Annotated in this window: 44 protein-coding genes and 2 pseudogenes (1 of these 46 running past the window's edge); 24 read left to right on the top strand and 22 right to left on the bottom strand. The window is 71.2% G+C overall.

Translation table 11 applies throughout. The features are described from left to right. The 4 genes from gcvT to AB0D85_RS47855 form a co-directional block, all read left to right on the top strand. Positions 1-1,055 carry the 3' portion of a glycine cleavage system aminomethyltransferase GcvT gene (gene gcvT, locus AB0D85_RS47870; protein ID WP_362336432.1) on the top strand. It extends 64 nt beyond the left edge of the window, so only the last 1,055 of its 1,119 coding nucleotides appear in the window; the start codon falls outside the window, past its left edge; the stop codon is at positions 1,053-1,055. Positions 1,056-1,153: 98 nt separating this feature from the next. Next, positions 1,154-1,531: a glycine cleavage system protein GcvH gene (gene gcvH, locus AB0D85_RS47865; protein WP_362336429.1), complete on the top strand. Its 378-nt coding sequence runs from the start codon at positions 1,154-1,156 to the stop codon at positions 1,529-1,531. Between the two features lie 38 nt (positions 1,532-1,569). Continuing rightward, entirely contained in the window at positions 1,570-2,832 is a 1,263-nt protein-coding gene (glyA, locus tag AB0D85_RS47860) for a serine hydroxymethyltransferase (protein WP_362336426.1), read from the top strand. A gap of 56 nt (positions 2,833-2,888) precedes the next feature. Next, positions 2,889-4,256 carry an L-serine ammonia-lyase gene (locus AB0D85_RS47855; protein WP_362336424.1) on the top strand — a complete coding sequence of 456 codons (1,368 nt, stop codon included), beginning with the start codon at positions 2,889-2,891 and terminating at the stop codon, positions 4,254-4,256. Positions 4,257-5,552: 1,296 nt separating this feature from the next. Here AB0D85_RS47855 and AB0D85_RS47850 read toward each other — a convergent pair. The 3 genes from AB0D85_RS47850 to AB0D85_RS47840 are packed head-to-tail and all read right to left on the bottom strand — an operon-like array spanning position 5,553 to position 6,670. After that, on the bottom strand, positions 5,553-5,987 hold the full coding sequence (locus AB0D85_RS47850; protein WP_362336421.1) for a hypothetical protein: 435 nt from the start codon (positions 5,985-5,987) through the stop codon (positions 5,553-5,555). A gap of 21 nt (positions 5,988-6,008) precedes the next feature. Continuing rightward, a complete protein-coding gene (locus tag AB0D85_RS47845) occupies positions 6,009-6,494 on the bottom strand; it encodes a hypothetical protein (RefSeq protein WP_362336418.1) in 486 nt (161 codons plus the stop codon). Further along, on the bottom strand, positions 6,491-6,670 hold the full coding sequence (locus AB0D85_RS47840; RefSeq protein WP_362336415.1) for a hypothetical protein: 180 nt from the start codon (positions 6,668-6,670) through the stop codon (positions 6,491-6,493). Before AB0D85_RS47840 ends, AB0D85_RS47845 begins: the two co-directional genes overlap by 4 nt. Before the next feature lie 130 nt (positions 6,671-6,800). Between AB0D85_RS47840 and AB0D85_RS47835 the strand changes: the two genes are divergently transcribed. The 3 genes from AB0D85_RS47835 (at position 6,801) to AB0D85_RS47825 (ending at position 9,147) form a co-directional block, all read left to right on the top strand. Next, complete coding sequence (locus AB0D85_RS47835) at positions 6,801-7,634, top strand: PIG-L family deacetylase (protein WP_362336412.1); 834 nt, start codon at positions 6,801-6,803, stop codon at positions 7,632-7,634. A 205-nt stretch (positions 7,635-7,839) separates the two neighbouring features. Further along, entirely contained in the window at positions 7,840-8,400 is a 561-nt protein-coding gene (locus AB0D85_RS47830) for a GH25 family lysozyme (RefSeq protein WP_362336409.1), read from the top strand. 69 nt (positions 8,401-8,469) lie between these two features. Then, positions 8,470-9,147, top strand: coding sequence for a Crp/Fnr family transcriptional regulator (locus AB0D85_RS47825; protein WP_362336406.1), 678 nt, complete (start codon positions 8,470-8,472; stop codon positions 9,145-9,147). A 10-nt stretch (positions 9,148-9,157) separates the two neighbouring features. On the opposite strand, the gene AB0D85_RS47820 is transcribed toward AB0D85_RS47825, so the two are convergent. From AB0D85_RS47820 to AB0D85_RS47795, 6 genes are read right to left on the bottom strand one after another with little or no spacing between them, the layout of a single operon-like run. Continuing rightward, the gene (locus AB0D85_RS47820) at positions 9,158-10,885 is read right to left on the bottom strand and encodes a hypothetical protein (RefSeq protein WP_362336403.1); all 1,728 of its coding nucleotides are present in this window, start codon (positions 10,883-10,885) and stop codon (positions 9,158-9,160) included. After that, positions 10,882-12,114, bottom strand: coding sequence for a protein phosphatase 2C domain-containing protein (locus AB0D85_RS47815; RefSeq protein WP_362336400.1), 1,233 nt, complete (start codon positions 12,112-12,114; stop codon positions 10,882-10,884). Before AB0D85_RS47815 ends, AB0D85_RS47820 begins: the two co-directional genes overlap by 4 nt. 7 nt (positions 12,115-12,121) lie before the next feature. Next, complete coding sequence (locus tag AB0D85_RS47810) at positions 12,122-12,802, bottom strand: hypothetical protein (protein WP_362336397.1); 681 nt, start codon at positions 12,800-12,802, stop codon at positions 12,122-12,124. 41 nt (positions 12,803-12,843) lie between these two features. Beyond that, positions 12,844-14,691, bottom strand: coding sequence for a hypothetical protein (locus tag AB0D85_RS47805; protein WP_362336394.1), 1,848 nt, complete (start codon positions 14,689-14,691; stop codon positions 12,844-12,846). Further along, on the bottom strand, positions 14,688-17,015 hold the full coding sequence (locus tag AB0D85_RS47800; RefSeq protein WP_362336391.1) for a hypothetical protein: 2,328 nt from the start codon (positions 17,013-17,015) through the stop codon (positions 14,688-14,690). Before AB0D85_RS47800 ends, AB0D85_RS47805 begins: the two co-directional genes overlap by 4 nt. Beyond that, a complete protein-coding gene (locus AB0D85_RS47795) occupies positions 17,012-17,878 on the bottom strand; it encodes a hypothetical protein (RefSeq protein WP_362336387.1) in 867 nt (288 codons plus the stop codon). Before AB0D85_RS47795 ends, AB0D85_RS47800 begins: the two co-directional genes overlap by 4 nt. A 271-nt stretch (positions 17,879-18,149) precedes the next feature. On the opposite strand from AB0D85_RS47795, the gene AB0D85_RS47790 reads away from it, so the two are divergent. Next, positions 18,150-20,030: a beta-N-acetylglucosaminidase domain-containing protein gene (locus AB0D85_RS47790; protein WP_362336384.1), complete on the top strand. Its 1,881-nt coding sequence runs from the start codon at positions 18,150-18,152 to the stop codon at positions 20,028-20,030. Positions 20,031-20,290: 260 nt separating this feature from the next. On the opposite strand, the gene AB0D85_RS47785 is transcribed toward AB0D85_RS47790, so the two are convergent. Together AB0D85_RS47785 and AB0D85_RS47780 are read right to left on the bottom strand one after the other, a co-directional pair. After that, a complete protein-coding gene (locus AB0D85_RS47785; protein WP_362336381.1) occupies positions 20,291-20,953 on the bottom strand; it encodes an NAD(P)-binding domain-containing protein in 663 nt (220 codons plus the stop codon). A 101-nt stretch (positions 20,954-21,054) separates the two neighbouring features. Continuing rightward, the gene (locus AB0D85_RS47780; protein WP_362336378.1) at positions 21,055-21,732 is read right to left on the bottom strand and encodes an FCD domain-containing protein; all 678 of its coding nucleotides are present in this window, start codon (positions 21,730-21,732) and stop codon (positions 21,055-21,057) included. 210 nt (positions 21,733-21,942) lie between these two features. Here AB0D85_RS47780 and AB0D85_RS47775 point away from each other — a divergent pair, with 210 nt between their 5' ends. Both AB0D85_RS47775 and AB0D85_RS47770 read left to right on the top strand, forming a co-directional pair. Further along, positions 21,943-23,640 carry a 2-isopropylmalate synthase gene (locus AB0D85_RS47775; protein ID WP_362336375.1) on the top strand — a complete coding sequence of 566 codons (1,698 nt, stop codon included), beginning with the start codon at positions 21,943-21,945 and terminating at the stop codon, positions 23,638-23,640. Continuing rightward, a complete protein-coding gene (locus AB0D85_RS47770; RefSeq protein ID WP_362336372.1) occupies positions 23,637-24,443 on the top strand; it encodes an ATP-binding cassette domain-containing protein in 807 nt (268 codons plus the stop codon). Before AB0D85_RS47775 ends, AB0D85_RS47770 begins: the two co-directional genes overlap by 4 nt. A 61-nt stretch (positions 24,444-24,504) precedes the next feature. Here AB0D85_RS47770 and AB0D85_RS47765 read toward each other — a convergent pair whose 3' ends face one another. Further along, entirely contained in the window at positions 24,505-24,717 is a 213-nt protein-coding gene (locus AB0D85_RS47765) for an EF-hand domain-containing protein (RefSeq protein ID WP_089098659.1), read from the bottom strand. A gap of 47 nt (positions 24,718-24,764) precedes the next feature. Beyond that, positions 24,765-25,679, bottom strand: a complete 915-nt coding sequence (locus AB0D85_RS47760) for a MerR family transcriptional regulator (protein WP_362336369.1) — start codon at positions 25,677-25,679, stop codon at positions 24,765-24,767. Between AB0D85_RS47760 and AB0D85_RS47755 the strand changes: the two genes are divergently transcribed. Further along, positions 25,678-26,361 (top strand): GNAT family N-acetyltransferase, encoded by a 684-nt coding sequence (locus AB0D85_RS47755; protein WP_362336366.1) that lies wholly within the window; start codon positions 25,678-25,680, stop codon positions 26,359-26,361. The genes AB0D85_RS47760 and AB0D85_RS47755 overlap by 2 nt on opposite strands. Positions 26,362-26,364: 3 nt before the next feature. Here AB0D85_RS47755 and AB0D85_RS47750 read toward each other — a convergent pair whose 3' ends face one another. From AB0D85_RS47750 to AB0D85_RS47725, 6 genes are all read right to left on the bottom strand, one after another. Then, a complete protein-coding gene (locus tag AB0D85_RS47750) occupies positions 26,365-27,552 on the bottom strand; it encodes a YncE family protein (protein ID WP_362336363.1) in 1,188 nt (395 codons plus the stop codon). Beyond that, positions 27,552-28,334 carry a polysaccharide deacetylase family protein gene (locus AB0D85_RS47745; RefSeq protein WP_362336360.1) on the bottom strand — a complete coding sequence of 261 codons (783 nt, stop codon included), beginning with the start codon at positions 28,332-28,334 and terminating at the stop codon, positions 27,552-27,554. The genes AB0D85_RS47750 and AB0D85_RS47745 overlap by 1 nt, the downstream gene beginning before the upstream one ends. Before the next feature lie 52 nt (positions 28,335-28,386). Continuing rightward, positions 28,387-28,890, bottom strand: coding sequence for an ATP-binding protein (locus AB0D85_RS47740; RefSeq protein ID WP_362336357.1), 504 nt, complete (start codon positions 28,888-28,890; stop codon positions 28,387-28,389). A gap of 289 nt (positions 28,891-29,179) precedes the next feature. Beyond that, the gene (locus tag AB0D85_RS47735; protein ID WP_362336354.1) at positions 29,180-29,947 is read right to left on the bottom strand and encodes an enoyl-CoA hydratase-related protein; all 768 of its coding nucleotides are present in this window, start codon (positions 29,945-29,947) and stop codon (positions 29,180-29,182) included. Between the two features lie 88 nt (positions 29,948-30,035). Next, positions 30,036-31,265 carry an Ig-like domain-containing protein gene (locus AB0D85_RS47730; protein WP_362336351.1) on the bottom strand — a complete coding sequence of 410 codons (1,230 nt, stop codon included), beginning with the start codon at positions 31,263-31,265 and terminating at the stop codon, positions 30,036-30,038. Between the two features lie 154 nt (positions 31,266-31,419). Beyond that, the gene (locus AB0D85_RS47725) at positions 31,420-32,655 is read right to left on the bottom strand and encodes an Ig-like domain-containing protein (protein ID WP_362336348.1); all 1,236 of its coding nucleotides are present in this window, start codon (positions 32,653-32,655) and stop codon (positions 31,420-31,422) included. Positions 32,656-32,898: 243 nt separating this feature from the next. Here AB0D85_RS47725 and glgX point away from each other — a divergent pair, with 243 nt between their 5' ends. The 3 genes and pseudogenes from glgX (at position 32,899) to fxsT (ending at position 38,706) form a co-directional block, all read left to right on the top strand. Continuing rightward, the gene (gene glgX / locus AB0D85_RS47720; RefSeq protein ID WP_362336345.1) at positions 32,899-35,130 is read left to right on the top strand and encodes a glycogen debranching protein GlgX; all 2,232 of its coding nucleotides are present in this window, start codon (positions 32,899-32,901) and stop codon (positions 35,128-35,130) included. A 74-nt stretch (positions 35,131-35,204) separates the two neighbouring features. After that, positions 35,205-36,605: pseudogene (locus AB0D85_RS47715) on the top strand (sulfatase-like hydrolase/transferase). A 67-nt stretch (positions 36,606-36,672) separates the two neighbouring features. Continuing rightward, complete coding sequence (gene fxsT, locus AB0D85_RS47710) at positions 36,673-38,706, top strand: FxSxx-COOH system tetratricopeptide repeat protein (protein WP_362336342.1); 2,034 nt, start codon at positions 36,673-36,675, stop codon at positions 38,704-38,706. On the opposite strand, the pseudogene AB0D85_RS47705 reads toward fxsT, so the two are convergent. Both AB0D85_RS47705 and AB0D85_RS47700 read right to left on the bottom strand, forming a co-directional pair. After that, positions 38,703-38,849 (bottom strand): annotated as a pseudogene (locus AB0D85_RS47705) (LuxR C-terminal-related transcriptional regulator); the annotation flags it as partial. The gene fxsT and the pseudogene AB0D85_RS47705 overlap by 4 nt on opposite strands. Positions 38,850-38,882: 33 nt before the next feature. Then, a complete protein-coding gene (locus AB0D85_RS47700; RefSeq protein WP_362336339.1) occupies positions 38,883-39,089 on the bottom strand; it encodes an Arc family DNA-binding protein in 207 nt (68 codons plus the stop codon). Between the two features lie 17 nt (positions 39,090-39,106). Between AB0D85_RS47700 and AB0D85_RS47695 the strand changes: the two genes are divergently transcribed. The 8 genes from AB0D85_RS47695 to AB0D85_RS47660 all read left to right on the top strand — a co-directional run bounded on the left by AB0D85_RS47695 (position 39,107) and on the right by AB0D85_RS47660 (position 52,636). Continuing rightward, positions 39,107-40,327: a transposase gene (locus tag AB0D85_RS47695; protein WP_362336336.1), complete on the top strand. Its 1,221-nt coding sequence runs from the start codon at positions 39,107-39,109 to the stop codon at positions 40,325-40,327. 238 nt (positions 40,328-40,565) lie between these two features. Continuing rightward, positions 40,566-42,446, top strand: a complete 1,881-nt coding sequence (locus AB0D85_RS47690) for an ABC transporter ATP-binding protein (RefSeq protein WP_362336334.1) — start codon at positions 40,566-40,568, stop codon at positions 42,444-42,446. Next, complete coding sequence (locus AB0D85_RS47685; protein ID WP_362336331.1) at positions 42,443-44,308, top strand: ABC transporter ATP-binding protein; 1,866 nt, start codon at positions 42,443-42,445, stop codon at positions 44,306-44,308. Before AB0D85_RS47690 ends, AB0D85_RS47685 begins: the two co-directional genes overlap by 4 nt. 22 nt (positions 44,309-44,330) lie before the next feature. Further along, positions 44,331-46,091 (top strand): ABC transporter ATP-binding protein, encoded by a 1,761-nt coding sequence (locus tag AB0D85_RS47680; protein ID WP_362336328.1) that lies wholly within the window; start codon positions 44,331-44,333, stop codon positions 46,089-46,091. After that, positions 46,088-47,830: an ABC transporter ATP-binding protein gene (locus AB0D85_RS47675; protein WP_362336325.1), complete on the top strand. Its 1,743-nt coding sequence runs from the start codon at positions 46,088-46,090 to the stop codon at positions 47,828-47,830. Before AB0D85_RS47680 ends, AB0D85_RS47675 begins: the two co-directional genes overlap by 4 nt. Before the next feature lie 282 nt (positions 47,831-48,112). Continuing rightward, positions 48,113-50,149: a M4 family metallopeptidase gene (locus tag AB0D85_RS47670; protein WP_362336322.1), complete on the top strand. Its 2,037-nt coding sequence runs from the start codon at positions 48,113-48,115 to the stop codon at positions 50,147-50,149. A gap of 252 nt (positions 50,150-50,401) precedes the next feature. After that, positions 50,402-52,051: a M4 family metallopeptidase gene (locus AB0D85_RS47665; protein ID WP_362336320.1), complete on the top strand. Its 1,650-nt coding sequence runs from the start codon at positions 50,402-50,404 to the stop codon at positions 52,049-52,051. Positions 52,052-52,123: 72 nt separating this feature from the next. Then, a complete protein-coding gene (locus tag AB0D85_RS47660; RefSeq protein ID WP_362336317.1) occupies positions 52,124-52,636 on the top strand; it encodes a DUF1990 domain-containing protein in 513 nt (170 codons plus the stop codon). A 40-nt stretch (positions 52,637-52,676) separates the two neighbouring features. On the opposite strand, the gene AB0D85_RS47655 is transcribed toward AB0D85_RS47660, so the two are convergent. Beyond that, positions 52,677-55,301 (bottom strand): glycosyltransferase family 1 protein, encoded by a 2,625-nt coding sequence (locus tag AB0D85_RS47655; protein ID WP_362336471.1) that lies wholly within the window; start codon positions 55,299-55,301, stop codon positions 52,677-52,679. Between the two features lie 197 nt (positions 55,302-55,498). Between AB0D85_RS47655 and AB0D85_RS47650 the strand changes: the two genes are divergently transcribed. Further along, complete coding sequence (locus AB0D85_RS47650; RefSeq protein WP_362336313.1) at positions 55,499-56,710, top strand: S8 family peptidase; 1,212 nt, start codon at positions 55,499-55,501, stop codon at positions 56,708-56,710. 263 nt (positions 56,711-56,973) lie between these two features. Then, the coding region (locus AB0D85_RS47645; RefSeq protein WP_362336310.1) for a maltotransferase domain-containing protein at positions 56,974-57,671 on the top strand (698 nt) is incomplete at its 3' end.

Below are 57,671 nucleotides of genomic sequence, written 5' to 3'. Positions count from 1 at the left end.
TGACCGACTTCGCCGGCTGGGACATGCCCCTGCGCTACGGCTCCGAGCGTGACGAGCATGTCGCCGTGCGGACCAGGGCCGGGCTCTTCGACCTCTCCCACATGGGCGAGATCACCGTGACCGGCCCGCAGGCGGCCGGCCTGCTGAACCACGCCCTGGTGGGGAACATCGCCTCCGTCGGCGTGGGCCGCGCCCGCTACACCATGATCTGCCGGACCGACGGCGGCATCCTGGACGACCTGATCGTCTACCGGCTGGCGGAGACGGAGTACCTGGTCGTCGCCAACGCCTCCAACGCCCAGGTGGTCCTCGACGCGCTCGTCGAGCGGTCCGCCGGCTTCGACGCCGAGGTGCGGGACGACCGGGACGCGTACGCGCTGATCGCCGTCCAGGGCCCCGAGTCGCCCGGGATCCTGAAGTCGCTGACCGACGCCGACCTGGACGGCCTGAAGTACTACGCCGGACTGCCCGGCACCGTCGCCGACGTCCCGGCGCTGATCGCGCGCACCGGCTACACCGGCGAGGACGGCTTCGAACTGTTCGTGAAGCCGGAGCACGCGGTGGAGCTGTGGCAGGCGCTGACCGAGGCGGGATCCCCGGTCGGTCTGGTGCCCTGCGGCCTGTCCTGCCGGGACACCCTGCGCCTGGAGGCGGGCATGCCGCTGTACGGGCACGAGCTCAGCACCGGGCTGACCCCCTTCGACGCCGGGCTCGGCCGGGTGGTGAAGTTCGAGAAGGAGGGCGACTTCGTGGGGCGCGAGGCGCTCGCCGAGGCGGCCGCCCGCTCCGCGAAGAACCCCCCGCGCGTGCTCGTCGGCCTGGTCGCCGAGGGCCGTCGCATCCCGCGCGCCGGGTACCCGGTGGTCGCCGCCGGCGCGGTGATCGGCGAGGTCACCTCCGGAGCGCCCTCCCCCACCCTCGGCAGGCCGATCGCCATGGCGTACGTCGACGCGGCGCACGCGGCGCCGGGCACGGCGGGCGTCGGCGTGGACATCCGGGGCAGCCACGAGCCGTACGAGGTCGTGGCGCTGCCCTTCTACAAGCGCCAGAAGTAGCCGCTGGGCGTGACCCGGCGCACATCACCGCTGGTCACGCACGTTTCCAGCAGTACCCCCTGCACCAGCACTCCCCCGAGTACAGGAGAATTCAGGCCATGAGCAACCCCCAGCAGCTGCGTTTCAGCAAGGAGCACGAGTGGCTGTCGGCCGCCGAGGACGGCGTGGCGACGGTCGGCATCACGGAGCACGCGGCCAACGCGCTCGGTGACGTCGTCTTCGTCCAGCTCCCGGCGGTCGGCGACACGGTGACCGCGGGCGAGTCCTGCGGCGAGCTGGAGTCGACCAAGTCCGTGTCCGACCTGTACGCGCCGGTCACCGGTGAGATCACCGCGGTCAACGAGGACGTCGTCGAGGACCCGTCCCTGGTGAACTCGGCCCCCTTCGAGGGCGGCTGGCTGTTCAGGGTGCGCGTCACGGACGAGCCGGGCGACCTGCTCTCCGCCGACGAGTACACCGCCTTCACCGCCGGCTGAGAGCCGCCGCGGACCCCGGCCTAGGAGTCGTACAACAGATGTCCGTTCTGAACACGCCCCTGCACGAGCTCGACCCCGAGGTAGCCGCCGCGGTCGACGCCGAGCTGGAGCGCCAGCAGTCCACCCTGGAGATGATCGCCTCGGAGAACTTCGCTCCGGTCGCGGTCATGGAGGCGCAGGGCTCGGTCCTCACCAACAAGTACGCCGAGGGCTACCCGGGCCGCCGCTACTACGGCGGCTGCGAGCACGTCGACGTCACCGAACAGATCGCCATCGACCGGGTGAAGGAGCTGTTCGGCGCCGAGTACGCCAACGTGCAGCCGCACTCGGGGGCCTCCGCCAACCAGGCGGCCCTGTTCGCGCTGGCCCAGCCCGGCGACACCATCCTGGGTCTGGACCTCGCCCACGGCGGCCACCTGACCCACGGCATGCGCCTGAACTTCTCCGGCAAGCAGTTCGACGTCGTCGCCTACCACGTCGACGACTCCGGCCTGGTCGACATGGCCGAGGTGGAGCGGCTCGCCAAGGAGCACCGGCCGAAGGTGATCATCGCGGGCTGGTCGGCGTACCCGCGCCAGCTCGACTTCGCGGAGTTCCGCCGGATCGCCGACGAGGTCGAGGCGTACCTGTGGGTCGACATGGCGCACTTCGCCGGCCTGGTGGCGGCGGGGCTGCACGAGAACCCGGTGCCGTACGCCGACGTGGTCACGTCCACGACGCACAAGACGCTCGGCGGGCCGCGCGGCGGGATCATCCTCGCTCGCCAGGCCTTCGCGAAGAAGCTGAACTCGTCCGTGTTCCCGGGCTTCCAGGGCGGTCCCCTGGAGCACGTGATCGCGGCCAAGGCGGTCTCCTTCAAGGTCGCCGCGAGCGAGGACTTCAAGGAGCGGCAGCGTCGTACGGTGGAGGGTGCGCGCATCCTCGCCGAGCGCCTCACGGCCCCCGACGCCCGCGAGGCCGGGGTGAACGTCCTCTCCGGTGGTACGGACGTCCACCTGATCCTCGTCGACCTGCGCGAGTCCGAGCTGGACGGGCAGCAGGCCGAGGACCGGCTCCACGAGGTCGGGATCACGGTCAACCGCAACGCCGTCCCGAACGACCCGCGGCCGCCGATGGTCACCTCGGGCCTGCGGATCGGCACCCCGGCGCTGGCCACCCGCGGTTTCACGGCCGAGGACTTCGCCGAGGTCGCGGACGTGATCGCCGAGACGCTGAAGCCGTCCTACGACGCGGCGGCCCTCAAGGCCCGGGTCGAGGCACTGACGGCGAAGCACCCGCTTTACCCCGGTCTGAACAAGTAGTTCCCTGGTGGGGGCACCCGATGGCGTGTGCCCCCGCCCTTTTCCAAGGAGTTCCCGTGGCCATCTCGGTCTTCGACCTGTTCTCGATCGGCATCGGCCCGTCGAGCTCCCACACTGTCGGCCCGATGCGCGCGGCCCGTATGTTCGCCCACCGGCTGCGCAACGAGGGGCTCCTGGAGTCCGTCGCCTCGATACGGTCCGAGCTGTACGGCTCCCTGGGCGCGACCGGCCACGGCCACGGCACCCCGAAGGCGGTGCTGCTGGGCCTGGAGGGCGCCTCCCCGCGCACGGTGGACGTCGAGACGGCGGACGACCGCGTCGACGCGATCAAGGACACCCGTCTGCTGAACCTGCTGGGCGAACACGAGATCGCGTTCTCCTTCGACAACGACCTGAAGCTGCACCGCCGCAAGGCGCTCCCTTACCACGCGAACGGCATGACCCTCTGGGCCTACGACGCGTCCGGGGCCGAACTCCTCTCCAAGACGTACTACTCGGTCGGCGGCGGGTTCGTCGTCGACGAGGACGCGGTCGGCGCGGACCGCATCGTGCTGGACGACACCGTCCTGAAGTACCCCTTCCGCACGGGCGACGAGCTGCTGCGCCTGACGAAGGAGACAGGTCTGTCGATCTCCGCGCTGATGCTGGAGAACGAGCGGGCCTGGCGCACCGAGCAGGAGATCCGCGAGGGCCTGCTGGACATCTGGCGGGTGATGCAGGCGTGCGTCTCGCGCGGCATGTCCCGTGAGGGCATCCTGCCGGGCGGGCTCCGGGTGAAGCGCAGGGCGGCCGTGACCGCGCGCCAGCTGCGCGCCGAGGGCGACCCGCTGGCGCACGCGATGGAGTGGATCACGCTCTACGCGATGGCCGTGAACGAGGAGAACGCGGCGGGCGGCCGGGTGGTCACCGCCCCGACGAACGGCGCGGCCGGCATCATCCCGGCCGTCCTGCACTACTACATCAACTTCGTCCCCGGCGCCGACGAGGACGGGGTGGTCCGCTTCCTCCTCGCCGCCGGCGCGATCGGCATGCTCTTCAAGGAGAACGCGTCCATCTCCGGCGCCGAGGTCGGCTGCCAGGGCGAGGTCGGCTCGGCCTGCTCGATGGCGGCGGGCGCGCTCGCCGAGGTCCTGGGCGGCAGCCCTGAGCAGGTCGAGAACGCGGCCGAGATCGGTATGGAGCACAACCTCGGCCTCACCTGCGACCCGGTCGGCGGCCTGGTCCAGATCCCCTGCATCGAACGCAACGGCATGGCAGCGGTCAAGGCGGTCACCGCGGCCCGCATGGCCATGCGCGGCGACGGCTCCCACAAGGTGTCCCTGGACAAGGTCATCAAGACGATGAAGGACACCGGCGCCGACATGAGCGTCAAGTACAAGGAGACCGCCCGGGGCGGGCTGGCGGTGAACATCATCGAGTGCTAGGGAAAGCGGCCCTGACCAGGGCACTCGTGTCTTTCGGCGCTGGGCCTCCTGACCTGCGGGTTCGCAACACATGATCAGCGCCGGCTCGTCGCCGCTCGCCCACCAAGCGGCGGCGAGCCGAAGGTAGCCCTGCCTCAACCGTGCGATCTGCCTGCCTTGCCGACCGAGACGTTGACCGCCCCACCGATGCTCTGCGTGAGCCCGTCACTTTCCCTCCCACGTTGCCAGGACCGCGTCGACGAATGCCCGCGGCGGCTGGTATCCGTGGTCCGCCACGCATTCTTCCGTGCATCCTGAAAGGTGGGGCAGAAGTCGCAGAAGCGCATGCCCCGCTAGACGTTCATCGTGTCCTTGGCCAGCTTCAGGAGGGCTTCCACGAATCCCTCGGAGACGTCGCCCAGCGGGAACTCGTGCGAGCCACCCCGCGTTCAGCAGGGCCGTGCCCTCATCCGACCGACCAGGCACGCCATCGCTCACCTTCTGGGGTTCTTGTGCTCAACGGCGCGCGCTGAACACCGCCGGCGTTCTCGCCCTGTTCCGTGGCCCAGCGTCGGCAGCTCCGCCACCTCCAGCGCGCGACGAGGTGCGGTTGCGCGCCGACACGGCCACCGCTGCCGGTAACAGGCGCGAGCCGATGGTCGTCGGTGGTGTCGGCGGACCGGCTGAGCTGGTCGGGCCCTCTGCTGACCGGCATGCCGATGCTGCTCTTCCTGTGGCCCTTCGGAGCTGCTCTGTTCTCAGGCGACCGGCATGTCCCGACGCTGGTCCTCAACTCCGCCGAGATCACCTTCGGGACGGGCCACCGTTATGTCCGAGTGCCGTGGACGGACATCTCCCATATCGGGCTGATGCGGTGTTCTCTCACCGGTCGCAGCCACCCTCGTCACGAGGAACGGCTGATGGTCCTGGCCGTCCGCCTGTGCGCGGAGGCTCCCGTGCCGAAGACGAGTACGGGGCTCTCCAAGACTCATCGCGTAGCGTGCTGGCGGCGCTCGAACACTTGGCTGGATCCCGCCTCGTCCGTACGCCCCGTGATTTCCTGCACGTTGACCCGCGGCTCAGCCCGGATGACGAGCCCACCACGGCAGCTGCAAGTTTTGACTGTCGAGGTGCCCGTGCAGGTCAGCGGTCTCTGCGGTCGCGGGAAGGGCCGCCGTGATCATGAACGTTTGTGACGACGTTCAACGAGCAGGTGTCCTCGGACAGGGCGACGAGTTCAGCGAGGTCGGCGTCAGGGAGCTCGGCCAGGGGCCCTGCTCCCCCGACGGCGCACGCGGATCCGGGGCTCAGCGGAAATTACGCCCGCCAGCTCTCGGGGACCTCGATTCCCTCCGCCGTCATACACTCGGTCATCAGGGTGCGGAAGGCAGGACCCGCGTGGGCGTATGCGGTCGGGCCGTGGTCGCCGAGAAGAAAGTCCTCCGTGGCGAGGGAGAGATTGTCCCGCACGTAGGCGTCGGAAGACAGGGCGGCGCGTTCGAGCAGATCGAAGGAACGGGCCAGAAGGTCCTGCGCACCTTCTGCTTCCGGTGACTCCAGAGCCGGGACGAGGATGACCGTGAAAAGGTCGAAGGCCAGAGAATATGGATTGAGCTTCATGTGATCGAGATCTTCAGGATCCCCGCCCGATTGTTCGGCGTTTTCCCTTTCTCTCGTCACGCAGCGTTCAAATTCTGGCACGGTGCGCAGCAACTCCGGGAAGAGCGTGGACACGGTGATCGGCTTGGTCATGGGAACTCCTGGGCCTATGTCTCATGCCATGGGTGCGGCTTCGGTGTAGCACTCGTTGAAGAACACGCACCCGACGCCTTGGCCGTCCGGGACCACGTCCAGCGGGTCGAGGAGGCTTTCCAGCGTGCTCCTGGTTCCTTCCTTCCAACCGTAGTTGTACACATCGGCCGGATATTGACTCAGGGCCGCCGCGGAGCCAACGATACCGAACCCCTTCATGAAGCCCTTCATGTGCAGGGGCTCGCCGCTCTGCCGGGGGCGGGGGTTGGGTGACCGGTCCCGGGGGTCCACCTCGAATCTCTGGCCGGTGATGTCACTGACGGCCTGTTTGGAGACGATGTTCTTGCGTACACCTTCGAGCCCCTTTCGCACCGAGTCGTCACCGTTGACGTAAGTCGTCACGTTGCCGGTGACATCGTTCGAATTGAGGGCGGTCCAGAGTTCCTTCGCCTCGCCATGGGCGATCTTCAGGTCGTCGTCGGAGAGGAGGCTGGTACCGCTCTTCATCTTCTGGACGCGGTTTTTTCGAGGAGTTCGGAAAGACGCTTCATAAGGTCGGCCGCCTTGGCGATGTGCCACTTGGTACCCACTGGCTGTCCGGAGTTGAACTCCGCGATGAGGGCCGTGGCAACCTTTCCGTTGCCCGTTGCCGTGGTGGCCTGATCGCGGATGTAGAACATCATCGAGTGCTGAGGGGCCCCTGGCCGGTCGGGGCCTCGGGGTAACGGTCGGGCTCGGCCAGACTGGGGGCGGTGACGTGTCGCCGTGCCGCAGACTGGCATCGATCACTCTTCCGAGCAGGGGATGGATTCCATGGCCGAGCGCCCCTTGACGCTGATGGCAGTGCACGCCCACCCGGACGACGAGGCCACGGGCACCGGGGGTGTCCTGGCGCGTTGTGCGGCGGAGGGCATCCGCACGGTGCTCGTCACCTGTACCGACGGCGGCTGCGGAGACGGAGCGGAGGGGGCGAAGCCGGGCGACCCCGGACACGATCCGGCCGCCGTGGTCGCGATGCGTCGACGCGAACTCGAAGCGAGCTGCGAGATCCTGGGAATCGGTCATCTCGAGCTTCTCGGATACGCCGACTCCGGAATGATGGGCTGGCCGGCCAACTCCGCGCCCGGATCGTTCTGGAGCACGCCCGTGGAGGAAGCGGCCGCCCGGCTGGCCGAACTGATGCTGCGGTACCGGCCCGATGTCGTCGTGACCTACGACGAGAACGGGTTCTACGGCCACCCCGATCACATCCAGGCGAACCGGATCACGATGGCCGCGCTCGCGCTGACCGGGGTGGCGTCGAAGGTGTACTGGACGACGGCGCCGCGCTCGATGATGCAGGAGTTCGGGCAGATCATGCGCGAGTTGGGCGAGGACCGGGAGGAGCCCGATCCGTCCGAGACCGGAGCAGAGCTCGAAATCGGCCTGCCCGACGAGGAGATCAGCACATGGGTGGACACGACCGACTTCGGCGGGCAGAAGTTCGACGCGCTGGCCGCGCATGCCAGCCAGGGTGACAACATCTTCTTCCTGCGGATGGGCAAGGAGAGGTTCACGAAGCTCATGGGCGTGGAGACGTTCGTCCGCGTCCACGACACCACCGGCGCGCCCCTGCCCGAGGACGACCTCTTCGCGGGCCTGCGCTGAGCCGCATCCGCCGGACGGCCGCGCCGGGGCCCTGTGCGTGCCGGCGGGCGGGACCGCGCACGCGGACACGGGGTCAAGTTCGGTGGCGGCCCGAAGCTGACAATTCACGCGCGCGCACGGATCTTCCGTGCCAAGGTGGGGAATACGGAATACGCATTTGCAACGCAACGCGTGTCACCCCACTGGCACTTAGGGAGACCCCCACATGCTGCACGGAATCGACGTGAGCGCGTACCAGTCCTCCACATACGACACGGACGGCCTCTCCTTCGTCTTCATCAAGGCGACGGAGGGGCATTCGTACGTCAATCCGAAACTCGCAGACCAGACCAAGACCGGCCGCGACGCCGGACTGGTCGTCGGCTTCTACCACTTCCTCTGGCCCGGCAACCTCACCGCCCAGGCCGAGTACTTCGTCAAACACGCCCCCGAGAAAGCGGGCGAGATCCTCGCCGTCGACTGGGAGACCACCGCCGAGGGCAATCACGCGAGCAACGCCGAGAAGGACACCTTCATCCGCAAGGTGAAGCAACTGCGGCCGAACAACCAGGTCGTGCTCTACACCAACCGCGACTTCTGGCTCAACATCGACACCACCTCCTACGCCGGCGACGGCCTGTGGATCGCCGACTACGTCAGCGCCGGTCACCCGCGCATCAAGGCCAAGTGGCGGTTCCACCAGTACACCAGTGACCCGCACGACAAGAACGTGGCGGACTTCGACGACGAGGCCGCTCTCAAGTCGTGGGCGAAGAAGGAGGATTGAGCCGCTACGACGGTTCCGGAAAGGTTCCGGCAGGTTTCGGGGCGGTGTGCCGGGGCCACACTGTGAGTCGTGGTGACCAGCCCCGCCCCCTTCTGGGAGGCCCTCGACGCCGGTGACCGGGCGGCGCTGCTGCGGGCGGCGACGCGGATCCCGCTCGCCGCCGACCGGCAGTTCCTCGCCCAGGGCGAGGGCTCCGACCACCTTGTCGTGCTGCTGCACGGCTGGGTCAAGGTCGTCGCCCAGTCGCACGCCGGCTACCGCGCCCTGCTCGCGCTGCGCGGCCCCGGCGAACTCCTCGGCGAACAGGCCTCGGTGGAGAACGGCCGCCGCTCCGCCACCCTGGTCACGGCCACCACCGCCGACCTGCTGCATCTCCCGGCCAGCCGCTTCCACGTCCTGGCCCGCGCCCGCCCCGGCATCGCCGCGGCCCTGGAACAGACCCTGGTACGACGGCTGCGCGAGGCCGACGCCCAGCGCGCCGGCATCACCGAACCGGTCCCCGCCCGCCTCGCCGCCCTCCTGCTCGACCTGGTGGAGCGGTGCGGGCTGCCGGAGCCCGACGGCCCCGGCCGCCGGATCGGGCTCGGCCTCTCCCAGGACGACCTCGCCGGGTTGCTGCTCACCTCCCGGCGCACCGTGAGCCGCGTCCTTGAACAGTGGCGGGCGCAGGGCTGGATCGTGACGGGACGTCAGTCGCTGGTGGTGCGGGCGGTGGACCAGTTGAAGGGGCAGGCGTTCGGGGCCTGAGTCCTCGGGCTCAGCAGGACGTGTAACTCACCCCGCCCTTCGGCGCCTTGAAGATACGGTAGCCGTCGGTGTCGGTGAGCTGGTAGGTCACCGTCCAGTCGTCGCAGGTGTCATCGGTGTTGCCGTACGGACCGTAACCGGCGGCCTGGTGGCTGCGGAAGCCGATCGTCGCCAGGGTGTACTCGCCGTCCGAGGAGAGGTCGTTCAGCACGATGTTGCTGTCCCGGGTGGTGGACATGGTCTTCTTCCACTGGGCCCGGCTGGAGCTGGAGTTCTGGTCGACGGCGGTGGAGTCCGGGTCGTAGAGACCGATCGCGGTGTCGTAGTCCTGTTCGTTGATCGCGCCGTAGAACTCGGCGAACATCCTGGCCACGTCCTCGGCCTCCGCGTCGTCGGCGACCTGGGAGTAGTCGACGGTGGCGCCCTTCGTGACGGCCTGGTTCGCGGGGGGTTCCGTGGTGGTGTCCTCGGTGGGGGTCGTCGGGTCGGTGGGATCGGTGGGATCGGTGGGGCCCGAGTAGGGGGTGGCGGACAGCGTCGTACCCGACGAGGAGTTCGAGTCGCCGGACGAGTGCATGTGGGTCAGCACGAGGCCGACACCTCCGCCGACCAGCAGGGCGGCGAGCAGCCCGCCGAGCACCTTGCCGCCCGTCGACGAGGGGGCCGGGCGGCGGACCTGCGGGACGAACGCGGGCGGCGGCGCCGACTGGGCGAACGCGGCGGCCGGCGGTGCCGCCGTGGGCGTCTGGGCCCGGGGCCGCGCCTGAGGCCGGGGCTGGGCCTGCGTCTGTGCCTGCGTCTGTGCCTGGGCCTTCGCGTGGGCCGCCGCCTGCTGCCGCTGCAAGGTCCTGTTGTGCGCCAGTTCCAGCGGTTTCAGCCACTCGATGAGGGCCGGGCGGCGCGCCGGGTCCCGGCTCTGGGCGCGGGAGGCGAGGTTCGCCAGTTCGGTGGAGACGGTGCGCAGCGGGTCGACGTCGGTGCTGTCGAAACTGCGGCTGAAGATCCGCGCGGCGAGCAGCCCGAACTTCCAGGAGTCGGAGGCCTGCGTCGCCTTCTCCTCCGTACCGGGCACCTCCCAGTCCGGCGTGGCCACCTGCTCCAGTACGTCCCGGCCCGCGCAGCGCATGGAGTCGCAGTCGATGAGCAGACAGCGGGCCTTGCCCTGGAGGGTGAACAGCACGTTGTTGGGCGAGAGGTCGCCGATCACCACCTGGCGCCGGTGCAGCCACTCGATGGTGCGGGCCAGGTCGAGCAGGAGTTCCAGGCGCCGTGCGTCGTCGACGAGAAGTCCGATGCGCAGGGCGTAGGTGTCGTCGTTGAGCAGGAACTGCATCGCCTGCGGCTTGGCCTCGTTGAGCGGCGGGATGCGCACCTGGTACGCCGTGGGCATCCGCCCCATCAGGAAGCCGACGACGGTCGTGCCCGGGTTGCGGGACGGCAGCGGGTCCTGCGGGGTGCGCCCCCGGTACACCAGCACGGTCGGCCAGGTCAGCCGCTCGTCGAGGAAGGTGCGCTCGCCCGGGGTGAGCCGCTGGCGGAGGCAGACCATCTCGTACAGCGCGTCGGCGTCGTAGACGATGTTCTGCCGGTACTCCTTGTAGACCAGGGTCTGGCCCGGAAAGCGGTCGTCCGGGTCGGGAACCCCGTAGACGATGCCCTGGCCGCCGTCGCCCAGCCGTTCGGCCGGGTAGTCCCCGAGTTTCTCGGGGAGCACCCAGGGCACCTTCACCTCGGTCATCGCCGCCCTCCCCGTGGCCACAGGGCCAGCAGCGTGCGGTCGTCGTCGAAGGTCTCCCGGTAGAAGTCGAGGGTGAGGGCGAAGGCCAACGGCGGTATGGGGGTGGTGAGTTCGTTGGCGAACAGCTCGGCCACCGGGCCTCGGCCGTCGCCGACCGGATCGCCGAAGCCGTCGGTGCCGACGAGCAGCACCATACCGGGGTCGAGCGGCACGGTCCGGGGACGGATGTCGGCGGTCAGGTACGGCAGGGGCCGTACGGCGGAGGAGACCAGGCCGTCGGGGCCGAGCGACTTGCCGCCGGACAGCCCGTACAGCTGACCGTGTTTGATCCCCCAGACCCCGGAGTCGCCCACCGACACCAGCGTCACCCGCACGCCCTCCGGGGTGGGGGTGGCCGCCCCGGCGACCAGGGTGGTGGCGAGCAGGGCCGCGGTCTCCTCGACGCTCGCGTCCTGGCGGTGCAGCAACCGGGCGGCCTGCGTGCGCAGTTGCCAGTGGACGGTGCTGAGGAGCTTGCCCCAGTCGGTGACCTGGCCGCCGCCCGCCCGGACCTGGTCGAGGAGTTCGCCGACCGCGCTGCGGCAGGCCAGCTGGGAGCCGATGTGCGGCTGGCGGGCGTCGGAGACGCCGTCGGCGACGGCGAACACCACGGTCTGCGACAGCTCGTCGTAGGCGGCCGCGGCGTCGTCCTCGCGGGGGCGGCCCTCGGCGCGGTGGGCGTAGCCGCGCACCGAGGCGAGCCGCAGGTCGAGGGCGTCGGTGGACCAGCCGTCGCACACGGTGTCCGGCCGGTACGAGAGCCCGCCGGCGGGCGGCCGGTAGGCGAAGTCGGGGGCCGCGCCGTCGATGAGGATGGGCTGCCAGGCCTCGCCCAGGTCGGACGGGGGCGGGGGCGGCGGGCCCGGCGCGTACCGCTGCCCGGCGCCGGGCAGGCCCGCGCGGGAGGTGGGTGCGCCCGGCGGCCAGCCGCCGTCCCGCTCGAAGTCGTACACCGCGTCGGGACCGCCGCCGTTGCCGGGACCGCCGGGACCGCCAGGACCGCCGGAGCCGCCGGAGCCGCCGGAGCCGCCGGAGCCGCCGGGACCGGACGCCGGGAACAGATCCGGCGCCGGCCCGGGCGGCGGTGGCACCGCCCCGTACTGTCCGCCGTGCCGCTCGCCATACTGCTCGCCGTACTGCTCGCCGTACTGCTCGCCCCGTTCTTCGCCGGAGCGCCGGTTGTGGAACATGGCCACCTCAGATCACATCGATGGCCACGGTGAAGCCTTCCGGCTTGTCCACCACGAGCTGCGGGGCGGCCGAGCCGAGCGAACGGCCCGAGGAGATCACGCTCTTGGTGAGCGCCGTGCAGAACTTGGCGATGGCGCCGCCGACATCGACGCCCTGGTTGGCGACGAAGCCGAACTCCGGCTGGGTGGCGACCTGGTTGATGGTCGACGCGTCGGCGTCCACGATCCCGCAGGCGATGATGTTGGGCGCCCCGAGCGTGAGGTGACGGTCGGTCAGTCTGCGGTGGGCGTCCTGCCAGTCCTCGTTGTGGTTGGGCAGTCCGTCGCTGAGGAAGAACACGGCGGGCCGGTGCACCTGGTAGCCCTCCCGTTTGAGGTCGGCCACGTCGCCCGGTATCCGCTTGATCAGGTCCTCGAAGGCGTTCAGATAGCTGGTCATGCCCCGGGTGCGCAGTTCGGGGAACTCGCCCGCGCTGCGCAGATCGACGAGGTGGACGCGCTCGACCACGTCGTCGGAGAAGCCGAGCACCGAGAAGCGCACCTTGGCGGCGGCCATCGGCTCGCCGAGGAGTGCCTGGTGCAGCGAGCGCAGACCGTCGTTGAGGTCGTCGATGTGGTCGATCATGGAACCGGACTCGTCGGCGAGGACGTAGATGGGGAGCAAGTGCCCCCGGTTGCTTTCCACCATCGTCTTTCCGTTTCTCGCGGGTTGGGGAGCTGTGGATCGGGTCAGTAGGCGTCCTCGGCGCGCCGGAACCCGTCGGGCGGGTTGACCGAGAACTGCGGGTCGCCGGCGGCGATCCGGCGGCCGTAGCCGACGACGCTGTCGCGCAGGAACACCGCGCAGCTGTGCGCGGCGGAGACGGCGTCCTGGTGCGGCGGGGCCATGAACCCGAACTCGGGCCGGGTGGCCACGGCCCGCACCGCGAAGGTGTGCGCCCGGCCCACGCCGAGCGCGATGACGTGCGGCGCGGCCGGGTTGCCCGTGGCGTCGGTGAGCGCGCGGTGCGCGTCGCGCCAGTCGTCGCTCTCGTCGGGCGTCCCGCCGGTGACGAAGTACACGAGCGGGCGCAGCACTTGGGCGCCCTGCGCCTTGACGACCCCGACGTCCTGCGCGACGACGGTCCGCAGCTGCTGGAAGGCGTGGCCGTACGACAGCCCCTGGCGGCCGGTGAGGATCGGGGTGCGGGTGGCGGTGGTGACCGTCTCCAGTTGGAGCCGGGGTTCGGTGGTGGCGGCCATGCCGAGCACGGACAGCCGGATGCCCGCCGAGACGTCCGGGGCGGCGGCGAGGGCCGCGTGCAGGTCGCTCAGGCCGCGGTTGAGCTCTTCCAGGCAGTCGGGCGCGGACTCGTCGAGGACGAGGTAGATCAGCGCCGCGTAGGCGGGCCGGACGACCGGGGTGACCTGGGTGGGTGTGTATCCCGGGGCGTACGGCTGGGACGGGCCGGCGGGTGGCGCGTACGGCTGAGAGGGGCCGGCCGGTGGCGTGTACGGCTGGGCGGGCGGCGCGGTGTACGGCGGCTGGACGTGGGACTGGGTCGGGGTGGGGCCGGAGGCGGCGGCCGAGGGGAGCTGGGCGGCGGGCGCGTCCCAGGGGCGGGCGCCCGGCAGCTGGGGTGTGCTCGTGGCGGGCAGCTGGTTGGCCCCGGCGGCGCGGCCGACCACGTCGGTCAGCAGCTGCCGCATCACCTCCAGGTCGCCGGCCTGCACCAGGTTCTTGTCGGCCATCGCCTGGAACAGGGCGAGCGCGCGCTGGTTCTGCAGCTCGGCGGTGGCGAAGCGGGCCTCCTCCAGCTTGCGCAGCATCTCGAAGGCGCCGGCCGCGTCCTCGGGGTGGGTGTTGAGGTACTGGCGGATCAGGCCCTCGCTGTCGATCCGGGTGCCCTCCAGGGCCCTGGCCTGCCGGGCCGCGGCCTCCATCTGCAACTCCTGCTGTTTGGCGTCGAGTTGCCCCTGGCGTACGACCGCCCCCATGTTCGGCGTGTGCTCGGCCTGGCCGAGCGTCTCCCGGCGGCCGGCCTCGATCAGGGACTCCAGGTACGCCTTGGACTTGGCGTCGGGCGTGACGGTGACCTGGCAGCCGTAGATGATCAGGCCCTCGGCGAGCACGACCTGCTGGGCGCACTTCTGGTTGAGGAACATCTGGAGCCCGAAGGAGTCCTCGATCGCGAACCGCTGCCCGGCCGCGTGGAACAGGCTGGTGAGATAGGAGTGGACGACGGGCAGCGCGTCGTCGATGCCGGAGCGCACCCAGTTCTTGGCGCCGTCGAAGCCGTCGATGCGGAAGCAGAAGTCGACCCGGACCTCGAAGGCGTGCACGCCGTCCCGGGAGACCAGCGGGTTGCGGCCGAGCACGGCGCTGCGCTGCCGGGGCCGCAGGTCGACCTCGTAGCGGGTGCGGTATTTGGAGAAGACCTGCTGGGACGGGGTCATCGGGCGGCCGTCGAAGCACTCGACCTCGCCGGCGGCGGTGGCGTAGACGACCGCGAGGTGCGGCTGGGTGGCCTTGGTGGGCCCGACCGCCAGGCGCGGGACGGGTTGCCTCTCGGCGATCAACGAGACCGGCTCACTCACCGGGCACCTCCTGACTGGGTGGATGCGGCTGCCTTCAGGGCGGCGCCGAGCACCGCCGCCGTGCGGGGCAGCGGGCGGAACCGGTCGCGGTCGGTCCAGTGGCGGGCGTAGCGCTCCAGGAGCAGCGCGGCCCGGGGGCCGCGGGCGGCGACGTCCTCGACGAGGACGCGGACAATGTCGTCCAGGAGCTGCGGGTCGGCCTCGGCGCGGGCGGCCCAGGCCTCCAGCACGCCACCGGCCTCGTCGGCGAACAGCTCGCCGTTGATCACCTCGGCCCACAGGTAGCCGAGCAGGCGCCGCAGTTCGTGGCCGGGCGGCGCGTCGGCGGCCAGCCGGAGCAGGGTGGGGCGGCTGCGCCGGCCGCCGGCGGTGCCCGGTTCGTCGGTGACCAGGAGGTTGGCGAGCATCAGGAACACCAGATGCCCCGAGGGACGGCTGGCGCTCTCGTGGGACATCTCGGCGATGGCCCGCAGCACCACACCGGCGTACGCGTCGACGTCCTCCTCCAGGAGGTCGGCGAAGGCGTCGCCGATCTCGATGGCGACCTGGATGTGGTCGACGGTGCCCAGCCGGGTGAGCGCGAGGACGGCCCCGGAGAGGTCGGTGCCGCCCAGGCACAGGCCGTAGGCGCGGGCGGCGGCCGCCTCGAACTCCCAGTCGGTGCTCATGTACCAGCGCTCGACGAGCCCGCGCACCCCGGGCCGCAGCGCCGGGCGGCGCAGGCAGACGCGCAGGGCGTAGGCGACGGCCTCGCGGCGCAGATAGCCGGTGGCCTGGTCGCGCACCCAGTCGGGGAAGACCTGGGTGGCGACGTACTCGAAGGACTCGGTGGCGATCAGCCCCAGCGCCGTACCGGCGTAGCTGCGCACCTGCTGCGACCGCCGGTCGACCAACTCGCCGAGCCAGCCGATGAGTTCGTCCTGGATGCGGTACTCGGACCAGACGTGCCGGATGATCCGGGCCGGGTAGTCGGGATTGCGGTACTCGGCGACCGTGCAGGGCAGCCAGCCGAAGTCGCCCAGGGTGAGGGTGGCGACGGTCCGGGCGCGCAGCTTCTCCGCGAGCAGCCGGCGGGACTGGCTGAACGGGTCCTGGCGCAGCGGTACCGGGCCGGTCTCCTCGGTGGTCTTGAGCACGCCCCGTTCGCTGCGGAACCGGTCGAGCAGCGCGCTCGCGCCCATGGCGACATGCTCCTGGGGCAGCCCGCCGAGCACCGCGAGGGCGATGGCCTGGGTGCGCAGCCCGGTCTCGCCGAGCCCCTCGAACCATTCCTCGGGCCCTTCCCCGCCCGTGTGGTCCATCCGGGCGCGCACCCGGTCCGGGTCGATGGCGCCGCCGCCGTGCTCGTGCGCGAGCACCTCGGCAAGCCGGGCCGCGTCCCGGCAGGCGGCGGCCGCGTCGAGGAGTTCCTCGGCGAGGTCGCCGATCCCGCCCGCGGTGAGCGCGCCCTCGGCGTCGTCGTCGCCGAGCCGGTGGAAGAGGTGGGCGCGCAGCACGTCGGCCAGGACGTCGGGCCGGGCGATGCGCTGCACGTACTCGCCGACCCCGCGTCCGAGGTCGGTCTCCGGACCGGCGATCAGTACGAGGTGCGCGTCGGCGTGCAGCAACAGGTCTTCGAGGCCGTCGAGTTGGGGGCCGCGCAGCTCGTCGAGGTCCGCCGGCCGGTCCACCAGCAGGCCTGCCCCGCTGCCGAGTTGCCGGAGGTCGTTGAGCTGGACCAGTTCGGCGACCGAGTCGAGCTGGTAGAAGCGCTTGGCCTGGGCGGCCAGCAACAGCCGTACGGCGGCGGCGTGTTTGCCCGAGCCCGCCGGGCCGCGCAGCACGACCGAGCGGCGCTGCCAGGCGTCGGCGACCACGTCGTCCCAGCGGGGCGGCGCCTGGAAGGTGTGCCGTACGGTCTCCACCGCCTGGGCGGGCAGGGTGCGCAGGACGAGCCTGCGGTCCTCCCCCACGTTGATGACGATCTTGTCGCCGTCGAAGACGTCGCCGCCGATGCGTCCCCAGGCCGAGCGCAGCAGCCCGGCCCGCAGACTGCCCGCACCGGCCCGGGCGGTGGCCTGACTGGCGCTGCCGCCGGCGCCGACGCTGTTGTCGGGAGGCGCGGCGGCCGTCGGCTGGCCGGCACCCGGCATCGGCTGTCCGGCCCCGCCGTCACCGCCGCCCGCCGGGGCGGCGGAACCGGCCGGACCGGAACCGGCGGGACCGGCGGAGCCGGGGGAACCGGCCGGGGCGGCGGGCCCGGCGGCCGGCGACGCGGCCCCTCCCGGGGCTCCCGGGGCCCCCGCGCCACCCCCACCGGCCCCCGCCGCCGGTGGGGTGCTCATGCCCCGTCCTCAGGGATGTCGTCGTCGCCGTACACGACCTTGCGGCCGTTGACGTAGTCGCCCTTGATCTCGACGAAGTCACCGCGTACGGCCATCGCACCGTCGCCGACGGCTATCTGACTGTCCGTTATCTCGAACGACACGGGCGGCGGGACCGGGCTCCCCAGTTCGGTCCCGCCGCCGGCCGCCCCCGCGGATCCGCCCGTGCCGGGAGCGTCCCCCGGTCTCGCTCTCCCACGTGGCGGTTCCCCCGAGTCCGCGGGGAGTCCGGGCGGTGCCGGATAGCCGGGTACGGTGACCCAGCCCCGGCACGGTTCGCCGTGCTTGGTGACGAAGTCGGCGGGCAGGTACGCGGCCGGGTCGATGCCCGGGTAGCGGCCCAGCACCACCCTGCGGTGGATCTCGTCGGAGACGACCAGCACCAGCTGGGCCCGCCCGGCGCGGGCGAGGACCTGCTTGACCGGTCCCGCGTCCACGAGCCGGGCCAGGTCGTTGATGCCGGTACCGGTCCAGCGCTGGCCCCGGCGGATCACCAGCCCCTGGTTCAGCCCGACGCGCAGCCGCATCCGGTGCTCGTGGTTGAAGGTGTCGCGGTGCCGGAGCAGCGCGTCCTCCATGCCGCGCACCAGCTCGCGCAGCAGCTTGGTCGGCCGGGTGTCCGGCGGAAGTAACAGCAGCATCCCGTCCCCGCGGTCCTGCGTCAGCTCCTCGTCGAGCGGGAGTCCGGCGCCGGCCAGCGCGAACTCGACCACGTGGTACAGCTCTTCGTGCAGCGTGGCCTGGGTGGTCTCCGGGCGCAGGCTGAAGTCCTCGATGTCGAGGAGCGCGATCCAGTAGCTGAGCGGATCGTCCGGAACCACCATGTGCGACCTCCCGTGCCGACGCGGGACCCGTGGTGCGCCCCGCGCATATCTGGATAGAACCTGCTTCCGGCAGTGTCTACGCCATCTGGCGCACAGTGCCCTGATCTCAACAGCTTCGCCGAGGTTTCCGACATAACGTCACACAGACGCGTACGATGCCCCACCTGTGCGCACAGAAACCCCCGGGACGGAAAATGTCGTTCCGTCATATTCTGTGTGTGAGAGGGAAGTTGACTGTCGAGGTTCGGAAGCCGGTTTGAGGGGGGCCCGGTTGCGACAGTTCCGTGTTCCGCCGCAGTTGCTGGTGGGCTTCGTGCTCGGGCTGGTGGTCGTGCTGCTCACCCGCTCCTGCGGGGGCGGCGGTCCCACGTCGTCGGCGTCGGCTCCGTCACCGCCCGCGGCATCCGCCTCGGTGCGGAGCGACACCGGCGTACCCGCGCTGTGGCCGACGCCGAGGAGTGTACGCCGGGGGAGCGGTTCGGTGCCGATCGGGCAGAGCGTGGCGGTACGGTCCGACGCGGGCACGGACGCGTCGACGCTGGACTCGGTGACCCGGGCGTTGCGGGCGGGCGGCGCACGGGAGATCCGGGTCGGGGACTCGGCCAGGCGGGGCGAGCTCCTGGTGACAGTGGGGACGACCGCGGGCGGGCTGCCGCCGGAGGGGTACACACTCACGGCGGCCACGACCTCCGCCGGCCCCCGGGTGACCTTGTCCTCCTCCGACGCGGACGGCGCCTTCCACGCGGCCCAGACCCTGGCCCAGCTGATCCGCCCGGTCGGCTCGCCGGTCGCCCGCACCGCGCTCCCGGCCGTCACCATCCGCGACTGGCCGGCCACCGCCACCCGGGGCATCGTCGAGGGCTTCTACGGCACACCCTGGACGCAACGCGAACGCCTCGGCCAACTCGACTTCGCGGCCCGCTGGAAGCTCAACACGTACATCTACACGCCGAAGGACGACCCGTACCTCCGCGACCGCTGGCGCGACGAGTACCCCACGGCCGCGCTCACCGCACTGCGCACCCTGGCCGCCCGGGCCGCCGCCGACCACGTGAGGTTCGTGTACGCCCTCTCCCCCGGCACGTCGATCTGCTACTCCTCGGCGAGCGACCTGACGGCGCTGCTCACCAAACTCCGCCAGCTCTGGGACGGCGCCGGGGTCCGCGCCTTCGCCGTCCCCCTGGACGACATCGAGATCGGCCGCTGGAACTGCGCGCGGGACGCGGCCGTCTACGGCACGGGCCGCGCGGCGGTCGCCCGCGCCCAGGCGGCCCTGCTGAACGAGGTCCGCCTCGACTTCCTGGCCGGTCACCCGGACGCGGCCCCGCTGATCACCGTCCCCACGGAGTACGACGGCGCCCGCGCGAGCGCGTACAAGACCACCCTCGCGGCCGAACTGGACAAGGACGTCACGGTGATGTGGACGGGCCCCCTGGTGGTCTCCCCCGGCATCGGCACGGCCCAGGCCCGAGAGGCGTCCCGCCTCTATGGTCACCGCGTCGTGGTCTGGGACAACTACCCGGTGAACGACTACACGGCCCCGAACCTGCTGCTGGGCCCGTACACGGGGCGCGACGCCTCCCTCCCCGGCGCGGTGGCGGGCCTCCTGGCCAACCCCATGAACCAGGCGGCGGCCTCCGACCCGTCCCTCTTCTCGACGGCGGCGTACACCTGGAACCCGACGGCGTACCGCCCGGCACAGGCCCTGGACGCGGGCCTGTCGGTACTGGCCGACGGCGACGGAACCGCCCTGACGGCGCTGCGCGCCTTCGCGGACGTGAACCGGGCGTCGAGGCTGGACCCGACGCAGGCCCCCGAACTGGCGGCGCTGATCACGGCGTACCGGAAGGGCGGGCCGGACGCGGAACGCTCCCTGCGCACGCGACTGACGGTCCTCGCGAACGCGCGGACGACGGTCCCGGCCGCCCTCCGCACGTCCGCGTCCCCCTGGCTGGCCGCGACCCACGACTGGGCGGAGGCCGCCCTCTCCGCCCTCGACCTGCGCGAGGGCAGATCCACCAGGGCCGAGGTCGAATCCCACCGCACGGCGGCCCGCTCCCACACGATCACCGACTGGCAGGGCGAACGCCGGACGGTGGAGGTGGGAACGGGGGTACTGGACACGTTCGTGGCCCGACTACTGAGCGAATGAGCCGGCCGAAGGGCCGCGCCGGTCCCGGCACCGCCGCCCCGCACCATCGTGGCTGAGCACCGTCGCGGCGGAGACACAGCAAACGGCGTTGCTCAAACCCCGCCCCGCCACGCCGCAACCCCAGTACGCCGCATCCCCACCCCGCCTCAACCCCACCCCGCCGCAACGGCGCTCAGCCGCGGCGGCGGTCTTCGGCGGTGCCGAACCGGCCGCACCCCCGCGTCGAACGGCCCGCGTCGAACGGCCCGCCCCGACGCGCGTTACCCCCGGAAGCCCTCCGGCCGCTCAGGGGACGCCTCCGTCAGGGCCTTGCCCACGGTCTCCGCGCCTGCCCGCAGGCCGTACACCGGGGTCCCCGGCTGCTGGCGCCAGGAGTCGTCGATGCCGCCGTTGTCGACCGTGTCGAAGCCGAGTTCGTCGATCAGGGCGCGGACGACCCGCTTGGCCGCCTCGTCGTCGCCGGAGACCGGGAGGGCCTGGCGGTCGGGGTCGCCGGCGGGCAGGTGGCGGTCCAGGATGTCCTGCGCGTAGGTGCCGTTGAACGCCTTGACCACGGCGTGCCCGATCTGGCGCTCGGTCCAGCGGCTCTCCGTGATGCCCTCGTCCTCGATCCCGGCGATCCGGCCGTCCCGCTCCCGCGGGTAGTAGTTGCCGGTGTCGATCACGGCCACGTTCGGCGCCGCGCCGTCCAGCAGGCCCGCCGGCAGGTTCGGGACCGCCTTCAGCGGGACCGTGACGACCACGACCTCCGCGCCCCGCGCCGCCTCCCCGGCCCGTACCGCCGTCGCACCCGTCTCCTCGGCCAGTGCGGCGAGCGTCTCGGGACCTCGTGAGTTCGCCACGGACACGTCGTGGCCGAGAGCGGTGAGCCGCCGGGTGAGGTTGCCGCCGATGTTGCCCGCGCCGATGATGCCGATCTTCATGACACGCCTCTCGAAAGTCGTTGCACATGCATGAAAAAGCTGCTGTGCGGCGACAACCCCGGGGGCACGTGACCTATTCCACGGGCACGGCAATCGGGTGGCTAGCCCGCGAACGGGTCCGCCAGTTCCGCGCGCAGCACCTCCGCCGCGGCCTCCGCGTCCCCGTCCCGCACCGCCCGTACGAGCGCCTCATGGGCCTCGTCCCCGGTGTCCGGGTCGGTCGCGCGCAGGCCGGTCAGGGCCAGCAGGTCGATCAGACCCTCCCGGAGCACCGGGGTGAACTCGGTGAACAGGTCGGCGAGGACGGGGTTGTGGGCCGCCGCGACCACCGCCGCGTGGAAGGCGATGTCGGCGTCGACGAAGGCGGGGTCGTCCGCCTCCCCCGCCGCCCGGCGACCGGCGAAGGCCTCCTCGATCGCCGTGACGTCCGCGGCGGTACGGCGTTCCGCGGCGAGCCGGGCCGCGTGCACCTCCACCGCCATCCGGACCTCGTAGACATCGGTGACCGCGGCCCGGCGCAGCCGCGTCGGCCAGTCCTCGGCGGCCTCGGTGGCGATGACGAAGACACCCGAGCCCTGCCGGGGCCGCACCAGCCCGGCACCGGCGAGCGCGCGCAGCGCCTCGCGGACCGTGGAACGGCCCACGCCGAGTTCCTTCGCCAGGGTCGTCTCGCCGGGCAGCCGGGTGCCGACGGGCCAGGCGCCGCCGGTGATCTGCTCGCGCAGCCGGGCGGCGGCCTGTTCGACCAGCGGGCTCGGGCGGACGGGGCCGAGGGCCATGCGGTGTCACCAACTCCTCTGGGGGCCGACGCGGTTCACAGGAATTCTCACTTGTCTGAGGACCTGAGGAGTCACTACGGTACCGTCCATGACGTTCCGCGGTCTTCTTCTCGGCTGCCGCGGCGGGGCCTGACGCGACCGGCACCCCGCCGCGGGTCGCCGTGCTGCCGGTCACCGTCCGACCGAACGAGCCGAGAGGCAGCAGCACCGATGACCCTCCTGCGCGACTGGAACCCGCAGCGCCCCAGCCCCATGCCGTACCACCGTTACCGCCCCTTCCAGGAACGGGTCGCCGTGCCGGTGACGGAGCGGAACTGGCCTGCCGCCCGGATCGAGCGCGCCCCGCTGTGGGTGCCCGTCGACCTGCGCGACGGCAACCAGGCCCTTGCCGAGCCGATGGACACCGCGCGCAAGCGCCGCTTCTTCGACCTGTTGGTCCGCACCGGCTTCAAGGAGATCGAGGTCGGCTATCCGTCCGCCAGCCGGACGGACTTCGACTTCGTACGGCACCTGGTGACGAGCGGGGCCGTGCCGGACGACGTCACCCCGGTGGTGTTCACCCCGGCCCGGCGGGACCTGATCGACCGGACCTTCGAGGCGATCGAGGGGATGGACCGGGCCGTCGTCCACCTCTACATCGCCACCTCCCCGGTGTGGCGGGAGGTGGTGCTGCGCCGGGACCGGGCCGAGGTGTGGCGGACCGTGCGCGAGGCGGCCGGGCACATGGCGCGCCGGGCCGGGGACGCGCCCGGGGTCCGCTTCCAGTTCTCCCCGGAGACCTACAACCTCACCGAGCCCGACTTCGTCCTCGAACTCTGCGACGGGCTGACCGAGTTGTGGGACGCGAGCCCGGACCGGCCGGTCACCCACAACCTGCCCGCGACCGTCGAGATCGCCACCCCGAACGTCTACGCCGACCAGATCGAGTACGCCCACCGCAACCTCGCCCGCCGTGACTCGGTGATCCTCTCCGTCCACCCGCACAACGACCGCGGCACCGGCGTCGCCTGCGCCGAACTCGCCGTCCTGGCGGGCGCTCAGAGGGTGGAGGGCTGTCTGTTCGGCAACGGCGAGCGGACCGGCAACGTCGACCTGGTCACCCTCGCCCTCAACCTGTTCGCCCAAGGGGTCGACCCGATGGTCGACTTCGGTGACATCGACGCGGTCCGCGAGACGGTCGAGGAGTGCAACCGGCTCCCGGTGCATCCACGGCATCCGTACGCCGGCGACCTCGTCCACACCGCGTTCTCCGGCACCCACCAGGACGCGATCAGCAAGGGGTTCGAGGAACACGCCCGCAGGGCCGGGGAGTTGGGGGTTCCCGCGGCCCGGGCCCCCTGGTCCGTCCCCTATCTGCCGGTCGACCCGGCCGACCTGGGCCGGACGTACGAAGCCGTGATTCGCGTCAACTCACAGTCGGGCAAGGGAGGTTCGGCGTACCTGTTGCGCACCCGCCACGGCGTCGACCTGCCGGAGCGGATGCGCCCCGGGTTCGCCCGCCTCGTCCAGGAGACGACGGACACGAGCGGCCGGGAGGCCACCCCGAAGGAGCTGTACGACCTCTTCCGCGCCGCCTACCTGGCCGACGGCGAGGTCCGGCTCGACTCCTGGTCGGTCCACGAGGAGGCGCCGGGCCGGCACCGCTTCGTCTGCACCCTGCGCACCGGCGACCGTACCGGCGACCACGAGGGCACCGGCGCCGGTCCGCTGACCGCCCTCGCCGACGCGCTGACCGGCGCCGGCCATGCCACGGAGATCCTGGAGGTCACCGTGAACGGGTCGTACGCCTTCGCCGAGTGCCGGGTGGCGGGGGCGAGCACGGTCTGGGGCGCGGCCGAGGACGCCTCGCCACTGGCGGCCTCGGTCGGCGCGGTGCTCTCCGCGGTGAACCGGGCGGCGGTGCGATGAGCGTCGTACTGCGCGCGGAGGACGTGCACGTGGTGCGGGACGGGCGGCCGATCCTCCAGGAGGTGTCGCTGACCGTGCGGGCCGGTGAGCACTGGGCGCTGCTCGGGGCCAACGGCGCCGGGAAGTCCACCCTGCTCGGGCTGCTCGGGGCCCTGGTGCATCCGACGCGGGGCACGGTGGAGGTCCTCGGCAGCCGGCTGGGCCGTGTCGACCTGCGCGAGCTGCGGACGCGGGTGGGCCATGTCGACCCCCGCCACCCGCTGACCGAGCCGCTGCGGGTCCGGGACGTCGTCCTGACCGGGCTGACCAACTCCGTGGCGCGGCTGCCCAGGTGGCGTCCGACGCCGGAGCAGGAGGAGCGCGCCGACCGGCTGATCGGGACGCTGGGGCTGGCCGGGCACCGGGAGGCCCGCTGGCCCACGCTCTCGCAGGGCCAGCGCGGCCGGACCCTGATCGCCCGCGCCCTGATGCCCGAGCCCCGGCTCCTGCTGCTCGACGAACCGGCCACCGGCCTGGACCTGCCGGGCCGGGAGCACCTGCTCACCGCGCTGGACGCACTGCGCCGGGACCATCCGCACCTCGCGACCGTGCTGGTCACCCATCACCTGGAGGAACTCCCGGCGGGCACCACCCACGCCCTGCTCCTGCGCGACGGCCGCGCGCTGGCGCACGGCACGGCGGCCGAGGTGCTCACCAGCGACCAACTCGGCAAGTGCTTCGACCTGCCGCTGGCCCTGGAGCGGCACGGCGGCCGCTGGACCGTCCGCGTCGAGTCGAGGGCAGGAGAGTCCGGGGCACGGTAGTCCGGTCCATGAGAAAGGGGGCGCCCGCGGCTCGACGGCCGGGCGCCCCCTCCCTCTCGGCTCACTTGCTCAGGTAGGCCCAGAACTCGTCGAACGACAGGACCTTGTCACCGTTGAGGTCACGGGTCTTGATGATGGCCTCGGCCACCGTGTCGGTGACGTTCCAGTCGCCCCCCTGGGCCAGGGCGGTCTTGAACTCGGCCGCGGTGATGACGCCGTCACCGTCCGTATCGATCCGCTCGAACTGCTTGCGTGCTTCCTCGATGTCCGCCACCGGATCCGCCCCTTCGTACGCTTTACTGCCTGTTGACGAAGGTCAGATTAACCGGCCGCGCGGGCTCGCAGTGCGGCGACCACCCAGGCGAACTCCTCACGGTGCGCGGCCGCGGGCTCCACACCCTTCATCCTGATCAGCAACTCCCGGTACCGGGCGAGCCGGTCGTTGGACGCCGACTCCATCCGTGCGAGTACCTCGGTCAGGTCCCCGCCCCCGAGCACCTCCCGTACGATCGCCTCCGCCTCGGGCGACTCGGGGGCGATTCCCCGCTCGCGGGCCTCCGCGCCGAGCTGCACCAGCCGCATGGGAAACCAGGTGGCCCGCCCGGGGGCGAGGGAGCGGTCCCCGTCCGCGGCGTTGAACTCGACCACCTGCCGCATCTGCGCCCGGAACTCCGGGTCCTGGACCATCTCGGCCAGCTCCACCCAGGCGTCCACCTGCTCCGGGGTGGGGTCCTCCGGCAGGTCCGCGGCGATGGAGCGCATCCGGTCCTCGATGGCCGGGTCCACGGTGTCGAGCCCCTGGAACAGCTCGGCCACGAACTCCTCCATGATCCGCTTCCGTTCGGCTGCCGACAGCCGCGCCAGCTTGTTCATGAGCGTCATCTCCTCTGCGGTCGAACCCCGTCGTGCCACGGTCGACAGCACCGCACGGGTCACCTTCAGCGAGCTGATCTGCGCGTCCAGCGCCGTCACGTGCGCCGCCGCGACCTCGGCCACGGTCCGCTCCCCGGAGAGCACCTCGCGCACATGGCCGAGGCCGAGGCCCAGCTCGCGCAGGGTGCGGATCAGCTCCAGGCGCGCGAAGGACTCGGCGTCGTAGAGCCGGTAGCCGCCGGAGGAGCGGGTCACCGGGGTGAGCACGCCCTCGTCGGACCAGTAGCGGATGGTGCGCACGGTCAGTCCGGTGGCGCGCGCCAGCTCGCCGATGGTGAAAAGTCCGGTGCCGTCGTCGATCATGTCTGCGAGTGTGGGCCTTCCAGTGGGTGGAGACTCAAGGAGCACGGTGACAGAGACCCTGCGGGACATTCTGGACGCGGCGGCCCGGGGCGTCTTCCCGCCGCCCGACGGCCGTACGACGGTCGTCCCGCAGCCGTCGTCCCGGGACGCGGGGGTCCTCTCCTTCACCGCGCACTCGGTGGTGTTCGTCGACGAGGACCCGCGGTGGGTGTACGACACCCTGCGCGCGACCCCCTCCGACCCGCTGGCCGCGTCGATGAACGCGCGCTTCCTCACCGCCCTGATGGACCGCACGGGCCGGGAGCAGGAGGCGATCGACGCGCTGCTGGTCGCCGATCCGCTGCCCGGCCGCCCGGACCTCCCGCTGACCGAGCTCACCGGCCCCGACCACTCCCGGGTCGCCTACGCCCGGGGCCGCCGCGACGAGGTGCGGGCCTTCGCGGCGGACGGCGGGGTGGTGGTGCTCGGCCGGGGCGTGGCGGGACGCCTCGAGGTCTCGGTGGAGGTGGACGAGGGGGTACGGCAGCGGGGGCTGGGCCGGGCTCTGGTGACCGCCGCCCGGCAGCTCGCCGGGGAGCCCCTGTGGGCGCAGGTCGCCCCGGGGAACGCCCGCAGCGTACGGGCGTTCCAGGCGGCCGGCTATGTGCCGGTCGGCGCCGAGGCGCTGCTGCTGAAGGCCTGAGGCTCAGCGGAAGATGCCCGTGTGTCCCAGCGAATAGCGGCCCGGCTGCGGGTAGACGGCGAGTCCGTGCGGGCCGCTGCCGACGTGGATGCGGGCCAGCTCCTTGCCGGTGCCGGTGTCGATGGCGTACACCTCGGAGTTGTACCGTCCGGACAGCCACAGCACCTTGCCGTCCGCCGACACCCCGCCCATGTCCGGGCTGCCGCCGCCGGGCAGCCGCCACTTCTCCGTCAGCCGCTTCTGGGCGAAGTCGAACACGGAGATGGTGCCCTCGCCCCGGTTGGAGACGTACATCACGCGGGAGTCCCGGCTGACGTACAGTCCGTGGGCGCCCTTGCCGGTGGGCAGGAAGGCCGGCTTGGTGAAGCGGTCGCCGTCCAGGATCCACAGCCCGTCGGCCATCATGTCGGCGATGTAGAAGAGCTTGCCGTCGGGCGAGATCTTCACGTCCTGCGGCATCGCCCCGTGGAACGGCAGTTTCTCCTGCCGGAGCACCTCCATCTTCGCGGTGTCCACCTTGAGCACCTCACCGCTGAACTCGCAGGACACGATGAAGTACCGGCCGTCGCGCGAGAAGTCGGCGTGGTTGACGCCGTAGCAGCTGACCGGGAGGGACTTGACCGTCTTCATGGTGTGCGCGTCCCGGAACACCAGCGCGCGGTCCATGGAGGCCATCACGATCGCGTACTTGCCGTCTGGCGTGAAGTACAGGTTGTACGGGTCGTGCACGGCGACCGGTTTGCCGACCTTGCCGGTCTTCGGGTCGATGGGGGTGAGGCTGTTGCCCAGGTCGTTGTTGACCCACAGGGTCTTCATGTCCCAGGACGGCACGACGTGCTGGGGCTGCCGGCCGACCCGGATGGTCCTGACCACCCGGTAGGTCTTCGGGTCGATGATCGAGACGGTGTCGGAGTTGGTGTTGGGGACGTAGACCAGGGACGGGAAGTTCTTGACGACCGGTGACAGGTTGCCCGGGCGGTCGGCGGCGTAGACGTCGGCCGGGTCGAGGACCGGGGGCATGCCCGGCAGCGTGTCGACGATCTGCTCCGCCTTCGTCGCGGGCGGCTGCACGGGAGCGCTGCTGCGAGCGGCCTGGGGTTCTCCGGAGCCGCCGCTGCACGCGGACAGCAGCGCCAGGGCGGCGAGGACGGCAGCGGCGGCCGGCAGACGGACGGCTTTCGTGGTTCGCATCAGCTCAGCAGCTCCGTGGTGGTGACCGCGCGCAGTCCGCGGCGGTCGAGTTCTTGGAGTACGCCGGGGAGGGCGGCGACCGTGTCGGGGTATCCGAAGTGCATGCTCACCACCGAGCCGCCCCTGACCTCCGCGAGCACCTTGCGGGTGACGGCCGTCGCGCCGGGCCGGGTGTAGTCGAGCGAGTCGACGTCGTAGGACAGCACGTGCGGGTAGCCGACGTCGGCGGCGAGCCGGACGACGAGCGGCGTCGCGGTCGGTGCCCTGGACGGGCGGAACCAGCTGCCGATCGAACCGGTGAGGTGTTTGAGGCGCTCCGCGCAGTCGGCGATCTCCTTGCGGGCGTCGGCCTCGGCCATGGCGTTGATGGAGATGTGCCGCTGGGTGTGGTTGCCGAGGTCATGACCGCCGTCGAGGATGCGGCGGGCCATGGCGGGATACGCGTCGAGCCAGCTGCCCACGGCGAGAACCGTCAGGCGGGCGCCGTGTTTCTCGGCGGTGGTGAGGAGTTGGGTGGCGAGGGCGGGGTCGCCCTGGCCGTGGAAGGTAAGAGCCACTATGGGGCGGGTGCGGGGGCCGTGCGTGATCTGCGCCGGGAGCGGCTTGGGGGAGGCCGGTGCGGGAGAGGCCGACGTGGGGGCGGCTGACGCGAGGTTGGCGGCAGGGTGCGGGGGTGCGTCTTCACTGGTGTTGCCGCAACCGGCGGTGAATGCGCCTCCGCCAGCAAGGGCGGCGCCTGCACGGAGGATGTCGCGTCGGTTGGTGGGGGTCACCTGCACCATTTAAGGGGGGACAGGTAAGAAAATGGGCGATTGACCTGATAAGGGTCTTCCCCTATCGGTCGGCCACGCGCATCTCGAACCACGTCGTCTTGCCGCGCGGCAGCAGATCGACCCCCCATCTGTCCGACAACTTGTCGACCAGGAACAGGCCCCGCCCGCTGATGTCCATCTCCTGAACCGGCATCAGACAGGGCAGGCCGCGGGACGGGTCCCGGACCTCGATCCTGATCCAGCCGGGGCGGCGGCGCATCCGCAGGCCGAACACCCGGGCCCCGGTGTGCCGTACGGCGTTGCCCACCAGCTCCGAGACGAGTAAGACCGCGTCCTCCGTCATCTTGGGGCTGAGTCTCCACTGGCGGAGGACGACGACCTGGGCGAGCCGGCGGGCCGTCGCCGCGGACTCGGGGCGGGACGGCAGCGGAACCTCCGCCTCCGTCGGGTTGCCGAACAGTTCGATCGCCTTGAGTGCCCGCTCGTCCTCGACCGCAGGCGACCAGCGCGCCGCGGCCGCACGGCTGTGTCCCCGCGGCTGTTCGATGCCCTCCAGCCCCGCCATGCCCCCATCATGGCCGCCCAGAGCGCCCTCCGGGGCCGTTCCGGAGGAATACGCCTCTCGGAAGCCACCGCCCGACGACAACCGATCGGCATATGCCGATGGCATTTCAGGGGTTGCCGCAGCCAGCCTGAGCTGCGACGACGACTCATCTCCAGGCAATCGCCGGACCCCCTCGACAAGGCGGACTTAAGGCTGCCTTAAGGCTCCCATAAACCGCCCCATCGGGGGACCCGGAATCAGACGTCACGTCAATTGCAAGTGGTTCGGCACTTTCGCAACAGGGCGAAGATCACAGGAACTTGGCCTTGCCAGGGCCTTCCTCGACAAAACTCCGCATACCACGCTCACGGTCCTCGGTCGCGAACAGCCCGGCGAACCAGTTCCGTTCGACGGCGAGCCCGGTCTCCAGGTCGGTCTCGACGCCGGTGTCGATCGCCTCCTTGGCGGCCCGGAGCGCGATCGCGGGCCCCTGGGCGAGCCGGGCGGCCCAGGCGTGCGCCTCGGTGTAGACGTCGGCGGCGGGTACGACACGGTCGACGAGCCCGATGGCGAGCGCCTCGTCCGCCTTGACCATACGCCCCGTGAAGATCAGGTCCTTGGCCTTGGAGGGACCGACCAGCCGGGGCAGCCGCTGGGTGCCGCCGGCACCGGGGATGAGCCCGAGCAGGATCTCGGGCTGCCCGAGCTTGGCGTTGTCGGCGGCGATGCGGTAGTCGGCGCAGAGGGCGAGTTCGCAGCCTCCGCCGAGCGCGTACCCGGTGACGGCGGCGACGACCGGCTTGGGGATCCGGGCGACGGCGGTGAAGGAGTCCTGGAGGTCACGGGAGCGCAGAATCATGGCGGCGTGGTCCATGTTCTGCATTTCCTTGATATCGGCCCCCGCCGCGAAGACCTTCTCACCGCCGTAGATGACGACGGCACGAACGTCTGCACGACGGGTGGCTTCTTCCGCCAACTCCTTGAGCCGGTCCTGGGTGGCAACGTCCAGGGCGTTCATCGGGGGCCGGTCGAGGCGAATCGTCCCGACACCTTCGGCGACTTCGAGGGTCACAGTCATGCCTCGCAGGTTAGCGGGCGTTCACCGCCCCTAGCTCAGGGGCGCGGGGAACTGCGCGACCAGCCCCCACGCACCCGCAGCCGAGGAACTACGCAGTCCACGCCTTCCACGACATGTTCCACCCATTGAGCCCGTTGTCGGGCGAAACCGTCTGGTCATTGGAGTTCTTCACGACCACCACATCCCCGACGATCGAGTGGTCGAAGACCCACGCCGCCGGCAGACTCCGGTCACCCCCGCCCCGGATGTCCCGCAGCCCCACACACCCATGGCTGGCGTTGTAGTTGCCGAACGCGTCCCCGCCCCAGTAGTTGCCGTGCAGGAACGTGCCGGACGTCGTCAGACGCATCGCGTCCGGCACGTCCTTGATGTCGTACTCACCGCCGTAACCGACGGTCTCGCCGTTCATCCGGGTCACACGCAGCTTCTCGCTGATGACCATCTGGCCGTTCCACGTGTCGTAGCCCGGCTTGCCGGTCGTGACCGCGAGGGTCTTCACGACCTTGCCGTCCTGCATGACCTTCATCGTGTGCTTCTTGGCGTCGACGATCGACACCTGGTTGCGGCCGATCGTGAACTTCACGGTCTTGGACTGCTTGCCGTAGACGCCGTCACGGCCCTCGACGCCGTCGAGGTTGAGGGTGACGGAGACCTTCGTACCGGACTTCCAGTAGTTCTCGGGGCGGAAGTCGAGGCGGTCGTTGCCGAACCAGTGGCCCTCGACGTCGACCGCCGGCTCGGTCTTGATGGTGATCGCCTTCTCGACGGCGGCCGGGTCGGTGATCCCGCGGGTGAAGTTGACGGAGAACGGCATACCGACGCCGACCGTGGAACCGTCCTCGGGCGTGAAATAGCCGAGGAACGTGTTCTTCGGGGTGAGGGTGGTGAAGGAGGAGTCCTCGGCCGCCTCGCGGCCCTCCGCGTCCTTCGCCACCGCGTGCACCGTGTACTTCGTGGAGCTGGCCAGGTGCGTCGACGGCGTCCAGCCGGCGCCGTCCGCCGCGATCGTGCCGTCGACCTTGTTGCCCTTGCCGTCCTTGACCTCGACGTCGGTCAGCTTGCCCTTGGCCGCGCTGACCTTGAGGGTCCCGCTGGTGTTCACGCCGGTCGCGCCCGACTTGGGGCTGATACTGACCGTGGCCACGGACTGCTTGCTCGCCTGCGTCGTGGAGTCCTTCCCCTTGCCGTCCCCGGCTCCCTTGTCGGAGGAGCCGCCCCCGCACGCGGTGACGGTCACGAGAAGGACGCCGGCTATGAGCGCCAGTCCGCCCTTCCCCCGAGCCCGAACCGACGCCCCCGATATCGGCCGCACGTTCAAGTCGTTCTCCCCTCCCAGGGCCTGGTCAGGCCCACCCCGGCGCGCCCCACCGCGCGCATTGGCGCATAGTAACCGCAGGGTTTTTAGCTTGGCGTTTGGCGAAGGTCACCGTTCCGTCGCAACTTCCGCCCCGCCAAGCCGGTCCCCTACCTGGTTACTTGACCGCGCTGCCCGCCTTCCACTCCTTCCACCCCATGTTCCACCCTCCGAGGCCATTGTCGGGAGCGACCATTTTGTCGTTGCTGTTGACGACCTCGACGACGTCCCCGACGAGGCTGCGGTCGTAGAACCAGCCCGCGGGCGTGTCCGAGCTGCCGCCCTTCACATCGCGCAGGCCCACGCAGCCGTGGCTGACGTTCTCGCGTCCGGGGGCGTCCGGCGCCCAGTAGTTGCCGTGCAGGAAGGTGCCCGAGTCGGTGAGTTTGAGGGCGTGCGGGACGTCCGGGATGTCGTACTCGCCGCCGAAGCCGACCGTGCGGCTGTTCATACGGGTGACCTCGTGCATCTCCATCACCACCATCTTCCCGTTGTAGGTGGTGTGGTCGGGCGCGCCCGCGGTGATCGGCACGGTGGCGAGCAGCGCGCCGTCGCGGCGGACCTCCATCGTGTGCTTGACCGCGTCGACGAGGGAGACCTGGCTGCGGCCGACGGTGAAGGTGAACGTCTTGTACTGGAGGCCGTAGGCGCCGCGTGCGCCCTCGACGTCGCGGAGTCCGAGGTCGACGGTGACGACCGTGCCGGGCTGCCAGTAGTGCTCGGGGCGGAAGTCGAGGCGGTTGTTGCCGAACCAGTGCGGGCGGATGTCGACCGCGGGCTTGGCGGTGACCCTGATCGCCCGTTCGACGGCGGCGCGGTTCTCGATCTCGCGGCTGAAGGCGAGGGAGACGATCATCCCGGTGCCGACGGTGGCGCGGTTCTCCGGGGTGACGTACCCGATGAAGCGCTCACCGGGGACGAGCGTGGTGAAGGTGGTGTGGCGGGCGGAGCGGCGGCCGTCGCCGTCGACCGCGACCACGTCGACCGTGTACTTGGCGGCCAGCGCCAGCTTCGGATCGTCCGGCCGCCAGCTCATGCCGTCATGGGCGATGTGTCCGGGGACCGGGGAGTCCTGGGCGTCCTGGGACCTGACGACGGCGACGGACTCCAGACGGCCGCTGGGCACCCGTACCGTGAACCGCTGGTCCGGCGGTACGGCCTTGGTGCCGTCGTCCGGGGAGATTCGGATGACGTCCTCGGGGGCCGGGGGCGCGCCCCCGAGGACATGGCCGATGCCGAGCCCGTCCGTGTGGTCCGAGGAGCAGCCGACGGCTCCCGCCAGCAGTCCCGCCCATGTCAGTACCGCCGCCAGCGCGGCCCCCGCGCGCCGTGCGCGCCCTTGTGCATGCCTCACGTGGGACCCAACGATCGTGCATGCCCCGGGGAAACGTGAGTGCGACGCCGACGCTGGGCAGAACAGAGGGAAGGACGACGAGCTGGGGAGCCGCCGCGCCCGCGGAAGAGCCGCCGCGGGCGTGTCCGTAGCGGGCCGCCGGCCGTGCCCGGGACCGGGAGGTCCGGGCCGGCCGGCCGCTCGGACGCGGGCCGGGTGCGCCCCGGGGGTCGGCGAGCCGCGGAACAAAAGAGGGGCCGACAGGTGACGAGCGCAGCCGAGCAGCAGGGGGCACGGGCGCGGGCCCCGAGGGCGGACGCGCCCGCGGTCAACGGGACGCCCCTCCCCGTCCCGTCGGCGTGGCCGGGGGCGTCGACCCCGCTCGGCGCCCGGTTCCGGGTCGGCCCGGACGGGGTGGCGGGGACGAACTTCGCGCTGTGGGCGGCCGGCGCGGAGGCGGTCCGGCTCTGCCTCTTCGACGAACAGGGCCGGGAGACCCGGATCCCGCTGACCGAACTCACGCACGAGATCTGGCACGGATTCGTGCCGGGTGTGCTGCCCGGACAGCGGTACGGCTACCGGGTCGACGGCCGCTGGGACCCGTGGACCGGCGCCCGCTGGAACCCGGCGAAGCTGCTTCTCGACCCGTACGCGCGTGCGGTGGACGGCGAGTTCGGGCTGCCGCCCGAGGTGTACGGGCATGTCCGGGACTGGCCCGACCAGCAGGTCGCCGACACCGTCCGCGACGACCGCGACTCGGCGCCGTACGTCCCCAAGGGCGTGGTCGTCCACGATGACGACGACTGGGCCGACGACCACCGCCCGAAGACGCCGTGGGCGGACTCCGTCATCTACGAGCTGCACGTGCGCGGCTTCACGAGACTGCATCCCGGGATACCGGAGGAACTGCGCGGCACCTACGCCGGACTGGCGCACCCGGCCGCGATCGAGCACCTCGCCGGCCTGGGCGTGACGGCCGTGGAACTCCTCCCGGTCCACCAGTTCGCCCACGAGGACCACCTGCTCAAGCGCGGCCTCAGGAACTACTGGGGCTACAACTCCATCGGCTACTTCGCCCCGCACGCGGCCTATGCCGCCTCCGGTACGACCGGACAGCAGGTCGGCGAGTTCAAGCGGATGGTGCGCGCGCTGCACGCGGCGGGCATCGAGGTCATCCTCGACGTGGTCTACAACCACACGGCGGAGGCGGGCGAGTTGGGCCCGACCCTCTCCCTCAAGGGCATCGACAACCGCGGCTACTACCGGCTCCAGGACGACGCCCGGCACTTCGCCGACTACACCGGCTGCGGCAACACCCTGCACGTGGTCCGCCCGCACGTGCTGCGCCTGATCACCGACTCGCTCCGCTACTGGGTGACCGAGATGGGCGTGGACGGCTTCCGCTTCGACCTGGCCGCCGCGCTGGCCCGCTCGATGCACGACGTCGACATGCTCTCCCCCTTCCTCGCCGTCATCGCCCAGGACCCGGTACTGCGCCGGGTGAAGCTGATCGCCGAGCCGTGGGACGTGGGCTCGGGCGGCTACCAGGTAGGCGCCTTCCCACCTCTCTGGACCGAATGGAACGACCGCTACCGCGACGCCGTCCGCGACTTCTGGCGCGGCGCGCTCCCGGACGTGCGCGACCTCGGCTACCGCCTCTCCGGCTCCAGCGACCTCTACGCCTGGGGCGGCCGGCGCCCCTACGCCTCCGTCAACTTCGTCACCGCGCACGACGGTTACACGCTGCGCGACCTGGTGTCGTACGAGACGAAGCACAACGAGGCGAACGGCGAGAACAACCGCGACGGCGCGAACGACAACCGCTCCTGGAACTGCGGGACGGAGGGCGAGACGGACGACGAGGGCGTACGGGCGCTGCGCGGGCGGCAGTTGCGGAACCTGCTCACGACCCTGCTGCTCTCCACGGGCGTCCCGATGCTGGTCGCCGGCGACGAGCTGGGCCGCACCCAGCGCGGCAACAACAACGCGTACTGCCAGGACAACGACATCAGCTGGCTGGACTGGGAGTTGCGGGACGACCCGGCCTGGCGCCCGCTCCTCGACCTCACCTCCCGTCTCATAGCGCTGCGCCACCGCCACCCGGTCCTGCGCCGCCGCGCCTTCTTCTCCGGCCGCGCGCACTCGGCGGACGGACTGCGGGACCTGGCCTGGTTCACGGCGCGGGGGGAGGAGATGACGGAGGGCGACTGGTACGCCCCCGCCGCCACGCTCGGCATGTACCTCTCCGGGCGGGACATCCCCGGCCGTGACGAGCGCGGCGCCCCGATCCTGGACGACAGCTTCCTGACCGTCCTGCACGCCGGCGACCGCCCGACGGCCTTCCTGCTGCCGGGCCCGCCGTGGGCGGAACGCTACGAGGTGCTCGTGGACACCTCATGGGAGGAACAAGACGAGGCGCCGGGGGTGGTGCACGAGGCGGGGACGACGATCACGGTACCGGCGCGGTCGGTCCTGCTGCTGAAGGTGGCGGGGTGAGGCGACATTGCAGACCCGTGAAATCCCCGGCGGTTCCCTGGCGGGGCTGAAGGGCCGCTGATGCACTGAAGCGCATGCCTGAGATATCCCGTCGAACGTTCGGTGGTCTCATCGGCGGTGGCGCAGTCACCGCCGTCGCCGGATCGGCCGGTGCTGCCGAAGCCGCCGAGCGCCCCTTCAAGCCCCGCACCGCGCACGCGCACACCAGCCGTCCCAACTTCCTGGTCATCCTCGGCGACGACCTCGGCTGGGCCGACCTCTCGTCCTACGGCGCCCCGCACATCAGAACGCCGAACCTGGACCGACTGGCCCGCCAGGGAGTGCGCTTCACCGATGCCTACTCCGGCTCGGCAACCTGCTCCCCCACCCGGTTCAGCCTTTACACCGGCCGCTACCCGGGCCGCACGCCGGGCGGCCTGGCCGAGCCCATCGCCAACCGCACGCAGGGCCTCGCCCCCCACCACCCCACCCTCGCCTCCCTCCTCAAGAAGTCCGGCTACGCCACCGCCCTCATCGGCAAATGGCACTGCGGCTGGCTGCCCGACTACAGCCCCACCAAGTCCGGTTGGGACGAGTTCTTCGGCAACTTCGGCGGGGTCCTCGAATACTTCTCCAAGCTGGGCCAGCTGGGCTCCTACGACCTCTACGAGGGCGACGCCGAGTACAAGGACCTGCGCTACTACACAACCGTACTGACCGAGCGGGCGGTGGAGTACATCGGCCGCGGCCACGCCTCCCCCTGGCTGCTGAACCTCAACTTCACCACCCCGCACTGGCCCTGGCTCGCCGAGGGCGACGCGGAGACCGGCGCCGAGATCGCGGCGAAGATCCGGGCCGCGACGAGCCAGACGGAGGTCTCGACCGCGCTCAACCACTTCGACGGCGGCTCGGTCGCCAAGTACACGGAGATGGTGCAGAGCCTGGACAGGGCCGTCGGCGAGGTACTGGACGCGCTGCGCCGCTCCGGCCAGGAGGAGAACACACTCGTCCTGTTCGCCAGCGACAACGGCGGCGAACGCTGGTCGTACCTGTGGCCGCTCAGCGGCGAGAAGTTCGTGCTCCAGGAGGGCGGCATCCGGGTGCCGACCATCGTGCGCTGGCCGGCCCGCATCGACGCCCACCAGGTCAGCCACGAACCGCTGTTCACCCCGGACTGGACGGCGACCCTGCTGGAACTGGCCGGCGCCCGCCCCGACCCCGCCTATCCCCTGGACGGCACCAGCCTCGCGGGCTAGCTCCTACGCGGTGAACAGCTCGCCGAACGCGACCTGTTCTGGCGGGTCCGGGCCAACCGTGCGCTCCGGCGCGGCGACTGGAAGTACTACCAGGACGAGGACGGCGGCGACCACCTGTACAACCTCGGCGAGGACCTGCGCGAGCAGGCCGACCTCGCGCCGGACAATCCGGAGTTGCTGGCCGAGCTGAAGGGGTCCTGGGAGAGGATCGCCGAAGGGCTCCTCCCTTACCCGAGCTAGGTCTGGGACAAAGTCGAGCCGACTGTTGAGAGTCGCGGTCGCCGCCGTACGTACCGAAGAGGGAGCCATGTGGCGAAGGCTGGCGGGTGCGGTGGCCGGTCTGCTCGTGCTGTTCGTCGGCAGCCTTGCCTTCAACGCGGCTTCCGGGCAGAGCCGTTGGCCGCGGCCGCTGGACTTCGTGCGGGTCCACCCGTGGGTGGTACTGCTCCTCCTGATCCCCCTGGCACTGATCGGGCTGGGGCAACAGCCACCGTGCTCCGACCGAAGGCAGGATCCGCTGCCGCCCACGGCGTACCAGCTACCGCCGCGCAACACCAACTTCACCGGCCGTGACGCCACGCTGCTGGAGGTACGACAGCGCCTCACCTCGGTGAGCGACGTGGCGACGCTGGTCGTGCATGGGTTGGGCGGTGTCGGCAAGACCCAGCTCGCGGTGGAGTACGCCTATCGATACCTGGCGAAGTACCGGTTCGTCGCGTTCTTGGGGGCTGAGGCCCCGGATCTGGTCGCACCGCAGTTCGTGTCACTGGCCGGGGAGCTGGGGCTGCCGGAGGTGAGCTCCGATCAGGCGATCCCGCGGGTGTACGGCAATCTCGTGGACCGAAGGCCCTGGTTGATCATCTTCGACAACGCTGAGAAACCGGGCGCACTCGCACACGCGCTGCCGTCGGGCAGCCTGGCGGGCAACGGCCATGTCATCGTCACGACCAGAGTGAGCGGATGGTCGAGCAGTGCCGGCGTCGTCGACCTGGAGGTGTTCACCCGGCAGGAGTCCATGAAGCTGCTGGCCCAGCGCGTGCCCGGCATGGCCGAGGCTGTCGCGGACCGGATCGCCGAACAACTGGGCGACCTGCCGCTGGCGTTGGAGCAGGCTGCCGGATACATGGGCTACAACCAGACGACGCCCGAAAGGTATCGGGACCTGCTGGCATCGCACCTGGAGGACATGATCGGGCGGGGCGAGCCGAGTGACCGGCCCTCGGTGGTGGTCGCGACCCTGTGGCAGCTCAGTGTGGAAAGGCTGGAGACGGAACAGCCTCAGGCGGTACGTCTGTTGGAGATCTGTGCTCTGCTGGCGCCGGACCCGATCCCGCTGGACCTGTTCACCGGGAGCCCGGAATCGCTGGACGGAGCCCCGGCCGACGCGTTGCTGTGGGACACGGCGGTCGGCGCCCTGGCCGGTCTGGGGCTCGCGAGGCGCGGGGAGGCATCCCTGGTGGTGCACCGGCTGGTGCAGGCCGCCGTCCGGGCCGCGATGCCGGCCGAGGCGCACCTCGACGCCCGGGTCCGGCTGTGTCGTGCGCTGCTCGCGGCCGTACCGGACGACCTCCACAGCGCTCCGGACGCCCGGCCGCGGCGGCAACAACTGCTCCCGCATGTTATTGCGGTGACCAAGGACGACCCACCGGCCGAGTGCGCCGCGGAGACGGCAGTGCTGCTGCGGCTGGCGTCGGAGTTCCTCGTCCAGATCGGGGACTACTCGGTAGCGCTGCCCCTATGCGAACACGCACTGGCGATCGACGAGTCACTGGGGGACCGCGACGCGGAGGTCGGCTTCGATCTGGTCGCCCTGGCACAGATCCACCGGGACCTCGGCGCGCCGGCGCGGTCACGGCAACTGGCGGAACGCGCGCTGAGCGTGCACGAGTCCTGTCTGCCGGCGGACAGCCCCGCCATCGCGACGGACCTGGCCACGCTCGCGCGGACGCTGTGCATCCTCGGTGAGCACGAGGCGGCGCGGCCGCTGGCCGAACGGGCGCTGCGGATCGACGAGGCGGCGTACGGCCCGGACGACCCGTACGTGAGCTTCGACCTGATCGCGCTGGCGAACGTCCACGTCGACCTCGGCGACCACGCGAGTGCCGCGCCGCTCATCTCGCGCGCGTTGCGGATCCGCGAGGCCAAGTACGCGCCGGACCACCTGTACATCGGGTACGTCCTGCTGTTCCAGGCCCGCGTCCTGCACACGTTGCACGACGGGACGGCCGTGGACCTGGCGCGCCGGGGTGCACAGATCCTGCTCACCCAGCTGGGCAGGACCCACCCCAAGACCGAGGACGCGTTCGCTCTGGTCGACAGTCTGCAAGGCGGCGCACGCTAGCCCGGAATCCCCCGCTGGTACCCCGTCGCGACCGCCGCCGCGCGGTCGTTGACGCCCAGTTTGGTGTAGAGGTGGGTGAGGTGGGTCTTGACCGTGGCCCCGCTGATGAAGGGCTCGCGGGCTATCTTGCGGTTCGAGGTGCCCGTCACCGGGATTCCTGGAAGGTGCCCCGTCCTTCAGTTCGGTGAGGAATCCGGTTTTCCGCGCAACGGCGCGGGAGAAGCGGGATCGCCGCCGGGCGTTCCGGTGTCCGTCCGGAGAGTGGGGAGGGCGGCCTCCAGAAGGTGGAGAATCTCGGAGTTGAGGGACCGCCGGTCTACGGCCGCTTGGGCGATCACTCGTTCGTGTAGGTCTGCCGGGATCCGGAGCGAGAAACGAATCATGGCGGCACAGTGGCGTCATGACGACATCGAGGGAAGCCGACGGAGCCGGGCACGCCCGGTACACGTACCGGCTTCGCGTGTCGTGGACCGCCCGTACGGCGCTGCTCGCGGAGTGGGACCGCTGCCGGTGGATCTGGAACGAGTGTGTCGCCAAGGCCAAGGCCACCCACCTGCTCAACAGGACCACGGGCGAGAAGCGGACCTGTGGCCCGGCACAGCTCGACAAGATGCTGACCGAGACGAGGGCGCGTACGCCGTGGCTGCGTCAGGGAAGCTCGGTACCGCAGCAGCAGCTGATCCGGGACTTCGGCAAGTCCCGCGCGAAAGCACAGAAGGACGTCCGGGAACGTTTGCCACAGCGGCAGCGGGCCGGGATGCCGAAGTGGAAGAAGAAGCACGCCGCCAGCCCGACACTGAACTACACCCGGCGCGGGTTCCGGCTGAGGGGCGGCTGCCTGCACCTGGCAGGCGGGATCGTGCTGACGGTGGTGTGGTCACGAGGCCTGCCCGCCCAGCCTTCTTCGGTGCGCGTGTACCAGGACGGCATCGGGCACTGGTACTGCTCGTTCGTGGTATCCGCCGAGGTGCAGCCACTCCCTCGAACCGGCCGCGTGCTGGGCGTGGACTGGGGCGTCAAGGAAACCGCGACCACCACCTCCGACGTCCACGATCTCCCGCACCCCCAGCACGGGAAGAAGGCGCAGGCCAAGCTGGCCCGGTACGACCGGATGATGGCCCGCCGCAGACCGAAGAAGGGACAGGGCGCCTCGAAGGGTTACCGCGAGGCGAAGAAGTGGCGGGTGAAGACCTACGCGAAGATCGCCCGCCAGCGGCAGGACACCGGCCGCAAGTGGGCCAAGAAGGCCGTGACCGACCACGACGCCATCGCCGTCGAGGACTTCAAGCCGAAGTTCCTCGCCAAATCATCGATGGCACGCAAAGCCGCGGACGCCGCGATCGGGGCCACGAAGAAGGCCCTGGCCGAGATGGGCCGCAAGCACGGGCGGGACATCCGCCTCGTCCATCCCGCGCACACGACCATGGACTGCGCATCGTGCGGAGCGAGAACCAAGCACGCACTGCCGCTGTCCGAGCGCACCTACACCTGCACCCCGTGCGGAGCCGTCTCCCCCAGAGACAAGAACTCCGCCCGCGTGATGCTCGTCCGGGCAGGTCTGAACCCGGCTGGTGCCGAGGGCGTAAGACCTCCGGGAGCGCAGCTCCCGGAGGCAGCCTGAGCCAGAGATCCCCGCTCAGCCCTGAAGGAAGGAATCCCCTTCCCTTCAGGGAGGGGAGCAGTCAATTCGATGACCGATGGCATACGCCGAGGGTCCCGTCCGGGCCCGGTCGGTCGATCCGGGCGGTCCATCCGGTTGTACGACGGCTCGAACGGCCTGGTCGTAGGTCCGCGGGCCGATTCCGGTCCGGCCAAAACTCGGTGGGCGTTGTCAGTGCCGATCCGTAGGCTCGCCCCTGATGCCTCCGACACGTGCAACCACCAAGGAACGATCCGCCGTCCGTACCCTGCTGCGCCTGTGGCCGTATGTACGGCCGGTGCGGGTGCGGCTGTTCACCGCCGCGTTCGTGGCGATAGTCGCCTCCTGCACGGGGCTCGTGATCCCCCTCGTCCTCAAGTGGATGGTGGACGGGCCGGTGGCCGACCGCGACCCCGGCGGGGTCTGGCTCGGCGCGCTGTACCTGCTGCTGCTCGGGTTCGCGGAGGCGCTGCTCTTCGGTCTGCGCCGCTGGCTGGTCGCCAGACCCCTCTCGCATGTGGAGGCGTCGATGCGAGCGGGCCTGTACGGCCATCTCCAACGCCTGCCGGTCGCCTTCCACGACCGCTGGGCCTCCGGCCAGCTGCTCTCCCGGGCCACCACCGACCTGATGCTGCTCCGTATGTTCCTCGCCTTCCCGCTGACCTTCCTGCTGGTCAACGGGGTGACGATCCTTCTCGGCGTGGTGATCATGCTGGCGCAGGACTGGACGCTGGGCCTGGTCATCCTCGGCCCCACGGTCCCCGTGATGTGGACGTGCCTGATCTTCGAGAAGCGGTACGCGAAGGTGGCCCGGCTCGCCCAGGACCAGGTCGGCGACCTGACGACGGTGGTCGAGGAGAGCGTGCTCGGCATCCGCATCATCAAGGGCTTCGGCCGGCACCGCAGCCAGGCGCGCGCGTTCCGCGAACTGGTCCGCACCCTGCGGGGCACGGAGCTGCGCAAGGCGCGTCTGCTGGCGACGATCTGGGCCGTCATCGTGACCCTCCCGGAGGTGGCGATCGGCGCGGCCCTGTTCTGGGGCTCGGTACAGGTCGCCGAGGGCGACCTGAGCGCGGGCACGCTCGTGGCGTTCCTGTCGACGGCACTGGCGCTGCGCTGGCCGGTGGAATCGATCGGTTTCCTGCTGGCGATGAGCCAGGAGGCCGCGACCGCCACGGAGCGCTACTTCGAGGTGCGGGACGCGTTGCGGGAGGGCGGCGATTCGACTGCGGCCGAGCGGGGGCGGGCCGCGCCCCTGAAGGGGCGCCAAGTGGACGCCCCTGAAAGGGGCGCGGGGCGAGACAATATGCGGCTCCGCCGCGTGGGCGCGACCAGCCCCCACCGCCCCGCACCCGACAACGATGGCATCCGCTTCCACTCCGTCTCCTTCCGCTATCCCGACGCCACCCCCGAATCCACCCCCACCCTCACCCACATCGACCTCCACATCCGCCCCGGCGAGTCCATGGCCCTCGTCGGTGCCACCGGCAGCGGCAAGACCACCCTCACCGCCCTCATCCCCCGCCTGCACGAGACGACCTCCGGCCGGATCACCCTCGACGGCGCGGACATCACCGCCATGCCCCGCGAGGAACTCCGCGCCCTCGTCGCCGTGGCCTTCGAGGAGCCCACCCTCTTCTCCGCGTCCGTGGGCGAGAACGTGCTCATGGGGGCCGCCGCCGGCGCCGGCGAGCCCGAGCTGGCGCGCGCCCTCGCCGTCGCCCAGGCCGACTTCGCGCACGCCCTCCCCCAGGGCACCCGCACCCAGGTGGGCGAGCAGGGCCTCAGCCTCTCCGGCGGCCAGCGCCAGCGCCTCGCGCTCGCGCGGGCGGTCGTCGGCCGGCCCCGCTTCCTCGTCCTCGACGACCCCCTCTCCGCCCTGGACGTCCACACCGAGGCCGCCGTGGAGGCCGCCCTGCGCGACGTCCTCTCCGACACCACCGCCCTGATCGTCGCCCACCGCCCCTCCACCGTGCTGCTCGCGGACCGGGTCGCCCTGCTCTCCGGCGGCCGTATCACCGCCGTCGGCACCCACCACGAACTGCTGCGCGACAACGCCGAGTACGCCCGTCTGATGTCCGGGGAGGATCACCGCCGATGACCGCCGCCACCTCCCTGCCCGCCCCCGGCGAGGACGACGAACTCGCCGGCCCGAAGCCCGCGGCCGACGCCCGCGACCCCTTCGACCGCGACGTCCTGCCGACCCCGCCCGGCGCCACGGCCACCCTGCTGCGCTCGCTCCTCGCGCCCATGAAGGCGCGGGTCGCCCTCACCACGTTCCTCCTGCTGCTCCAGCAGGCGGCGGTGCAGGCGGGCCCGCTGCTGGTGGCGTACGCCATCGACCGGGCCGTACCGGCGTTCCGGCACCACGACCACGGCCCGCTGATCGCGGTGGCGGTCGGCTACGGCGGCTGCGCGCTGCTCTCCGGCGGCCTCCAGTACGCGTTCATCGAGGCCTCCGCCCGCGTCAACCAGGACGTGCTCCTCGACCTGCGCGGCCGTATCTTCCGGCACGCGCAGGCGCTGAGCATCGACTTCCACGAGCGCTACACGTCCGGCCGGCTGATCTCCCGCTCCACCACGGACGTCGAATCGCTCCGCGAGCTCCTGAGCGAAGGCCTGCAGGAACTCGTCACCGTCATCCTCTCCTTCCTCTACATCTCGGCGATGCTGCTCTGGCTGGACCTGGGCCTGGGCGCGGTGGCCGTGGCCTCGTTCGTGCCGCTGTACCTGCTGGTGCGGCTGTACCAGCGGCGCGCGGTACGGGTGTACAAGGCGCGGTCCACGGCGATCGCGGCGGTGATCGTGAAGTTCGTGGAGACCATGAACGGCATCCGCCCGGTGCGCGCGTTCCGCCGGGAGGCGGCGAACGACGCCGAGTTCGCCGTGCTGAACCGCCGCCACGAGCGCACGAACGGCGACGCGCTCCTGGAGATGGCGCGGTATGTCGTCGGCTCCCGGCTGGTCGCCAACACGTCGGTCGCGGTGATGGTGCTGTGGGGCGCGTACCGGGTGGCGTCCGGCTCGCTGGAGCTGGGCGTCCTGGCGGCGGCCGTCCTCTATCTGCGGCGGCTCTACGACCCCATCGACCGCCTGGGCATGTTCCTCAACTCCTACCAGTCGGCCGCTGCCTCCCTGGAGAAGATCGCGGGCCTGCTGGCCCAGACCCCGTCCGTGCCGGAGCCCTCGGTCCCCCGGGAGCTGCCCCCGCCGGGGACCGAACTGCCCGGCCGGGAGGTCGTCTTCGACGGCGTCCGCTTCGCCTACCGCACCGGCGGCGAGATCCTCCCCCGCTTCGGCCTCACCCTCCCGGCCGGCCAGACGGTCGCGGTCGTCGGCTCCACGGGTGCCGGCAAGTCGACCCTGGCCAAACTCCTCGCCCGCTTCTACGACCCGTCCGAGGGCCGCGTCCTCCTCGACGGCGTGGACCTGCGCGAGCTGACCGTGCCCGAGCTGCGGCGCGGGGTGGTCATGGTCACCCAGGAGGCGTTCCTGTTCTCCGGCACGGTCGCCGAGAACATCGCCATCGGCCGGCCGGACGCCACCCGTGCGGAGATCGAGCAGGCGGCCAAGGCGATCGGCGCGCACGAGTTCATCGCCGCGCTGCCCGACGGGTACGACACCGACGTCCGCAAGCGCGGCGGGCGCATTTCGGCGGGGCAGCGCCAACTGGTCGCGTTCGCACGCGCCCTGCTCGCCGACCCTGCGGTGCTGATCCTCGACGAGGCGACCAGTTCCCTGGACATCCCCGGCGAACGGGCCGTGCAGCGGGCCATGTCGACGGTGCTGAAGGGCCGTACGGCGGTGGTGATCGCACACCGTCTGTCGACGGTGGAGATCGCCGACCGGGTGCTGGTGATGGAACACGGGCGGATCGTCGAGGACGGCCGCCCGGCCGAACTCATCGCGGGCACGGGCCGGTTCGCGGATCTGCACCGGGCGTGGCGGGACAGTCTGGCGTAGCGGAGAGGACGGGGGTCGCAGGGTGATCGACGCGTACGAGGATCCGGGCACGCCCGACACGCGCGGCGGGTGGTCCTACCTGTGGTGGCTGGTGCGCCGCCAGCCGGGCCGGTCGCTCGCCGGGGCGCTGCTGGGCAGCACCTGGCTGACGCTGATGGCCGGGGCGCCGTACATGATGGCCCGGGCCGTCGACGACGGGCTGGTGCCGGGCCGGACGGCGGTGCTGGCCAGCTGGACGGCGGCGATCTTCGTCCTCGGGGCGGTCAACGCGTGGATCAGCATCATGCGCCACCGCACCATGACCCGGGTGCGGATGGACGCCTACTTCCGCACCGTCAAGGTGGTCGTCGGGCACTCGGTACGGCTCGGCGCCGGACTGCCGCGCCGGGCCGGGGCCGGGGAGGTCGTCACGATCGGCGTCAGCGACGTGCACACCATCGCCCAGGCACTGACCGTCGTCGGCCCCGGGGTGGGTGCGGTCGTCGTGTACGCGGTGGTGGCCGGGCTGCTGCTGACGATCTCGCCGCTGCTCACCGCCGTGGTGCTGCTCGGGGTGCCGGTGGTGGCCCTGGTGGCCGGCCCGCTGGCCCGGCGGCTGCAGGGCACGGAGACCGAGTACCGGGAGGTCCAGGGCGTGCTCACGGCCCGCATCGGCGACCTCGCGGGCGGCCTCCGCGTCCTCAACGGCCTCGGCGGCAAGGGCCTGTTCGCGGAATCCTTCCGCAAGGACTCCCAGCTCCTGCGCGCCCAGGGCTACCGGGTGGGCGCGGTCGCCAGCTGGGTGCAGGCCCTGGGCATGGGCCTGCCCACGGTGTTCCTGGCGGTGGTGACCTGGATCGCGGCCCGGATGGCGGCCCACGGGGACATCACGGTGGGCCAGCTGGTGTCGGTGTACGGCTATGTCGCGGTCCTGGTCAGCCCGGTGGCGTTCCTGCTGGACATGGGCTACCAGCTCAGCCGGGGCGTGGTGGCCGCGCGCAGGGTCGTACGACTGCTGCGGCTGGAGCCGGAACCGGACCGGGGCACCGAGCAGGCGCCAGCCGACCCCGCGGTCCTGTACGACCCGGAGTCGGGGGTACGCGTACACCCCGGCCGGCTGCAGGCCCTGGTGGGCGCGGGCCCGACGGAGACGACAGCGGTGATCGACCGCCTGGGCCGCTACACCCCGTCGGACGTCACCTGGGGAGACGTCCGACTGGACGAACTGCCGCTACCAGAGGTGCGGACCCGCATCCTGGTGGCGGACAACGAGGCCCACTTCTTCGCCGACAGCTTGCGCAACGCCCTTAGGGGCGCGGGGAACTGCGCGACAAGCCCCCACCCACCCGCACCCGCCGCTCAACCATCCGCCGCACCCCCTGACGCGCAAACGACCCAAGCCCTCCACGCAGCCGCGGCAACGGACATCGTCCAGGCCCTTCCCGACGGCCTCGACTCCCCCATCGACGCCCAGGCCCGCAACCTCTCCGGCGGCCAACGCCAACGCATCCGGCTCGCAAGGGCGTTACTGGCCAACCCCGAGATCCTCCTCGCCGTGGAACCGACCTCCGCCCTCGACGCCCACACGGAGTCCCTCGTCGCGGAGCGCCTCCGCGGCGCCCGCGAGGGCCGCACCACCCTCCTCACCACCACCTCCCCCCTGATGCTGGCCCGTGTGGACGAGGTGATCTACCTGGTCGACGGCAAGGTCGCGGCGACCGGTACGCACGAGGAACTGCTGGAGTACGCCTCCGGCTACCGCGCCCTCGTGGCCCGGGACACGGAGGAGGAGGTCGTAAGGTGACGACGAGTCAGCTCCCGGTCGCCACCCGGGCCGCCGTACGCCGGGCCACCCTGCGCCTGGTGAAGGCCGACCGCAGGGCCTTCGCCGCCGCCCTGCTGCTGAACGCGCTCGCCGCCGCCACCGGCCTCGCCGGCCCCTGGCTGGTCGGCCGGATCGTGGACGCGGTGCGGGCCGGCCGCGGGGTCGCGGCGGTGGACCGCCTCGCCCTGTGGATCCTGCTCTGCTCGCTCGCCCAGCTGCTGCTCGCGCGGGCCGCCCGCTACGTCGGCCACCGCTTCGGCGAGCGGACCCTGGCCCGGGTCCGCGAGGAGTTCGTGGAGCGGGCGCTGGCGCTGCCCGCGTCGGCCGTGGAGCGGGCCGGTACCGGTGATCTGACCGCGCGCGGCACCGCCGACGTGAGCACCGTCGGCACCACGCTGCGGGACGTCGGCCCCGAGTTCCTGGTCTGCACGGTGCAGGCGCTGTTCGTGATGGGTGCGGTGTTCGCGCTGGACCCGGTGCTGGGTGTGTTCGGGGTGCTGGGGCTGACCCCGATCTGGTTCGCGCTGCGCTGGTATCTGCGCCGGGCGAGGGACGGCTATCTCACCGAGGGCGCGGCCACCTCCGGGGTCGCGGAGATCGTCACGGCGACGGTGGTGGGGGCCCGTACCGTGGAGGCGTTCCGGCTCCAGGAGCAGCGGGTCGCGGCGAGCCGGGACGCGCTGGAGGTCAGCCGCAGGGCCCGGCTGTACACGCTGTATCTGCGGACGGTGTTCTTCCCGGCGGTCGAGGTGTCGTACTCCATCCCGGTCGCGGGGGTGCTGCTGATCGGCGGGTTGCTGCATGTGGGGGTCGGGGTGGTGGTGTCGGCGGCGCTGTATCTGCGGCAGTTCACCGAGCCGCTGGACCAGATCCTGATGCGGGTGGAGCAACTCCAGTCCAGCGGTGCCTCGTTCGCGCGGGTGGAGGGACTGGCGCAGGCGCCGCGGGCGGAGGCGGGCGGCGGGACACCGGCTCCGGCGGACGACCTGATCGAGGTGCGCGGGGTGCGGTACGCGTACGAGCGCGGTGGTGAGGTGCTGCGCGGGGTGGACCTGACGGTGCGGCCCGGGGAGCGGCTCGCGGTGGTGGGGCCGTCCGGGGCCGGGAAGACGACGCTGAGCCGGCTGCTGGCGGGCGTCGACGCGCCCGGGGCGGGCACGGTGACCGTGGGCGGGGTGCCGATCGCCGGTCTGGAGCCGGAGCGGCTGCGCCGCCAGGTCGTCCTCGTCACCCAGGAGCACCATGTCTTCCTGGGCACGGTCCGGGACAACCTGCTGATCGCCGAACCGGCCGCACGGGACGACGACCTGTGGTCGGCGCTGACGGCGGTCGGCGCCGACGCCTGGGTCCGCGGCCTCCCGGACGGCCTCGACACCCGGCTGGGCACGGGCGGCCAGGCCACGGACGGCTCCCAGGCCCAGCAACTCGCCCTCGCCCGGGTCGTGCTGGCGGACCCGCACACGCTGATCCTGGACGAGGCGACCGCGCTGCTGGATCCGACGACCGCCCGGCACACCGAGCGCGCCCTGGCCGCCGTGCTCGAGGGCCGCACGGTCATCGCCATCGCCCACCGGCTGCACACCGCGCACGACGCGGACCGGGTGGCGGTGATGGAGGACGGCCGCCTCACCGAACTGGGCACCCACGAGGAACTGGTGACGGCGGACGGCGCCTACGCGTCCCTGTGGGCGGCCTGGCACGGCGACAAGGCGCCCTGAGCCCCGCCCGCCCCCCAACGGTCCGCATACCGAACATGAACATCCGGTCAACGAACGATTTCCGGCCAAGTTCCTGACGCGGTCCTGACAGACGGCGTTTTCTGGTGCCACTCTTCCCACGGCCGACTCACAGCAACCCCACAGATTCACCCCACCGTCGAGTCCGGCCGGCACTGCACGCGCACGTGGTTCCGCGTTCCGTTCTGTTCTGCCCGGACCGCCCACCCGCGGTCCGGATCTCCCCTGGCCGTGTGACCCGCGGCCACGCAGAAGGAGTCAGTGTTGAGAAGCAGTTCCTCTCGCAGACGCACCCCCCACCGCACCGCAGTAGTGGCCCTCGCGGGCGTCACCGCCCTGATCGCCGCGGCCGTCCAGTCCGGCGCCGCCAGCGCCACCCCCGCCAAGCCGCAGCCCGGCAAGGTGAACAGCGCCCACCGGGCCGTCAGCCTCTCGGCCTCGCAGCGCGCCGGGCTGCTGCGCGACGCGAGTGCCGAACGGGCCGCCACCGCCCGGGCGATAGGCCTCGGCGCCCAGGAGAAGCTGGTCGTCAAGGACATCGTCAAGGACGCCGACGGCACGCTGCACACGCGCTACGAGCGCACCTACGCGGGCCTGCCGGTGCTCGGCGGCGACCTGGTCGTCGACACCGCGAAGTCGGGCGCCACCGAGCGCGTCATCAAGGCGAACAACGCCACGCTGAAGGTCGCCTCGCTCACGCCCCGGGTCGGCACCGCCAAGGCCGAGAAGACGGCGCTCACCGCCGCCAAGGCGCTCGGCTCCACCAGGTCGGCCGCGGACGGCGCCCGCAAGGTGATCTGGGCCGGCTCGGGCAAGCCCGTCCTCGCCTACGAGACGATCGTCGGCGGCTTCCAGGACGACGGCACGCCCAACCAGCTGCACGTCGTCACCGACGCGGCCACCGGCAAGAAGCTCTTCGAGTACCAGGGCATCGACACCGCGACCGGCACCGGCAACACCCAGTACAGCGGCACGGTCTCGCTGACGACGACCCAGTCGGGCTCGACGTACAACCTGACCGACGGCGACCGCGGCGGCCACAAGACGTACAACCTGAACCACGGCACCTCGGGCACCGGGACGCTGTTCTCGCAGTCGAGCAACACCTGGGGCAACGGCACCACGTCGAACGCCGCGACCGCGGGCGCCGACGCACACTACGGGGCCGCCGAGACCTGGGACTTCTACAAGAACACCTTCGGCCGCAGCGGCATCAAGAACAACGGCGTCGGCGCCTACTCCCGCGTCCACTACGGCAATTCGTACGTGAACGCGTTCTGGGACGACAGCTGCTTCTGCATGACCTACGGCGACGGCTCCGGCAACGCGGACCCGCTGACCGCCCTCGACGTGGCAGGCCACGAGATGAGCCACGGCGTCACGTCGAACACGGCCGGTCTCAACTACAGCGGTGAGTCCGGCGGGTTGAACGAGGCGACCTCCGACATCATGGGCACCGGCGTGGAGTTCTACGCCGCCAACTCCACCGACGTCGGCGACTACCTCATCGGCGAGAAGATCAACATCAACGGCGACGGCACCCCGCTGCGCTACATGGACAAGCCCAGCAAGGACGGCGCGTCCAAGGACAGCTGGTACTCGGGGCTCGGCGGCCTGGACGTGCACTACTCGTCCGGTCCCGCGAACCACTTCTTCTACCTGCTGAGCGAGGGCAGCGGCGCCAAGGTCATCAACGGCGTCAGCTACAACTCGCCGACGGCGGACGGCCTTCCGGTCACCGGCATCGGCCGGGACAAGGCGCTGCAGATCTGGTACCGGGCGCTCACCACCAAGTTCACCTCGACCACCAACTACGCGAGCGCCCGCACCGGCACCCTCGCGGCGGCCGGTGAGCTGTACGGCACCACCGGCACCGAGTACAAGGCGGTGCAGGACGCCTGGGCGGCCGTCGCGGTCGGTTCGCGGTCGAGCGGTGGCGGCGGCGGTACGGGCACCTCGTTCGAGAACACCACTCCGGTGTCGATCCCGGACAACGGGCCGGCCGTCACCTCGTCGATCACGGTCTCCGGCAGGACCGGGAACGCGCCGAGCAACTTGCAGGTAACGCCGAATATCAGCCACACGTGGCGCGGTGACCTGGTGGTCGATCTCGTCGGTCCGTCCGGGACGGCATACCGGCTGAAGAACTTCAGCTCGTCCGACTCGGCGGACAACGTGACCGACACCTACACGGTGAACGCCTCGTCGGAATCGGCCAATGGGACCTGGACGTTGAAGGTCCAGGACCAGGCCGCGCAGGACGTCGGGACGATCAACAGCTGGAAGCTGACCTTCCCGTAAGCCGCAGGACACGGGCGCGGGCGACGGGCGCCGTCCGGGGGTTCGACACCCCCCGGACGGCGCCCGTGTTACATGGCCGCAATGTTCACCCGACACCTGCTTTTCGGCCAACATCACTTCAAGGTCCTGACATGTACGCGACCTTGATGTCACTCTTCCTTCACCCGCCGCACAGCACAGCAACTTCACATCACCACAGCCGGGCCGGTAACCCCACTCCGCCCGGACTCCCCACACCATGAAGGAGCTTGAGTGAGCCCCCTCTACGCGCGTCACAAGCGCACCACTCTCGCCATCGCCACCGCTGTCGCCGCCGGTGCCCTGCTGACCACAGGTCTGACCTCCACCGCCACCGCGGCCGCCAAGGCACCGCTGGCCGGGGCCCCGACCCTGCTCTCCAACTCCGCCCGCACCGCGCTGATCCACAAGGCGCAGGCGGACGTCACCGAGACCGCGCAGCAGATAGGCCTCGGCGCCAAGGAGAAGCTGGTCGTCAAGGACGTCGTCAAGGACGTCGACGGCACGGTCCACACGCGCTACGAGCGCACCTACGCGGGCCTGCCGGTGCTCGGCGGCGACATCGTCGTGCACACCTCCAAGGCCGGCAGGACCGAGGGCATCACCAAGGCGACCAAGGCGGCCATCAAGGTGGCCTCGCTCAAGCCGCAGGTCACCGCGGCCAAGGCCGAGAAGACGGCGCTGTCCGCCGCCAAGACCCTGGGCTCCACCAAGTCGGCCGCCGACGGCGCCCGCAAGGTGATCTGGGCCGGCTCGGGCAAGCCCGTCCTCGCCTACGAGACCGTCGTCGGCGGCTTCCAGGACGACGGCACGCCGAACAAGCTGCACGTCATCACCGACGCGGCCACCGGCAAGAAGCTCTTCTCGTACCAGGGCATCGAGAACGCGACCGGAACCGGCAAGACCCTGTACTCCGGCACGGTCAGCCTCACCACCACGCTGTCGGGCTCGACGTACTCGCTGACCGACGCCTCCCGCGGCGGCCACAAGACGTACAACCTGAAGCACACCACCAGCTCGGGCACCGGCACCCTGTTCACCAACACCACCAACACCTGGGGCACCGGCGCCGCCTCCAGCTCCACCACCGACGTGACCGCGGCCGCCGACGCCGCCTACGGCGCGCAGGAGACGTGGGACTTCTACAAGAACACCTTCGGGCGCAGCGGCATCAAGAACGACGGTGTCGGCGCCTACTCCCGCGTCCACTACGGCAGCTCGTACGTCAACGCGTTCTGGGACGACGACTGCTTCTGCATGACCTACGGCGACGGTGACAGCAACACCCACCCGCTCACCTCGCTGGACGTGGCCGGCCACGAGATGAGCCACGGCGTCACCGCCAACACCGCGGGCCTCAACTACAGCGGTGAGTCCGGCGGCCTGAACGAGGCGACCTCCGACATCTTCGGCACGGGCGTGGAGTTCTACGCGGCCAACTCGTCCGACGTCGGCGACTACCTCATCGGCGAGAAGATCAACATCAACGGCGACGGCACCCCGCTGCGCTACATGGACCAGCCGAGCAAGGACGGCTCCTCGGCCAACTACTGGTCCTCGTCGGTCAAGAACCTGGACGTGCACTACTCGTCCGGTGTCGCCAACCACTTCTTCTACCTGCTGAGCGAGGGCAGCGGCGCGAAGACCATCAACGGGGTGTCGTACAACTCCCCGACCTACAACAGCTCCACGCTCACCGGCATCGGCCGGGACAAGGCGCTGCAGATCTGGTACAAGGCGCTGACCGAGTACTTCACGTCCACCACCAACTACTCGGGCGCCCGCGCCGGCACCCTGTCGGCGGCGTCCGCGCTGTACGGCTCCAGCAGCACCGAGTACGCGGCGGTGAAGGCGGCGTGGACCGCGGTCAACGTCACCTCGTGACGCACTAGCGACAGATACGGGCGGGCCCCCGGGACGCAGACGTCCCGGGGGCCCGCCCTACCCTTGTCTCCCATGTCCTTCACGTACGAGGCGGTCGGCGCGACCCGCGAGAATCTCGCCGCCTGCCCGCCGGGCTTCCACCCCCTGTTCGTGCGCACGCGCATAGGCGAGGGCCAGGAGGTCTTCCACCGGGCCGCCGAGGCGGTCCTCACCTGGGAACTCCACCGCGCCCTGGGCGTGGGCATCGACGCCGGAGCCGACCGCGCGGCCCCCGGCGTCGACGTCACGGTCACCCTGGCGGGCGTGCTCAAAGCCCCCTGCCGGATCGTCTGGACGATCGAGGAGTCCCGCCGCGCGGGCTGGGCCTACGGCACCCTCGACGGCCACCCCGAATGCGGCGAGGAGGCCTTCGTCGTCGACCGCACGGGCGACGGCACGGTGTGGCTGACGGTCGCGGCCTTCAGCAGGGGCGCCAAGTGGTACGCCCGCGCGGGCGGCCCCGCGACGCGCGGCCTGCAGCACGCGTACGCCCGCCGCTGCGGGGCGGTGCTGCGGAGGCTGTGCGCGGGGCTCTCCGAGGACTGAACCCCGGGGCGAGGCCGACTGCCGCGCCCCGGGGTCCGGGTCAGCGCATCAGCACCCCGGCCCCCTGCACCGCCTGTGTCGAAGGAGCCGTCACCAGGCCCAGCTCCGCGCCGGAGGCGAGGAGCCGGTGGGACGGGAGGATGCGGACCGTGTAGCCGTAGGGGCCCGTGCGGTCCAGGGAGAGGGGGCCCTCGTAGGTCCAGTGGCCCTCCAGGTCGGGGCCCGAGGTCGGCTTCAGCGGCACCGTCGTCGCGTCCGTGATGCGGTCCTCCGGGTCGACCCGGCCCGAGACCGCCTGGACCTCCACGTCGTCCGGGGCGAGGTCGCCCAGGTGGACGCGGACGCGCAGGGCGAGGGTGGTGCCCAGTTCGGCCGTGGCCGTCGCCGTCGTGGTCGCGACATGGTCGACCGACACCCCGTGCCAGGCCGCCCGCACCCTGCCCTTCCAGACGGCCAGTTCACGGGCCGCGTCCCCGGTCATCGAGCGATGGGCGTGCGCCGCGGGGGTGTAGAGCCGCTCCACGTACTCGCGGACCATCCGGCCCGCCAGCACCTTGGGACCGAGCAGGGTCAGGGTCTGCCGGACCATCTCGATCCAGCGGTCGGGCAGACCGGTCCGGCCGCGCTCGTAGAAGCAGGGTGTGACGCGTTGTTCGAGGAGGTCGTAGAGGGCGGCCGCCTCGATGTCGTCCCGGCGCTCGGGGTCGGTGCCGGCACCGTCCGCCGTCGGGATCGCCCAGCCGAAGTCCGGCTGGAACCATTCGTCCCACCAGCCGTCCAGGACGGACAGGTTGAGGCCGCCGTTCAGGGCCGCCTTCATGCCGCTCGTGCCGCACGCCTCCAGCGGCCGCAGCGGGTTGTTGAGCCAGATGTCGCAGCCCGGCAGCAGCTTCTGGGCCATCGCCATGCCGTAGTCGGGGAGGAAGACGATGCGGTGGCGCACGCGCGGATCGTCGGTGAACCGGACCAGCTCCTGGACCAGCCGCTTGCCTCCGTCGTCCGCCGGGTGCGCCTTTCCGGCCACCACGATCTGGATCGGGTGCTCCGGGTGCAGGAGGAGGTCCATCAGCCGGTCGCGGTCGCGCAGCATCAGCGTGAGGCGCTTGTACGACGGGACCCGGCGGGCGAATCCGATGGTGAGGACGTCCGGGTCGAGGGCCTGGTCGATCCAGCCCAGCTCGGCCGTGCCCGCGCCGCGTTGCCGCCAGGAGGCGTGCAGCCGCTCCCGCACCTCCAGCACCAGCTGCTCCCGCAGATTCCGGCGCAGGTCCCAGATCTCCTGGTCGGTGACCTCGGCGACCGCGTCCCAGCGCTCGGGCCCGCCGACGGTCAGCGCGTCCTCGGTACGGCGGTCGCCCAGCTGCCGGGCCCCCAGCCGCACCACCTCGGGGGCGACCCAGGTCGGGGCGTGCACCCCGTTCGTCACGGACGTGATCGGCACCTCGTCGGGGTCGAATCCCGGCCAGAGTCCGGAGAACATCTCCCGGCTGACGTTGCCGTGCAGCAGCGAGACCCCGTTGGCGCGCTGGGCGAGCCGCAGGCCCATCACGGCCATGTTGAAGAGGTTGGGTTCGCCGCCGGGGTAGGTCTCCATGCCGAGGCGCAGGATGTGCTCGATCCCGATCCCGGGGAGCTCGGCGTCGGGACCGAAGTGGTGGGCGACCAGCTCACGGTCGAAGCGGTCGATGCCGGCCGGGACGGGGGTGTGGGTGGTGAAGACGGTGCCCGCGCGGACCGCCTCCAGGGCCGCGTCGAAGTCCAGCCCGGCGGCGACGAGTTCGGCGATCCGCTCCAGGCCCAGGAAGCCCGCGTGGCCCTCGTTGGTGTGGAACACCTCGGGCTCGGGGTGGCCGGTGAGCCGGCAGTACGTCCGTACGGCGCGCACACCCCCTATGCCGAGCAGCATCTCCTGGAGCAGCCGGTGCTCGCTGCCGCCGCCGTAGAGCCGGTCGGTGACCCCGCGTTCGCCGAGGTCGTTCTCCTCGACGTCCGAGTCCAGCATCAGCAGCGGCACCCTGCCGACCTGGGCGTGCCAGATGCGGGCGCGCAGCAGCCGGCCGCCGGGCAGGGCGAGGGAGACCTGGGCCGGGGTGCCGTCGGCCTCCTTGAGCAGCCCCACCGGGAGTTCGTTGGGGTCGAGGACGGGATAGTGCTCCTGCTGCCAGCCGTCCCGGGACAGGGTCTGCCGGAAGTAGCCGTGCCGGTAGAGGAGACCGACCCCGATCAGCGGTACGCCGAGGTCGCTGGCGGACTTGAGGTGGTCGCCGGCCAGGATGCCGAGGCCGCCGGAGTACTGGGGCAGGGCGGCGGTGATGCCGAACTCGGGTGAGAAGTAGGCGACGGCGGCGGGGAGTTCGGCGGACCGCTCGCCGGACTGGTACCAGCGGTCGCCGGTCACATAGTCGCTCAGGTCGTCGGCGACCGCCGTCAACCGGCGCAGGAAGCGACGGTCTCCGGCCAGTTCGGCGAGCCGCGCCGGGGGCACGCTGCCGAGCAGCCGCACCGGGTCGCCCTCGGAGGCGGCCCAGCGCTCGGGGTCGACGGCCTGGAAGAGGTCACGGGTCTCGGTGTGCCAGGACCAGCGCAGATTGCGGGCCAGGTCACTGAGGGGGCGCAGGGGTTCGGGGAGAACGGGACGGACAGTGAACCGACGGATCGCCTTCACATTCCACCTCGTGCGTTTCGCGTTCGCGTGGGAGCCGTACGGCGGTGTGCGGCTCACGTCTGTGACGACGGTACCGGTGTCGGGGGCGCCGCCGGGGCTGCCGCCCCCGGACGGGCCGGTTGCCGTCACGCCTCCTTGTGGGACCCGGCCCCGCACGAGACGCTGCCCCCCTGAGCTGAGGAGGGGGACTCACAGCTATGTCACGGACGCGTACCCGGCGTCTGCGTCTGGCGGGGGGCTTGACCGCGGTCGTCACGGCCGCGGTGCTGTCGTCGGCCACCCTGCCCGCGCACGCCGTACCGGAGGGGACCATAGTCGGCGCCGGCCGGCCCGGCTCGGTCGGCGGAAGCTACCTGGTGACGCTGAGGGAGGGGATCAAGGGGCCGTCGGCGGCCGGGAAGGGCGTCGTCGCCCGCTATGGGGCGAAAATAAGCCATACTTACGACAGTGTGCTGAACGGCTATGCCGTCCGCGCGAACGAGAGACAGGCCCGGCGCCTCGCCGCCGACTCACGGGTGGCCTCCGTCGTCCAGGACAGCCGCGTCCGGCTGGAGAGCACCGCGCGCACCGAGAAGAACCCGCCGTCCTGGGGCCTGGACCGTGTCGACCAGGCGAGTCTCCCGCTCGACGGGTCGTACACCTGGCCGGGGTCGGGGGGCGCGGGCGTCACCGTATACGTGATCGATACGGGCATCCGCATCACCCACCACGACTTCGGCGGCCGGGCGAGCTACGGCTGGGACTTCGTCGGCGACGACAGGAACGCGGGCGACGGCAACGGACACGGCACCCATGTCGCCGGAACCATCGCCGGGACCAGGTACGGCGTCGCCAAGCGGGCGAAGGTCGTCTCCGTGCGGGTCCTGGACGACACGGGGGCGGGCACCACCTCCCAGGTCATCGCCGGTGTCGACTGGGTCACCGCACACGCCAGGAAACCGGCGGTCGCCAACCTCAGTCTGGGCGGCTACCACAGCGCCGAACTCGACACCGCCGTACGGAACTCGATCAGGTCCGGGGTGACCTACACGGTCGCGGCCGGCAACGACGGCCTGCCGGCCGCCCTCTCCTCACCGGCCGACGTACCGCAGGCCCTCACCGTGGGCGCCACGGACCGGACCGACACCCGCGCGCCCTTCTCCGACTACGGCGCCGCCGTCGACCTGTTCGCCCCGGGGGTGGCGATCACCTCGGACTCGAACGCGAGCGACACCGCCACCGCGACGTACTCGGGCACGTCGATGGCGGCACCGCACGTGGCGGGCGCCGCCGCGCTCTATCTCGCCGGCCGTCCGAAGGCCACTCCGGCCCAGGTCGCCGCGGCCCTCGTCGACCGGGCGGCCACCGGGAAGGTGTCCGGCGCCGGGCCCGGGTCGCCGAACAGGTTACTGCGGGTGCCGCCGCCGTAAAGCGTTTTCTGAACGCGATCACGCCACCGGTCCCGTTCACCGTGAACGGGGCCGGTCTTGTGCGTAGACATACGGCTGAGTAGTTAACAAAGTGCCGGATTGCCCACCCGAATAGGGTGGGAAGGCTCCTCCGGTACACCCCACGGACACACCACAGATGCATCCTTGGACCCATCCGCAGGAATCACCCAGCAGGAATCCCCGCAGGACGCCTCCCCACCATCCATCCGCCCACACCCTCGTTGCCGCGGACAGGAGCGGTCATGCCCGCCACGCACCACACGTCAGCACCTCCGACACGGCGCAGCACGTCGCCCGGCGCCACACCCCCCGCGGACGAGGCCACCGCCGTCGGCCGCATACCCGTCCTCGACGTCCGTCCCCTGATCCAGCAGGGGCGCCGGCCCGCCAAAGCGGTGACCGGGGAGTCGTTCGAGGTCACCGCCACCGTCTTCCGCGAGGGCCATGACGCCGTCGCCGCCAATGTCGTCCTGAAGGATCCCAAGGGCCGCCCGGGCCCGTGGACGCCGATGCGGGAGCTCGCCCCCGGTACCGACCGCTGGGGCGCCACCGTCACCGTCGAGGGGAAACCGGGCCGTTGGACCTACCAGGTCGAGGCCTGGGGAGATCCGGTCACCACCTGGCGCCACCACGCACAGATCAAGATCCCGGCGGGGATCGACACGGAGCTGGTCCTGGAGGAAGGCGCACGGCTCTACGAACGGGCCGCCGCCACCATACCCAAGCGCGGCAAGCGCGAAGTCCTGCTGGCCGCCGTCACCGCCCTGCGCGACGAGGACCGGCCCGCCCCCTGGCGCCTGGCCGCCGCCCTCACCCCCGAGGTCGACAAGGTCCTCGCCCGGTATCCGCTGCGGGAGTTGGTCACCGCCTCGGAGCCGCTGCCGCTCCTGGTCGAACGCGAACGGGCCCTGTACGGCTCCTGGTACGAGTTCTTCCCCCG

The sequence above is a fragment of the Streptomyces sp. NPDC048277 genome, assembly GCF_040652235.1.
GTDB lineage: Bacteria > Actinomycetota > Actinomycetes > Streptomycetales > Streptomycetaceae > Streptomyces.
This window is presented reverse-complemented; position numbering and strand designations above follow the sequence as displayed.

Coding starts and splice junctions, on each gene's coding strand:
- gcvH (WP_362336429.1), top strand. CDS start 1,154: ATGAGCAACCCCCAGCAGCTGCGTTTCAGCAAGGAGCACGAGTGGCTG.
- glyA (WP_362336426.1), top strand. CDS start 1,570: ATGTCCGTTCTGAACACGCCCCTGCACGAGCTCGACCCCGAGGTAGCC.
- AB0D85_RS47850 (WP_362336421.1), bottom strand. CDS start 5,987: ATGACCAAGCCGATCACCGTGTCCACGCTCTTCCCGGAGTTGCTGCGC.
- AB0D85_RS47845 (WP_362336418.1), bottom strand. CDS start 6,494: ATGAAGAGCGGTACCAGCCTCCTCTCCGACGACGACCTGAAGATCGCC.
- AB0D85_RS47840 (WP_362336415.1), bottom strand. CDS start 6,670: ATGATGTTCTACATCCGCGATCAGGCCACCACGGCAACGGGCAACGGA.
- AB0D85_RS47835 (WP_362336412.1), top strand. CDS start 6,801: ATGGCCGAGCGCCCCTTGACGCTGATGGCAGTGCACGCCCACCCGGAC.
- AB0D85_RS47830 (WP_362336409.1), top strand. CDS start 7,840: ATGCTGCACGGAATCGACGTGAGCGCGTACCAGTCCTCCACATACGAC.
- AB0D85_RS47820 (WP_362336403.1), bottom strand. CDS start 10,885: ATGACCGAGGTGAAGGTGCCCTGGGTGCTCCCCGAGAAACTCGGGGAC.
- AB0D85_RS47815 (WP_362336400.1), bottom strand. CDS start 12,114: ATGTTCCACAACCGGCGCTCCGGCGAAGAACGGGGCGAGCAGTACGGC.
- AB0D85_RS47810 (WP_362336397.1), bottom strand. CDS start 12,802: ATGGTGGAAAGCAACCGGGGGCACTTGCTCCCCATCTACGTCCTCGCC.
- AB0D85_RS47800 (WP_362336391.1), bottom strand. CDS start 17,015: ATGAGCACCCCACCGGCGGCGGGGGCCGGTGGGGGTGGCGCGGGGGCC.
- AB0D85_RS47795 (WP_362336387.1), bottom strand. CDS start 17,878: ATGGTGGTTCCGGACGATCCGCTCAGCTACTGGATCGCGCTCCTCGAC.
- AB0D85_RS47785 (WP_362336381.1), bottom strand. CDS start 20,953: ATGAAGATCGGCATCATCGGCGCGGGCAACATCGGCGGCAACCTCACC.
- AB0D85_RS47780 (WP_362336378.1), bottom strand. CDS start 21,732: ATGGCCCTCGGCCCCGTCCGCCCGAGCCCGCTGGTCGAACAGGCCGCC.
- AB0D85_RS47775 (WP_362336375.1), top strand. CDS start 21,943: ATGACCCTCCTGCGCGACTGGAACCCGCAGCGCCCCAGCCCCATGCCG.
- AB0D85_RS47770 (WP_362336372.1), top strand. CDS start 23,637: ATGAGCGTCGTACTGCGCGCGGAGGACGTGCACGTGGTGCGGGACGGG.
- AB0D85_RS47755 (WP_362336366.1), top strand. CDS start 25,678: ATGTCTGCGAGTGTGGGCCTTCCAGTGGGTGGAGACTCAAGGAGCACG.
- AB0D85_RS47760 (WP_362336369.1), bottom strand. CDS start 25,679: ATGATCGACGACGGCACCGGACTTTTCACCATCGGCGAGCTGGCGCGC.
- AB0D85_RS47750 (WP_362336363.1), bottom strand. CDS start 27,552: ATGCGAACCACGAAAGCCGTCCGTCTGCCGGCCGCCGCTGCCGTCCTC.
- AB0D85_RS47745 (WP_362336360.1), bottom strand. CDS start 28,334: ATGGTGCAGGTGACCCCCACCAACCGACGCGACATCCTCCGTGCAGGC.
- AB0D85_RS47740 (WP_362336357.1), bottom strand. CDS start 28,890: ATGGCGGGGCTGGAGGGCATCGAACAGCCGCGGGGACACAGCCGTGCG.
- AB0D85_RS47735 (WP_362336354.1), bottom strand. CDS start 29,947: ATGACTGTGACCCTCGAAGTCGCCGAAGGTGTCGGGACGATTCGCCTC.
- fxsT (WP_362336342.1), top strand. CDS start 36,673: ATGTGGCGAAGGCTGGCGGGTGCGGTGGCCGGTCTGCTCGTGCTGTTC.
- AB0D85_RS47700 (WP_362336339.1), bottom strand. CDS start 39,089: ATGATTCGTTTCTCGCTCCGGATCCCGGCAGACCTACACGAACGAGTG.
- AB0D85_RS47695 (WP_362336336.1), top strand. CDS start 39,107: ATGACGACATCGAGGGAAGCCGACGGAGCCGGGCACGCCCGGTACACG.
- AB0D85_RS47690 (WP_362336334.1), top strand. CDS start 40,566: ATGCCTCCGACACGTGCAACCACCAAGGAACGATCCGCCGTCCGTACC.
- AB0D85_RS47685 (WP_362336331.1), top strand. CDS start 42,443: ATGACCGCCGCCACCTCCCTGCCCGCCCCCGGCGAGGACGACGAACTC.
- AB0D85_RS47660 (WP_362336317.1), top strand. CDS start 52,124: ATGTCCTTCACGTACGAGGCGGTCGGCGCGACCCGCGAGAATCTCGCC.
- AB0D85_RS47650 (WP_362336313.1), top strand. CDS start 55,499: ATGTCACGGACGCGTACCCGGCGTCTGCGTCTGGCGGGGGGCTTGACC.